A 55,009-nucleotide genomic window follows, 5' to 3' on the forward strand; every position below is an offset into this window, starting at 1 on the left:
CGGCGGCTTCCGCTGCGCCCGCTCCCTGTCCACGGAAGGCCCCGGTCCCGCATGAGCACCGCTTCCCGCCCCGACCCCTACGCCGGCTTCGCCGGCCGGGCCGGCCGCACCTTCGCCGACTCCGAGCCCGCCTGGCCGGACCGCACGACCCCGCCGGCCGGGGCGCCCAACATCGTCGTCGTCCTCGTCGACGACATGGGCTACAGCGACATCGGCCCCTTCGGCTCCGAGATCCCCACCCCGGTCCTGGACCGGCTCGCCGAGGACGGCGTACGCCTCGGCAACTACCACACCATGCCGCTCTGCTCGCCCGCCCGCGCCGCCCTCCTCACCGGACTCAACCCGCACCGCGTCGGCTACGGCACGGTCGCCAACTTCGACCCCGGCTTCCCCGGCTACGGCATGGCGATCGCGGACTCCGTCCCCACCCTCGCCGAACTCCTCCACGACTCCGGTTACGCCACCTACGCCGTCGGCAAGTGGCACCTCGTCCGCGACTCCGCCTCCAACGCCGCCGACGACCGCGCGAACTGGCCGCTCCAGAAGGGCTTCGACCAGTACTACGGCGTCCTCGAAGGCCTCACCAGCCTCTTCCACCCGCACCAGCTCGTCCGGGACAACAGCCCCCTCGACATCGACGAGTTCCCCGACGGCTACTACTACACCGACGACATCACCGACCAGGCCATCGCCATGGTGAAGTCGCTGCGCGCCCACGACCCCGACAAGCCCTTCCTCCTCTACCTCGCCCACAACGCCGTCCACGGCCCGCTCCAGGCCAGACCCGAGGACATCGCCCGCCACCGGGGCCGCTACGACGACGGCTGGGACGCCCTGCGCGAGCGCCGCTTCGCCGCGCAGATCGCCCGCGGACTCTTCCCACCCGGCACCGAACTGCCCGCCCGCAACAGCGAGTCCGGCCACGACGTCCCCGCCTGGGACTCGCTCACCGAGGAGCAGCAGCGGCTCTACGCCCGCTACATGGAGGTGTACGCCGCCCTCGTCGACAACATCGACCACAACCTCGGCCGGCTCACCGACACCCTCGCCGCCCTCGGCGAACTCGACAACACCATCATCGTCTTCACCTCCGACAACGGCGGAACCGGCGAAGGCGGACGAGAGGGCACCCGCTCCTACTTCAGCCGCTTCGTCCACCACCCGCGCCTCCCCGGCGACTGGGACCCCGACGTCGACCGCGACCCCGAGCTCATCGGCGGACCGCGCAGCCTCGTCCACTACCCGCGCGGCTGGGGCATGGCCTCCAACACGCCCTTCCGCCTCTACAAGGGCCAGACGTACGCGGGCGGCGTCCGCGTCCCCTTCGTCCTCTCCTGGCCCGACGGGGTCCGCGCGGGCCGGCTCGCCCCCGGCGTCCGCACCCAGTACCAGTACGTCACCGACATCACCCCCACCCTCCTCGACCTCGCCGGGATCGCCCGCCCGGACACCCGCCGGCGCGTCCCCGTCCAGGAACCCGACGGCACCAGCTTCGGCCCCGTCCTCGCCGACCCCGCCCATGCCTCCACCCACCCCGAGCAGTACTGCGAGATGAGCGGCAACCGCAGCCACTACCGCGACGGCCACAAACTCGTCACCCACCACCGCCCCGGCAGCCCCTACGACGACTCCGAATGGGCGCTGTACGACATCCGCGCCGACCCCACCGAGATCCACGACCTCGCCGCCGAACGCCCCGGCCTCGTCAAGGAACTGGCCGCCGCCTGGGAGGAGGCCGCCTGGCGCGACGGCGTCTTCCCGCTCCCCGACCACAGCGGAGCCCTCGCCCGCCGCCACCCCGACGAGCAGCGCCTCGCCCGCCCCCTCACCCTGCTGCCCGGCACCCCCGAACTGGAGCGCTACCGCTCCTCCCGGCTCGTCGCGCTGCGCTCCTTCGAGGTCGAGGTCCTGCTCGACGAGACCGGAGAGGGCGTCCTCGTCTCCCACGGCGACCAGGGCGGCGGCTACAGCCTCTACGTCGAGGACGGCCGGCTGACCTTCGCCTACAACGAGTACGGACACCTCCACGAGACCGACGCCGGCCCCCTCGGGCCCGGCCCCCACACCATCCTCCTGGCCGCCACCGCGGAGGAGGGCCTGCGCTGGCGCTTCACCGTCACCGTCGACGGCGGGGAGCGGGCCGCACCCGACAGCGTCCACCAGCTGATCGGCATGGCCCCCTTCCAGGGCGTCAGCGTCGGCGTCGACCGCAAGTCCCCGGTCTCCTGGCCGCTGTACGAGCGCCGCCGCTCCTTCCGGCACACCGGCGGGATCCGCTCCGTCACCTACCGGCCCGGCGCCCCGGGACCCGACGCTCCCGAGGCCGTCGCCGACGCCCTGAAGGACGCCGCGGCCGCCTTCGAGTAGATCCGGCCCCGCCCCGGCCGGGCCGGGACCGGCCCCGCCCCGCTCCGGCCGGGCGGCAACAGGCCCTGCCCTCAACAGGCCCTCGCCCCGCTCCGGCCGGGCGGCAACAGGCCCTCGCCCTACTCCGGCCGGGCGGCGGCCGCGTCCAGGGCCTCGTCGAGGGTCGTCGCCGCCATGATGAGCGACAGGTGGGTGAACGCTTGCGGAAAGTTGCCCAGTTGCTCTCCGCTCGGCCCGATCTCCTCGGCGAACAGGCCGACATGGTTGGCGTACGTGAGCATCTTCTCGAAGGCGAACCGCGCCTGCCGCACCCGCCCGGCCCGCGCCAGCGCGTCCACGTACAGGAAGGTGCACAGGCTGAACGTGCCCTCGGCGCCGCGCAGTCCGTCGGGGGCGGCGGCCGGGTCGTAGCGGTGCACCAGGTTGTCGCGGACCAGGCGTCGCTCGATCGCGTCGAGGGTGCTCAGCCACATCGGGTCCGTCGGGCTCAGCAGCCCGGTCCGGGGGACGAGCAGCAGCGACGCGTCCAGCACGTCCCCGCCGAAGTACTGCGTCAGCGCCTTCTGCCCCTCGTTCCACCCGCGCCGCATCACCTGCGTGAAGATCTCGTCCCGCGCGGTCCGCCAGGTGTCCAGGGCGGCCGGCCGGCCGAACTCCTCGGCCAGCCGCAGCCCCCGGTCGAAGGCCACCCAGGACATCACCCGGCTGAAGGTGAAGTCCTTCCGCCCGCCCCGGGTCTCCCACACCCCCTCGTCGGGCGCGTCCCACGAGGCCGCGAGCCAGTCGAGCATCCCCGACACCGCCCGCCACCCCTCGTACGTCGGCTGGGTGTCCAGGCCCCCGCCCTGGGCAAGCGCGTACAGGGCCTCGCCGAAGATGTCGAGCTGGAGCTGGTCCGCCGCCGCGTTCCCCACCCGCACCGGGGCCGAACCCCGGTACCCCTCGAACTCCGACAGCACCTCCTCCGGCAGCCACGGGTCCCCGTCCACCCGGTACATGATCTGCAGCGGCCGTCCCCCTCCGGGCCCCCTCGACCGCTCGGCGACCCGCGCCGTCAGCCAGTCCGTGAACGCGGCCGCCTCCTCCACGAAGCCCAGGTCGAGCAGGGCCCGCACGGCCAGCGAACCGTCCCGCACCCAGGTGTAGCGGTAGTCCCAGTTGCGCTCGCCGCCCACCTGCTCCGGCAGGCCCAGGGTCGCGGCGGCGATCGGCGCCCCCGACGGCAGGTAGGTCAGCAGCTTCAGCGTGATCGCGGACCGGTGCACCATGTCCGGCCATCGCCCCCGGTACCGCGCGGTCCGCACCCACCGCTGCCAGAAGTCCACCGCGTCCCACAGCGCCGCCTCCACCTCCCGCACGTCCGGCAGCGGCGGCGGCTCGGCCTCCGGGCCGTCCACGGTGAACGAGGCCCCGGCCATCTGCCCCTCGGACAGCTGGAGCCGGCCCCGCACGTCGTTCGGCCCGTCCCGCTCCAGCGGCACGTTCGACTGGAGGAAGCCCGCCATCGCCGCCGAGCGGAAGGACGCCGTACGCCCGTCCACCCGGGTGTCGTGCGGGGTCCGCCCGAACCCGAACCGGGGCCGGCACTCCAGCGTGAACGTGACGCTGCCGCGCGTGCACCGCATCACCCGCATCAGGGTGTGCCGGTCCGTGGGGCGCCCGGTCCGGTCCGGCGGCATCCAGTCCATCAGCTCGCCCACCCCGTCCGGCGACATGAACCGGGTCACGAGCATCGCCGTGTCCGGGTAGTACAGCTGCTTGACCGTCACGTCCGGCCCGTCCACGGACAGCCGGAACCAGCCGCCCCGGTCGTGGTCGAGGAGCGCGGAGAACACCCCCGGCGAGTCGAAGCGGGGCGCCGCGAACCAGTCGACGACGCCCTCGTCCGAGATGAGCGCGACGGTCTGCAGGTCCCCCACCAGCCCGTGGTCGGCGATGAGCGGATAGCGCTTCATCCCCCCACTATCCGCGAAGCCGCACGGACGCGCCCCGGGGACGAGATGCCGACACCGCCCGGCGGGAGCACCATGGACGGAGAAACGGGACAACCGGTGGGGAGTGAGGAAGCGCAGCCGGCTCGGGGAGCGCCTATCCGGACACGGCGAGGCCATGAGAGCAACGCCCGCGGCCCAGCAGGGCCGCCCCGCGAAGCAGAGCAGCCTCTACCGGCTCGGACGCTGGTGCGCCCGCCACTTCGTCATCGTGGTCGCCCTATGGCTGGCCGCGCTGGTGGGGCTCCAGATCACCGACCGGGCCGTCGGAGGCCAGTACTCCGACGACTTCGACCTGCCCGACGCCCAGTCCGCCCAGGGCCTGAGCGTCCTGGAGGCCCACGACCCGGCGGCCGGCGGCTACGGCGCCCAGATCGTCCTCAACGACCCCTCGAAGCCCCTCACCGACGAGGCGTCCGCCGTGAACTCGGCCGTCACCGCGCTCGCGAAGCTGCCCGACGTCATCGGCGCCCAGAACCCGCTCCCGCCGCCCGGCACCACACCGCCCCCGGCCTCCTCGACCACGCCGAACACGGGCCCGCTCTCCACCGACGGCAAGACCGCCTACATCACGGTCCGCTTCGGCGTCCCCCCCTCCACGCTCGGCGACGACTACCTGACCGGCGTCGACGAGGCCGTGCAGCCGCTCAGGGACGCCGGGGTGACCGTCGAGTACGGCGGTTCGCTCGGCGAGCTGGCCCGTCCCGCGGCCGACGACCGCACCAGCGAGGCGATCGGCTTCGCCGTCGCGATCGTGGTGCTCCTGATCGGCTTCGGCAGCGTCATCGGCGCCGTGATGCCGCTGGTCACCGCCCTGATCGGCGCCATCTGCGGGCTCGCGCTGCTCGGCCTGACCGCCGCCGCCTTCACCTTCGGCACGGTCTCCCCGACCCTCGCCACCATGATCGGCCTGGGCGTCGGCATCGACTACGCGCTGTTCCTCATCACGCGCCACCGGCAGAACCTCATGGACGGCCACGATCCCGCCGACTCCGCGGGTCTGGCGACGACCACCAGCGGCCGGGCGGTCCTCGTCTCCGGCTGCACGGTCATCATCGCCCTCTCCGGCCTGTGGGTCTCCGGCGTGACCTTCATCGGCAAACTCGGCCTCGCGGCGGCCTTCACGGTCGTCACCGCCGTCCTCGCCGCCCTCACGCTCGTCCCGGCCCTGCTCGGGCTCGCCGGCCGCCGTATCGACCGCTACCACGTGCGCAAGCCCGTGGCCGAGACCGACGCCGAGCCCGGCGCCACCGCCCACGGCACCTGGCACAACTACGCCCGGCGGGTCGAGCGACGCCCCTGGTACTTCCTGGTCGGCGGTGTCGTCGCCCTGCTCGTGCTCGCCTTCCCGCTGCTCTTCATCCAGCTCGGCCACATCGGCGACGGCGCCGACCCGAAGTCCTTCACCGACCGCCGCGCCTACGACCTGATCTCGACCGCCTTCGGCCCCGGCGCCAACGGCCCCCTGACCGTCGTCGTCGACCAGACCGCCGTGCCCTCCGGGGACCGCGCCGCGCTGGCCGACAGCCTCCAGAAGGCCCTCACCGGCGTCCCGGACGCGGCCTCCATCACCCCGCTCAAGACCACCCCCGACGGCGACGTCCTCTTCGGCACCGCCTACTCGGTCGCCTCCCCGCAGGACGAGCGCACCACCGAACTCACCAACCACCTCGTCGACGACGTCCTCCCGCAGGCCGTGTCCGGCACGGAGGCGCAGACCTACGTCACCGGCACCACCGCCGCCCAGGTCGACTTCCTCGACCTCGTCTCCAGCCGCCTGCCGCTGATCATCGCCGTCGTCGTCGCCCTCGCCTTCCTGGTGATCCTCATCGTCTTCCGGGGACTCCTGGTCGCCCTCAAGGCCGCCGTCCTCAACGTGCTCTCCATCGCCGCCTCCTACGGCGTGGTCGTCGCCGTCTTCCAGTGGGGCTGGGGCGGACCCGCGCTCGGCGTCTCCGGGAAAGTGCCCATCGAGAGCTACGTACCGATGATGATGTTCGCGATCGTCTTCGGCCTGAGCATGGACTACGAGATCTTCCTGCTCTCCCGCGTCCGGGAGGCGTGGCTGCGCACCGGCGACTCCAAGGCGAGCGTCGCCCACGCCCTGGAGATCACCGCCCGGGTGATCACCTGCGCCGCCCTCATCATGGTCAGCGTCTTCGCCGCCTTCATCGTCTCCGACAACATCGTCGTGAAGATGCTCGGCCTGGGCCTCGCCGCGAGCGTCCTCATCGACGCGACCGTGGTCAGACTCCTGCTGGTGCCCGCCGTGCTGACCCTCCTCGGCAAGCACGCCTGGTGGACCCCGCGATGGCTGGACCGGATCCTGCCCCACCTCGACACCGAGGGCGAGGAGGCCGTGCGGCGCGACGAGGCCGCCGGCTCGCCGCCCCCGCCGCCCAATCCCTGAGATCCGAAGGCTCCGCACGGCCGTGACCAGGCAGAATGCGGCCATGATCCAGGACGACCGCCGCACGCCCGTCCCGTACACCGGAGCCGACGAGCGCACCACGCTCACGGCCATGCTCCAGTTCCAGCGCGACACCCTCGCGCTCAAGTGCGCCGGGCTCACCCCGGACCAGCTCAAGGAACGCGCCGTCGCGCCCTCCGCGCTCTCGCTCCTCGGCCTCGTCCGGCACGCCGCCGAGGTCGAGCGCGGCTGGTTCCGCAACGTGCTGGCGGGGGAGCGCAGCCGCAGCCACTGGACCCCGCCCGGCTCCACCGACTGGGCCGACTTCGACGTCGAACACGCCGACGCGGAAGCCGACTTCGCGGTCTGGCGGGCCGAGTGCGCCCGCTCCCGCGCCATCGTCGACGCGGCGGAATCCCTCGACGCCACCGGCCGGCTGGGGGAGGAGACGTACTCCGTCCGCTACGTCCTCGCCCACATGATCGAGGAGTACGCCCGGCACAACGGCCACGCGGACCTGCTCCGCGAACGCCTCGACGGCGCCACAGGGGAGTGACTCCGCCCGTGACACACGACCCGCACCCCGACATCGCCGAGGCCGTCGCGCGCGAGCGCGCCCTCCACGACCCCGCCGTCCGCCTCTCCCGGCCCCTCGCCGAGGACCTCTTCGACCCGGAGTTCGTCGAGGTCGGCGCCTCCGGACGGCGCTGGACGTACGAGGAGATGCTCGCCGCCCTGCCCGGCCTGCACGGCGGCGAGACCGGCCCGCCCATCATCGCCACGGCCTTCGCGGGCACGGTCCTCGCCCCCGGAATCGTCCACCTCACCTACGAGACCGTCATCGACGGCCGGCACGCCCGCCGTTCGTCGGTCTGGCGCCGCGACGCGGCGGGCACGCTCCGGCTCTTCCACCACCAGGGCACGCCGGTGCCGGCCGCTCAGACGTAGGCGTCCGTCACGCAGTCCGCCGCGCAGCCGTACCGCTCGAAGCCCCGGCGCAGCGCGGCGGCGGCGTGCTCCCGCTCGACGTCCTCGTGCCCGTACCGCTCCCGCAGCAGCCGCTCCACGGCCGCGACGGTGACGATCCCCGGCTCGCCGTCGCCGGCCGCGAGCCGGGCCGCGACGATCGCCTGCTCCGTGGCGCGCTCCAGGTCCCGGAGGTACGCCTCGCGGGCCATCCGCCAGGCGCGGCGGGCGGCGAACGGGCGCACGGCCCGTCCCTTCCACACGATCCCGGCCAGGACGAGAGCGAGACCGGGGCCGATCAGCAGCACCCCGCCGACGACCTCCTTGGCGGTCCACCCCATGTGCCGTCGCCTCCCCGTCCGCCGGCCGTCGATTCTACGGGCCGGCGGACCGGTCAGGCCTGGACGAGGTCCCCGTGCCGGTGCGTCACCCGCCAGGCACCGTCCTCGCGGCGGTAGGTCTGGGTGGCCCGGAGGGTGTAGACGCGCGCCTCCCCGTCCACCGAGGCGGAGACGTGCTCGAAGCACGCGGTGTGGGCCGCGTCGCCGACGACGTCGTGGCTGAGCACCTCGACCCGGTAGGAGGTGCAGGCGGAGAAGCGTCCGGCCATGGCCGTGAGCACCGAGTCCACGTCCTCCCGGCCCAGCGCGTTGTACCAGGCGCCCAGCAGGCTCACGGGCTCGCGCCGCGACCAGAGCGCCCGGCAGGGTGCCGCGTCCCCGCCGTACAGCGCCTCCTGGGCGGCCTGGAGTTCGGTCCTGACCCAGGTCAGGAAGGTTTCCCGGTCGGTCATGCCTTCATGATGCGCCCGCTGCGCCGCGCCCCGCACCCGCTGGCCCCGCCCCGGCGCCGGCCGTCGACGCGGGGGGACGAAGGGAGGACGGGCCGGCGGCGCGGCGGGCTGTGCGGGGCCGGGTCGAGCCGGCGACGCGGGTTGTACGGCGGCGGGGTCGGCCGTCAGAGCGGGGGTACGGAGGCGGGGTCGGCCAGCACCGTCTCGCGGGCCAGCGCCACCGCCCCCGCCAGGGAGGCGTCGGCGCCGAGCACACCCGGCACGGGGACCGGGACCGGCGCGGCCCCGGCCGACAGGATCCTGCGGCCGGTGAGCCTGGCGTCGAGGCCGCGCTCGAGCCAGGGGTACCAGTCGGCGAGGTATCCGCCCAGCACCACGTCGTCCACGTCGAGGAGGCTCGTCACCGCGAGGACCGCCGCGCCCAGCACCTCCCCGGCGGCGTCCAGGGCGGCGACGGCGGCCGGTTCGCCCTCGGCCAGGGCCAGGCCGAGCGCGGCGACGGCGGCCTCGGTGCCCCGCCCGGCACGCAGCCCGCCGAGTCCGGCCGCGTCGGTCAGGGCCTCGGGGCCGAGGTGGAGCGCGAGGCAGCCGCGTCCGCCGCAGGCGCAGGGCGGCCCGTCGAGGGCGACCGGCATGTGTCCGGGCTCGCCGGCGACACCGTGGGCCCCGGCCTCGATCCGGCCGTCGATGACGAGCCCGCCGCCGACGCCCACGTCGGCCTTCAGGTAGGCGAGGGAGCGGGGCGCGGTGCCGCGCCGGACCGCCAGCGCGCGGTACTCGGCGAGCGCGGCGAGGTTGGCGTCGTTGGCGAGGACCACCGGCCCGGCAGTGTCGCCGAGCCGTTCCCGGAGCAGGGCGCCGAGGTCCACGGGGCCCGGCCAGCCGAAGTCGGTGGAGAACATCCGGCCGTCGGCGGCGACGGGGCCGGGCACGGCGAGGAAGGCGCCGGCGAGGTGCGCGCCCGGGTGTGCGGCGCGGGCGGTCGCCGCCGTCTCGCGCACGGCGTCGGCGAGGGCGTCGGCGAGGGCGCCCGGGTCGCCGTCGGGGGTGGCGTGGGCGAGGTCGGCGCGGTGCCCCAGTCGCCCCGCGAGGTCGGCGACGGCCAGGTGGAGGCGTTCGCGGGTGACCCGGACCGCCACGGACACGACCCGGTCGGGGACGGTCCGCAGGTGCTGGCGGGGCCGCCCGCGTCCGCCGCCGGGGGAGGTCCCGGCCTCGCGGACGAGGCCGCGGCCGACGAGGTCCGCGGCGAGGGCGGTGAGCGAGCCGTGTGCCAGGCCGGTCGCGGCGGCGGCCTCGCCGCGTGAGGAGGGACCGTGGTCGGCGAGGTGGCGCAGGACGCGGGCGAGGTTGTGCCGCCGCACGTCGGCGGGGGACTCGGGGGCGGGGAGGGGAAGCACCCCTGGATTCTGCCCCAGGGCCGACGCGGCAGGCGGAGTTGACTCGTGTCAGTGAAACGTGTCACCAGTTTTATTTCAACTCTTGACGTAAAGAGCGGCGGCACTCGACTCTGTATCCCGTCTCGCCCAGCGGCCGCCGCAAGCACCGGCCCACGCACCCTCCAGGAGCCGCCCGATGACCCCTTTCGGTCCCCTCGTCACCACCACCCTCGGCCCCGTCCGGGGCGAGCGCCGCGCCGACGGCACCTGCCGCTTCCTCGGCATCCCCTACGCCGCCCCGCCGGTGGGGGAGCTGCGGTTCGCCGCCCCCGAACCGCCCGAGCCGTGGACCGAGCCGCTGGACGCGACCGCCTACGGGCCGACCGCCCAGCGCCGCCCCTTCGCCGAGGTCACCACCATCCCCGAGCCCAGCGTCCCGGGCGCCGGCGTCCTCAACCTCAACGTCTTCACCCCCGACACCGCCCCCGCCGAGGGCCTGCCTGTCCTCGTCTGGATCCACGGCGGCGGCTATGTCGCCGGCTCCGCCGCCAGCCCCTGGTACGACGGCGCCGCCTTCAACCGCGACGGCGTCGTCCTCGTCTCCGTCGGCTACCGCCTCGGCGTCGAGGGCTTCCTGCACCTGGAGGACGCCCCCGACAACCGCGGCGTCCGCGACTGGATCGCCGCCCTCACCTGGGTCCGCGACAACATCGCCGCCTTCGGCGGCGACCCCGCCAAGGTGACCGTCGCAGGCCAGTCCGCGGGCGGCGGCGCCGTCCTCACCCTGCTCTCCGTCCCCTCCGCCCGCGGCCTCTTCCGCGGCGCCCTCGCCGTCTCCGGCGCCGTGCTGCGCCCCGACGGCCCCGAGACCGCCCGCGCCGCCGCCCGGCTCTTCACCACCCGCACCGGCCTCCCCGCCACCGCCGAGGCCCTGCGCGACCTGAGCGACGACGCACTCCTCGCCCTCCAGGACCGGCTCGCCGAGGACGGCCCCGACCGCGCGGGACTGCCCCCGATGCTCACCCTCGCCCCCTTCGCGGACGGCGACCTCGTCCCCGTACCGGTGGCGGACGCCCTCACCACCGGCGACGCCGGAGCCGACGTACCGCTCCTGCTCGGCTTCACCGCCGAGGAGTTCGCGATGGTCCCCGGGCCCGGCGAGGACGGCCCGCCGCTCCCGCTCCTCCTCGGCGCGCTGGGCCTCGACCCGGAGCGCACCGGGGAGTTCGCCGCCGCCCACCCGGACGTGCCCGAGGAGGCTCTCTTCGGGCGGGCGCTCACGGACGTCGTCTTCCGCGCCCCGAACCTGGCCGTGGCCGACGCCCGCGCCGCCCTCGAACGCCCCACCTGGCTCTACGAGTTCGCCTGGCGATCGCCCGTCCTGGGTCTCGCCGCGCACTGCCTGGACCTGCCGTTCGCCTTCGATCTCCTCGACGCCGAGGGCGTCCCAGAGGTCGTCGGACCCACTCCGCCGCAGGCCCTCGCCGACGCCGTGCACCGCGCCTGGGTCGCCTTCGTCACCGACCAGGACCCCGGCGCCGACTGGCCCCGCTACACAGCCGGCGCCCGCGCCACCCGGGTCTGGGACACCGAGAGCCGGATCGAGACCGACCCGGTCCGGCACGTCCGCGACCTCTGGCTCGACTGACCGGCGCCGAAGGGGACTTCGCGCGCCGACGCCCGGGCCGCACCTCCGGCCCGGGCATCACACGCTGTTCATGTCCCGTGCATGGAACGCCGCCGGATCCGCGCCGATGATCGACCGAGCGCGCCTCCCCGCACCCCGCAGCGGGGAGCGCGCGTCCCCGGCGCCCGGACCTCGTCGACCACACCTCGTGGGCCCTCGCCCACGTCACGGTCCTCCGGGCCTGACCGGGGACCTGACCGAGGGGCCGGCCGGGACGCGGGCGGCTCTCAGCCCTCGAAGCCGACCGTCCCGTCCGGGAGGACCGCCTCCACCCGCGCCCCGTGCTCGACCGTGCGGCTCACCGTGCAGAACTTCTCGTGGGTGAGCCGCACCCCGCGCGCGAACACCTCCGCCGCCTTCGGGTTGGAGTCCGGCAGGTCGAACTCGTAGCTCACCCGGACCCGCCCGATCCGGCCGTCGTCCTCCGGCGTCGACACCGACTCCACGACGATCCGCAGCTCGTCGTGGTCCACGGCCCGGGCCGTCCGGTCGATCACCAGGCCGCCGCAGCCGCCCATCGCCGCCAGCAGCAGCTCCACCGGCGTGAACGACGGCTGCGCGCCCTCGTCGTCGGCCGTGGCCATCAGCACCTCCGCGCCCCGGTCGTTGCGGGCGGTCCACCGCCGGTACCCGGTGCGGACGGTCTCGACGCGGTAATCGGCCATGGGGGAGCGCTCCTCGGCTGGGCTCGTACGTGTGTCCCCGTACGCTACGGCGCCGCGGCCTCCGGACCCCACCCGACCGGCCGGGCGTCAGCGCGCCGCCGCCCGCTCCCGCACCATCCGGGCCCGCGCCCCGGCCCCCTTCCGCCGCCCTTCGGGACGCCCGGTGGACACCGGGCACCCCGGTCCGGGAAGGGCGTGCTGGAATACGGCCCATGGACGCCTCCGACCGCCTGTGGATCCGCCCCTTCCCGCCGATCGACCCGGACACCCCCGAGGTGCTCCTCGCCGTCGACCACGCCTCCGCCGACCCCGCCGAGCGCATGGTCTGCGCGCTCCTCAACCGGGGCCACGAGGGCCGGGAAGGCGTCTTCCACCTCCTCCCCGACGACCTCACGGCCCGCTACCGGCGCACCGGCGGCCGGCTCGCCGTGACCCTCCTCGCGCCCCGGGCCGTGGTGGCGGCCGACGTGGCCGACCGGACCGACGGTCTGCGCGACCACCTCGACGCCCTGCCGCGCGACCCCCTCGACCCCGGTCGCGTGGTCCTCCTCCACCGCGAGACCACCACCGATTTCGTGCCCGCCGCGGAGGGCGACGAACGGCAGCCGGTCCTCCTCCTGGACCACGTCGGCGGCTCCGCCGGCCCCGACGAGCTGGCCGGCCTCTTCGAGAACGGCGGGACGACCGTCACCGTCGTCCCCGCCACCGAGCACCCCGCCCCCTGAACGGCCCCCACCGCCCCGGGTGAGTACCGGCGCACCCCGACATGAGTACACCGGCGGATCCGTCGCGGCCCCCGGGCGGCTGGAATGGAGCCATGACCCTCCGTATCCCGCGCCGCCCCCGCACTCGGCTTCGGTCCCGGTCCCTGCGCCGCGCCTCCGCCACCGGGACCGCCCTCGTGGTGGCGCTCGGGCCGGTCGTGGTGGGTGCCCTGCTGGCCCGTTCGGTCGGCGGCGATCCGATGGTCTCCGTCAACGCGCTCATCGCCGGCGGCGGTCAGCGCGCCCGGGTCTCCCGGCACCACCTGCGCGGCTGCCGGAGCCGGATGAACGCCCGGCCGATCCACGCCGTGCGGGGTCTGACGGCCAAGGCGCGGCCCGCGGCCCTCCGGAGCCCGGCGCCGGACAGCGGGCTCACCCTCGTGACCGTACGGCGGTCCAGGCGCGCCGATCCGCTCGGGCGGTCGCGTCGAACACCGGTCGAACAGCGTCCGAAAACCGGCAGACCTGACGGAAAGTGTCTCTGACCAGCACGCTTCCCGCGCGGTTTCCTCACCGAAGCGGCCCCACCGGACGCCGGGATGCGCGATGATCGCCCCCGCACCCGAGAAGGACCGGGCCCTCGGGGCCGGTACGGCAGCGTCGAAAGGCACCCCTCATGGCCAGGCGACATCCCGCGCGCGCGTCCGACCGGAGCCCCCTGCCCGCGGACCCGCCGACCGATCCGCCCCGCCTCGGGCGACGGCGCTTCCTCGGCTACGTGCTCGCGGCGCCCACACTCACCGTCGCCGCCCAGGTCGGTGCCGAGGCGATCGCCCCGACGGCCGCGGAGGCGGTCGTCCCCTCGCTGCCGGGTCCGGCCGAACTCCTCGACCTCAACGACCTGTTGACGACGGCCGCGCTGCCGACCAGCCACCTCATCACCATCCGGATCGACCCCGACGGCACCGCCCACTTCGCGCTGCCGCGCGCCGAGGTCGGCCAGGGCGTCACCACCTCCTCCGCCATGCTCATCGCGGAGGAGCTGGACCTTCCCCTGGAGAAGGTGAGGGTCACCCTCGCCGACGCCCGCCCGGAGCTGCTCTTCAACCAGCTCACCGGCGGCTCCAACACCACCGTCTCCACCTACATCCCGATCCGGGTCGCCGCCGCCGTCGCCCGGGGCCGGCTCCTGCACGCCGCCTCCCTCGTCCTAGGCGACGCCGTCGCCACCCTCACCACCAAGGCCGGCACGGTCCTCTCCCCGGCCGGCGCGGTCCTCGGCTACGGCGAACTCGCAGCCCGGGCGGCGGCCGTGACGGACACCGCCGTCGCCGTCGCCCTCAAGGACCGCGAGGACTTCCGGGTCATCGGCACCGCCCGCCGCCGGCTCGACGCGCTCGACGCCGTCACCGGCCGCAAGAAGTTCGCGATGGACCTCCAGCCGGCGGGCGCCCTGCCCACCATGATCTGCCGCCCGCCCACCATCAACGGCACCGTCCGCTCCGTCGCCAACCTCGACGCCGTGCGGGCCATGCCGGGCGTCACCGACGTCGTCACCGTCTCCACGGGCGTCGCCGTCCGCGCCCGCACCTTCGGCCAGTGCGTCGACGCCGTCCGCGCCCTCGACGTCGACTGGGGCCCGGGCACCGCCGAGGACGCCACCGACGCGACCGTCCTCGCCGAGCTGCGCCGGGCCGAACTCCCGCTCGTCGTCCCGCCGCTCCCGCTCCTCACCAAGGCCGTCGACGCCCGCTTCACCTTCCACTTCGCGAGCAACAGCGCCCTGGAGACCAACTGCGCCATCGCGGACGTCCGCCCCGGCTCCGCCGAGGTCTGGGGCTCCCTCAAGGCCCCGATCGTCGCCCAGGAGCAGATCGCGCTCCGTCTGGGGCTGCCGGTCTCCGCCGTGAAGGTGCACGTCACGGAGGGCGGCGGTTCCTTCGGCCGCAAGCTCTTCCACGACGCCGTCCACGAGGCCGTCGAGATCTCCCGGAAGCTCGGCAAGCCGGTGAAGCTGATGTGGCACCGCACCGACGACTTCCGGCAGGGCCGTACCCACCCCATGTCGACCTCGCGGGTCCGCGCCACCTACTCGCTCGGCGAGGTGCTGACGTACGAGCAGCGGCACACCTCGGTGGCGACCGACTTCGGGCACGGCATCGGGGAGGTGCTGACGGCGGAGGCGGCCCGGCTGCCGGTCGCCGATGCCGCCTTCTCCCAGACGATGTTCCAGCTCACCCAGATCAGCCCCTACCACCTCGGCGTCACCACCCAGCTCCTGTCCGAGACGGACAAGGGCTACAACACCGGCTCGATGCGGAACATCTACTCGCCCGACGTGCGCACGGCGCAGGAACTCGTCGTCGACGAACTGGCCCGCCGGCTGGGCGAGGACGCCTACGACCTGCGCCGCCGCCTGATGAAGGAGTCCCGGGCGCGCGCCGTCCTGGACAAGGTCGCCCAGCTCGGGCGGTGGGGCCGGCCGATGGCGCCGGGGACCGCGCAGGGCATCGCCGTGCACCCCGAGTACCACTCGTACGTGGCCGTGCTCGCCGAGATCGACTGCCGGCCCGCGACCACCGGGCGCGCGGTCCCGGACGCGTACACCGGCCCCCGCGTCACCAAGGTGGTCTGCGCCGTCGACGTCGGTCTCGCGGTCAACCCGCGCGGCCTGGAGGCGCAGATGATGGGCGGCATCTCCGACGGCATCGCCCTCGCCCTGACCTCGGGGCTGCACCTGGAGGACGGCGCCTTCCTGGAGTCCAGCTGGGACAACTACTACTACACCCGGCAGTGGAACACCCCGCCCGAGCTGGAGATCGTCGTCATGCCGCCCACCGGCGACAAGCCCGGCGGCGCGGGCGAGCTGGCGGTGGCGGCGGCGATGGCGGCCGTGGCCGGCGCCTACGGCCGGGCCACCGGCACGATGCCGACCGTCTTCCCGGTCAACCACACCGCCCCGCTCACCTTCACGCCCCCGCCCGCCGTCCCGCCGGTGCCCGCCTCCCCGACCGACGGCCGCGACCGCGTCCTCCCGTAGTCCAAGGCCTATCGAGATCCCCGGAGTTCTCCGTGCCCCAGCACACCTTCATCCTGAACGGCAAGGCCGTCACCGCCGAGGTCGAGTCCGACGTGCGCCTCCTGTGGGTCCTCAGGGACGTCCTCGGCGTCACCGGGCCCAAGTACGGCTGCGGGGTCGGCGTCTGCCGGGCCTGTACGAGCCACCTCAACGGCAGGGCGTTCACGCCCTGTGCCGTCCCCGTGGGCCGGCTCGCCCCCGAGGACGAGGTGACCACCATCGAGGGCCTGCCCGAGACGGCCGGTGCCGAGCTCCACCCGATGCAGGAGGCCTGGCTCGACCTCGACGTCGCCCAGTGCGGCTTCTGCCAGCCCGGGCAGATCATGGCGGCCGTCGACGTGGTCCGCCGGGCCAGGGAGGCCGGCCGCGAGGTCACCGAGGCCGACCTCGACGCGCTCCGCAACATCTGCCGCTGCGGCACCTACCACCGGATCCGGCAGGCGGTGCTCGAAGGGGCCCGCCGCATGCCCTGACGGCCTCACCCTGCCGGGCACGCGCGAGGGCCCCCGTCGCGCTCGCGGCGGGGGCCCTCGGCAGGGAGGGTCAGACGGCGGGCGGGACCCGCGACGGCCGGCCCGAGCCCCTGGTCAGGACATAGCCGCCGATCCCCGCGAGCGCGGCGAGGACGCCGCCGGCCGCGGTCCAGATCCAGCGGTCGGACCACCAGCCGGAGGACCAGCCGTCCTCGGGCGCGGCGGCCTCCACCGCGGTGCGGCGGCCCGCCTTCTCCTCGGCCTCGGCCAGTTCGGCGGTGGTCGCGCCCGGCACCAGCGGCGCGGCGAGCGCCCCGTCGGTGGCGTACGCCCCGCCCCGGTCCGAGACGTCCACGCCGACGCGCGCCGAGAACGGCTGCCCCAGGTCCTCCTCCGGCAGCCCGGTCACGGTCAGCCGCACGAAGTAGCTGCCCGGCAGCGGGTCGTCCGCCCAGGCGTCGGCGGAGGCCCGCACCGGCCGCAGCACACAGGCGAGCTCCAGCGCGCCCGTCTCCTTCGGCGCCGTACGGGCCTGCATGCCGTACATGCACGGCTGACGGCGCCGCAGCCCGTCGTAGACGTCCACCCGCCAGGTGGCGGCGCCGTGCCGCAGGCTGCTCTTCGGCAGCGTCACGGTCGCCCTGACGGTGGGCCGCTCACCGGTGTCCGCCGGGAACACCCAGTACAGGTAGTCGCCCGTCGAGGCCTGCGCGGTGGCCTCCTGGCCCGGCCGGAAAGCGGCGGCGGTACGGAAGGTGGTGCCGGCCTCCGTGGGGCCCGCGGAGGGGGCCGCCGAGGGCGTGGGCGTGTCGGCGAGGGCGCCCGGCGCGGCCGGGCCCAGCAGGGCGGTGCCGGCCAGCGCGGCCGCCGCGAGCATCCGTGCGGTACGCATCAGTGGGTCCTCCAGACGGCGAAGCGCCAGCGGGACAGCCAGCCCCAGATCAGTCCGGCCAGGAAGCCGGCGAGCACCAGCGCGCCGAGCAGCCACCAGCCGCGGCCGAGGCCGAAGGAGGCCACGTCCGAGGCGTCGGCGGGGCCGTCCACGACGTCCACGGTCAGCTCGATCGGCATGCCGGGCGTGGTCTTCACCGACGGCGGGGCGGAGAAGGAGTTGCTGACCTGGAGGCAGACGGTCTCGGCGGCGGGCTTGGCGTCCCCGGCCTCGTCGTCGTCCAGGTCGGGCTTCGGGTAGCGCAACCCGGTCGAGATGACGTCGGTGCGCCCGTCCCCGGCCTCGGAGCCGCGCACGATCTCGCGGCCGTACTGGGTGACGGCCCGCAGCAGCACGCCGTAGTCGTCGTTCACGGCCCGGTCGGCGGAGACGCTGACGGAGGCGCGGAGTTCCTGGCCGGGCAGCAGGTCGACCTTGTACCAGCGGTGCTCGCCGAAGCTCTGGCGGTCGGTGTAGAGGCCGGCCTTGAGCTGCGGGGCGTCCGCGCACTGCCCGGTGCCCTCGGTGGCGACCGGGGTGACGACCGGGTCGGCCGCGCGGTCCACGAGCTGCCGGACGCGCCGGGAGAGGTCCTCGGTGCGGTGCACGGAGGTGTACGTGCCTCCGGTGGCCTCCGCGATGCACGACAGCTGCTGCCTGGTCTTGGCGTTGGGCACCAGGCCGAGGGTGTCGATCACGAGGTTGATGCCCTGGTCGGCGATCTCCCGGGCGATCTGGCACGGGTCGATCCCGCAGGTGTCCTCGCCGTCGGTGATGAGGACGATCCGCTTGGTCGCCCTGTCGGTGCCGAGGTCCTTGGCGGCGCCGCGCAACGCCGGGCCGATCGGGGTCCACCCGGTGGGGGCGAGGGTGGCGACGGCGGTCTTGGCCTCGGTGCGGTCGAGCGGACCGACCGGGTACAGCGCCCGGGTGTCCTTGCAGCCGCGCGCGCGGTCGTTGCCCGGATAGTCGGCGCCCAGGGTGCGGATGCCGAGCCGGACCTCCTCGGGCACCGCGTCCAGGACCTCGTTGAAGGCCTGCTTGGCCGCGCTCATCCGGGACTTGCCGTCGATGTCCTTGGCGCGCATCGAGCCGCTGACGTCGAGGACGAGCTCGACCTTGGGGGATTCGTCGTCCGCCGGCCCGTCGGCGGACGCACTCGTGGGGAGCAGCGCGGCGGTCAGGGCGACGAGCAGCGCACAGGCCCCGGTCGCCAGCCGTTTTCTCGTGATCATCGGCGGATCGTATTGATGATCCTCCGACAAACCAAAACCGGGGGCCGGCTCCCCGCCGAGCGGGCAGCCGGCCGGGCGGTCCTGACGGGTTACCAGATCGCCTCGACCCACTCGGGGTGGTCGATGAACGGGTTGCGGTTGCCCTGGTAGGTGGAGTGCACGAGGTCGTTGCGGCGCTCCTCGAAGGCGCTCGGCGGGTCCTGCTCGTTCCACTGCTTCAGGACCGAGAGCCGGCCGTGGTAGGGCACGCTGCCGTTGGAGGTCGACTCGTTGGCCTCCAGGTTCGGCCAGCCGTCGCCGCCCTCGTACCGCACGGCCATGTAGAGGATCATGCGGGCCACGTCGCCCTTGTCGGCGGCGCGCGGCTCGAAGGAGTTGGAGTCGGTGTAGCTGCCGGGGGCGCCGCTCACCGGGCTGCCGCCGTTGTCGAAGTCCTTGTTGCCGCGGGTGCTGTTCACCTGCACGTCGCAGGCGCGCAGGTGGTGCAGGTCGGTGCCGGGGCCGGCGGAGGTGCCGAAGTTCCCGTGCGACTGGGCCCAGGTGTGCTCGCGGTTCCAGTTGCCGACGGCGCCGCCGTTGAGGCTCTTGCTGCGGGAGACGCCGCTGTACAGGAGCACGACGTTGGAGGAGTTGTTGGGGTCCTGGTCGAGGGTCTTGAGGGCGTTCCAGACCGCGTCGTAGGAGATCTTGTCCTGGTCGCTGATGATGGTGTGCAGCGCGGACTTGAGGCTCGCGCCGGTCTTGCCGATCGCGTTCTTGTAGTACGTGGAGTCGTAGGCGTTCGTGGTGGCGGCGGCGGGGGACGCCGTGACCGCGGGGAGGGTGAGTCCGACGACGGCGGCGGAGACCGCCGCCCAGACCTTCCAACCGCGTATCCGAGCAACCGACATGGGGGGCCCTTTCCGGGGGACGGCACGCGGGCGGGCGCCGTCCCCGCGGCTCGGGGGAGCGGCGCTCTACGCGTGTTGACTGCGTGTCATCCGGGAGAGTGGCACGGGGGAGGTGCTTGTCGTGTTACGGACAAAGAGCCATTCGGTGACGTTCTCGCATACACGGCCACCGCGGGCGCGCGGATCGCGTCCCTTCCGCCTCAGCTGCCCCGGAGGTCCACCGGCATCCCCTTCGGCTCCTTGATCCGCTTCATGATGATCTGCGAGTTCACCTCGGTGACCCCGGCCAGGGCCGTCAGCTGTTCGATCCACAGCCGCTCGTACGCGGACAGGTCCGCCACCGCGATCCGCAGCAGGCAGCCGGGGCTGCCGAACAGCCGGTACGCCTCGATCACGTCCGGGATCGACTGGAGCGCCTCCTCGAACGCCTCCACCGTCTCCCGGTCCCGCTTCACCTCGACCGAGACCAGCACCTCGAAGCCGCGCCCCACCGCCTCCGGGTCGATCACCGCGCGGTAGCCCCTGATCACCCCGTCCTGCTCCAGCTGGCGCACCCGGCGCAGACAGGGGGAGGGGCTCAGGCCGACCCGCTGGGCCAGTTCCTGGTTGCTCAGCCGGCCGTCCTGCTGGAGCTCGCGCAAGATGTGGAGATCGATTCGGTCCATGGCGCAATTATCTGCCAAGCTGAAACATTTCTGCCACTACCTTCGCAATCGCATGCTCCCCCTGTTGGCCTACCGTTGCGGGCTGGGTCACGGAAACGCCGGACCCGTGGAAGCCAGGGAGGCGACGGCCATGCAGCGGACGAACGACGGAACCCCGCGCCGGATCGTCGTCATCAGCACCGGCGGCACCATCGCCAGCCGCTGGCAGGGCACCGGTTACGCGGCCGACGCCTCCGGCGACGACGTCCTCGCCACCGCCCCGCTCCCCGAGGGCGTGACCGTCGAGGTCCGCGACCTGTTCAACGTCAACAGCTCGCTCCTCACCGCGGCCCACCAGCTCGCGCTGCTCCGCACGGTCCACGAGACGCTGGCGGACCCCGGCGTCGACGGCGTCGTCGTCACCCACGGCACCGACACCCTGGAGGAGACCGCCTTCCTCCTGGACCTCCACCACGCCGACCCCCGCCCGGTCGTCCTCACCGGCGCCCAGCGCCCCTTCGGCACCGGCGACGGCGACGGCCCCGGCAACCTGTACGACGCCCTCCAGGTCGCCGCCACCGTCCGCGACCTCGGCGTCCTCGTCGTCTTCGACGGGCGCGTCCACGCCGCCCGCGGCACGGTGAAGACCCGGACCCTCGCCGCCGACGCCTTCGCCGACCCCTCGGCCGACCGGCTGGGCCGCGTGGGCTTCTCCCGCGTCGACGTCGACCGCCTGCCCGACCGCCCGGCCGTCCTCCCGCTGCCCGCCGCCGCCCGCACCGCCGACCCGGACACCACCGGCCGCGCCGGACTGCCCCGGGTGGACGTCGTCTTCCACCACACCGACGGCGACCGGCTGCACTTCGACGCCGCCCTCGCCGCCGGGGCCCGCGGCATCGTCCTGGTCGCCACCGGCGCGGGCAACGCCACCCCGGAGATCGCCGAGGCCGTCGCCGAGGCCACCGCCAGGGGCGTCCTCGTCGCCGTCACCACCCGCGTCCCGGCCGGCCCGCTCGCCGAGATCTACACCGGCGGCGGAGCCGTCGACCTGGTCGCGGCGGGCGGCCTCCTCACCGGCACCCTCCGGGCCGGCCAGGCCCGCATCGCCGTCCTCGCGGCCCTGCTCGCCGAGACGGACGGCGACGACCCGGCCCGCCGCACCGCCCTCCTTCGCCGCCTCCTCGAAGGCCCGGTCCGCGACGAGCCCACCCTCGCCACCGGCACCTCCCGCGAGGCCGCCCCCGTCCCGGCCCGCGCCTGACTTTCCCTGATCACCGGCTCGCGGGCGTCGACTTCCCCCTCCTCCGCCCGCGAGCCGGAAACGACCCGGCGCTTTCGCCGTGCCGGAAGCGACCCGGCGTCCCCGCCGAGCCGGAAACGACCCGGCGCTTCCGTCGTGCCGGAAACGACCCGGCCCCCCGCCGAGCCGAAAGCACCCCGGCGCACCCGACCGTGCGGCGCCCCCGCCGGAGACCGCCCGGCACCCCCGCGCCGCTCCGGGTGCGGTGACGGACCCGCGCGGCCCGTCGAGCTGAGCCTGGCCGCCCACGCCGAGGTCCGCCCCCGGCGGTACCCGCCGGTCCGCGCGTACCTCTGCGGCGAGTGGCCGCGCGACGACTTCGAGGCCGGCCTCACTCCCGCCCCCGCGCCCTGCCCCGACCTGGCCCGCTCGTCGTGACGGCCCGCGCCGGCGACGGCCGCGCCGACGACGCCCCGCCGCGGGAAGCTCCGGAAGGAGCGCCGCGGCGGCCTCGTGCTTCGCGCGGATCCGACCGTCCCGCAGGGGGGTGAGGACGCGGGCCGGGGTGAGCGGCACGTTCCGCGTGCCGGAGCACCGGCCCGTGCTCGCGGCGGCCCGGGAGCGGTGCCCGGCGGGGGAGTACGGCGGGGGAGTACGGCTCCCGGGTGGACGAGCCGCCCGCGGCGCGCGGGCACGCCGCGTATGTCGCCGGGGCGATCAAGAGCGCCTCTTCGGCCTGAAGTTACCCGTCGGTTTCTCGTGACTTCCTCGGCGTGCGGTCGTAGAACGTGTTCCCATTCGCTCACGAGTGAGGAAGATCACATGAGTGAACGCCCCCTGTCCGCCCAGGGAATTCACGGAGTCAGTCGCCGCCGCTTCCTGACCGGAACAGGTTCTGTTCTCGGCGCCGCCGCTCTCGCCGGCGGCCTCGCCACCCCGGCCCGCGCCGCGGTCCCGGGCCTCGACGTCTGTCCCATCCCCGACGGCTCCCACGTCCGCGCCCTCGTCGTCGGCACCGGGTACGGCGGCTCCGTCGCCGCCCTCCGCCTCGCACGTGCCGGCGTCGACGTCCACATGATCGAGATGGGCATGGCGTGGGACACCACCGGCCCCGACGGCAATGTCTTCGCCAACACCACCAAACCCGACTACCGCTCCTTCTGGCTGCGCACCCGAACCAAGCAGCCGCTGAGCCAGTTCCTCGGCTTCCCCCTCGACAAGGACGTGCCCCGCCACACCGGCATCCTCGACGCCGAGGAGTTCGCCGGCATCACCGTCTACCAGGGCCGCGGCATCGGCGGCGGCTCGCTCGTCAACGGCGGCATGGCCGTCACCCCGCTCCGCGAGCGCTTCCCGGCGATCCTCCCCACCGTCGACCCGGCCGAGATGTACGCCACCTACTACCCGCGCGCCAACGCGGGCCTGGGCGTCACCGGCGTGGACGTTTCCTGGTGGGAGAGCACGCCCGCCTACCAGTACGCCCGCGTGGGCCGCAAGCACGCCCAGCGCTCCGGCTTCCCCTTCCTCTTCGTGCCCAACGTCTACGACTGGGACTACATGAAGCAGGAGGCGGCCGGAACCGTACCGAAGTCGGCCCTGGCCGGCGAGGTCATCTACGGCAACAACCACGGCAAGAAGAGCCTCCAGAAGACCTACCTCGCCCAGGCCGCGGCCACCGGCCGGGTCACCGTCTCCGCCCTCCACCGCGTCACGTCGGTCACCCCGGCCGCCGCCGGCGGCTACACCGTCGCCATCGAGCAGATCGACACCACCGGCGCCACCCTCGCCACCAAGACCGTCCGCGCCGACCGCGTCTTCTTCGCCGCGGGCAGCGTCGGCACCAGCAAGCTCCTCACCCGCCTCAAGGCCACCGGAGCCCTGCCCGCCCTCAACGAGCACATCGGCAAGGGCTGGGGCGACAACGGCAACGTCATGTGCGGCCGGGCCAACCACATGTGGGACGCCACCGGGAAGCTCCAGTCCGCCATGCCCACCGCGGGCATCGACAACTGGGACGCCGGCGGGGCCTTCGCGGAGGTCGCCCCGCTGCCCACCGGCATCGAGACCTACGCCTCCTTCTACCTCTCCATCACCCGCACCCCGCACCGCGCCGAGTTCACCTGGAACCCGGCCACCGGCAAGGTCGACCTCAGTTGGAACCGCGCCTGGAAGCAGACCTCCATCGACATGGCGAAGTCCATCTTCGACAAGATCAACTCCAAGGAGGGGACGATCTACCGCACCGACCTCTTCGGCGCCTACAAGATCTGGGGCGACCACCTCACCTACCACCCGCTGGGCGGCGCCGTCCTCGACCGCGCCACCGACAACCACGGCCGCCTCCACGGCTACCAGGGCCTCTACGTCATCGACGGCTCCCTCATCCCCGGCAACGCCAGCGTCAACCCCTTCGTCACCATCACCGCCCTCGCCGAGCGCAACATCGAGCGCATCATCGCCGAGGACTTCTGAGCGTGCCCCGGAACGCGCCAGGGCCGGCCGGTCCGAGAACCGGCCGGCCCTTACCGGCACCCGCACTCCGGGCCGTCAGCCCGTCGGCAGCACGCACACCTCGTCGAGGCCCAGCACCCGGTTCAGCCGGCCGAAGGCCAGCCACGAGCCCAGGCTCATCGTCAGCTCCACGATCTCCGTCTGGCTGTAGTGCGCGGTCATCCGCTCCCAGAACTCCTCGTCCAGGCCGTGGTGGTCGAGCGCGTACCGCTCCGCGTACTCCGCGGCGAGACGCGTCCGGGCGTTGAAGGAGTCGGACACCTCCGTCGTCCGCCAGGCCGCGACCACCGCGTCGAAGCCCTCCTCGACCTTCTCGCCGTCCCGGTCCGTCCGCCAGTCCAGGCAGAAGCGGCAGCCGTTGATCTGCGCGATCCGCAGCCGCGCGGCCTCGAACTCGCGCAGCCCCAGGGTCGTGTGGGCGTACACCGACAGCGAGAAGTTCGCCGCCGCCATCCCGATCCCCGGGACCATGTCGCCCCACACGTACCCGATCGGCTCCTGCCCCTGGGGAATGTCGATGATCATCGTGCGCTCCTTCCCAGCTTGCCCGCCGCCGGGCGTATCGGCACGTCCAGCGCGTCGTAGAGCCCCGGCTCCGCCGCGGCCAGCCACTCGATCGCCCCGACCAGACGCCCGACCGCCGTGGCGTTCCCGCCGGCCGCCCGGTTCTCGTCCTCGTCGGTGGCGGCCACCGTCACCTCGATGCGCGGCCGGCCCTCGACGATCACCCGGTGCGCCCCGGCGCCGTCCGGCGGCGCCGGCCAGTCCGGCGCGCAGGACGGGTGGATCCGGGTCACGTGCTCGATCACGATCCGCGGCTCGCCGCCGACGATCCCCTGCACCTCGAAGCGGACCGCGCCCTGCGTGCCTTCCTCGAAGACGCCCATCGTCCGCGTCTTCACGGTCGTTTCGAGCGGCCGCCGGTCCACCGTCTCGCGGATCTCGTCCAGTTCGGCACCGAGCGCCCGCGCCATCAGCCGGATCTGACCGCCCCACACCATCGTCGGGACCGTGGGGAAGAGCATCGGAGGCTCGTGGTCGAGCGGCTTGCCCATCCCGATCAGCTCACGCACGGAGAACTCCTGCTCGTACGTCGAGTAGTCGAAGATCTCCTGGCAGCGGATCGCGTCCACGGTCGTGCCGAGTCCGCTGACCAGCAGCGGCAGCACGTCGTTGCCCCACCCGGGGTCCACCCCCGAGGTGAAGAGCGACCCGCCGCCCTCGGCGACCGCCGCCAGCACCGGATCGCGGAACTCCGGAGGCGCGTTGCGCGGGTCGTACAGCGGGTACAGCGACGGCGTCACGACCACCGCCCCCGCCGCGACCGCGCGCACCACGTCCTCCAGGGCCCCGTCCGGCCGCACGTCGCCGGAGGCCGCGTACACCACGGCCCCCGGCCGCTCCCCGAGGACCGCGCCGACGTCGTCGGTCGCGGCCACACCGAGGTTGTGCCCGAGCCCCGCGAGCGCCCCCGCGTCCCGGCCGACCTTCGCCGGGTCGGCGACGAGCACCGCCGAGAGTTCGAGCCCGGGATGGGCGTCCACGGCCCTGATCGCCGCCCGCCCGACATTTCCGGTTCCCCACACCACCGTCCGTATCATGCGCGGAGGGTAGCGCCGGGGGAGCGAGGTTCCCAGACCCGCGACACTCTGATCTGACGTTCAGTCAGATTCCTTCCCCGGTACGGAGGGACGGCCGAGCCGCAGGGTCACGAACGGGATCGTGTCACCCGGCAGCACATACCGCTCCACCTCCGTGAAGCCCCGCGCGAGGGCGAACCGCAGCCCCTCCTCGTTCGACGCCAGGACCACCGTCTCCACCCCCGCGTCGCTCAGCGTCCGGGCGTGCCCGAGCCCCCGCTCGTACAGCAGCGTCCCGTAGCCCCGCCGGCGGTGCTCCGGCAGGATCCGCGCGATCACGGTAGCCGCCGGCGTCTCCGCGTCCGGCGGCCGCACGGTGGAGCAGCCCACCGCCACCCCGCCCAGATACGCCACCTCCAGCCGGTTCCGTCCGGCTCGCTCCCGCACCTGCTCCTCCGACAGCACCGCCGTCGGAACGATCGCGTTGTGCACCGCCCGCCAGTCGGCCAGCTCCCGTTCGGACACCGCCGGGACCACCCGCGGCTCCCCGTACCCCTCGACTTCGCTCATCCCGGCACCTCACCGCACCCGCGCGCGGCGGTCAACCGCGTTCCGCGACGCCGCCGGCTCCTCCGTACGGGTGGGCCACGGCCCCGCCGCGCAGCGCCGCCCGCCGAACGGGTACGGATCGCTCCACTGCCCCCGGCCAGGAGGATGCCTTCCCATGCCCGCCTTCGTCCGCAAGGGCGCCCCCGCGTTCCTCGGCGCCGGCACCCTGTGCGCGGCCCTGCTGCTCACCGGCTGCGCGCACCCCGAAGCGCCCGCCCCGCCCCCGCCGTCCGCGTCCGCCGTCGCGAAGCCCTCCGCGTCACGCACCCCGGACGGGAACGCCGCGGCCACCGACGCCCGACCCGCCGCACCCCCGCGGATCCCCGGCCTCGGCCCCCTCACCCAGGCCCGCGTCCCCGACGGCACCACCCAGGCCCTCGTCGTCACCGGCGCCACCGAGAACAGCAACACCGCCGTCGTCACCCTCCACCAGCGTGCCTCCGGCGGCCGGTGGTACGAGGCAGCGGGGCCCTGGCCCGCGCACAACGCCCTCAAGGGCTGGACCGGCGACCACTCGGCCGGTGACCTGCGCACCCCCATCGGCGTCTACCGCATCGGCGACGCCGGCGGACGCCTGCCCGACCCCGGCGCCCGGATCCCGTACGACGAGGACCCCGAATTCGCCATCAGCGGCACCGGTTTCCTCGGCGAACCCCTCGAAGGCTCCTTCGACCACGTCATCGCCATCGACTACAACCGCGTCCCCGGCCGCACCCCGCTCGACAAGGAGCGGCCGCTCGGGGCGGGCAAGGGCGGCGGCGTCTGGATCCACGTCGACCACGGCGGCCCCACTCATGCGTGCGTCGCTCTCGGCCGCGACGACCTGCGCACCCTCCTGCTCGCCCTCGACCCGGCGGCCGAACCCGTCGTCGTCATGGGACCGGCCCGCGAACTCGCGCGCTGAGCAGCGGAGTTCGCGGGCCGGGCAGTGCCGCGGCGCGGGGTGCGCGATCGGCCCGGGGAGCGGTGGCGACCGCCCGCCGCCCCCGGTCCGGGCAGCGCTGCCGACCGCCCGCCGACCCGGCCCCGGGGAGCGGGATCAGCCGACCGCTCCCCGGAACGGCCCGGTGTGCAGCCGTACCTGATCCGGGGTCAGATAAGCCTCGGTGTACTCGAAGTCCCGCAGCGTCCCCGCCTTCGAGGCGAGGAACCCGGTCCGGACGTAGTCGTCCCCGGCCACCGCGTTCAGCAGCCAGTTCGTCATCACCCGGGTCTTGGCCACGTTGGTCCGCAGCGCCGCCCAGTGGTAGCCGCGCGCCACCGCCTGCGCGGCGGGCCCGTGCAGTTCGACGCCGAGCGGCTTCGACACCCCGTCCATCCCGCCCAGGTCCACCACCAGGCCCAGGTCCTTGTGGGTGTACGGGCGCAGCTCCTCGCCCCGCAGCGTCGCCACCAGATTGTCGGCGAGCGCCTTGCCCTGGCGCATCGCGTGCTGCGCGGTCGGCGGGCAGATCGCGCCCTCCTCGCCCTTCGCCAGGTCGGGCACCGCCGCGGCGTCGCCGAGTGCCCACACGCCCTCGACCCCGGGCACCCGCATCTCCGGCGTCGCCACCAGCCGGCCGCGCACGGTCTCCGCGCCGACCGTGGCCACGAGCGGGCTCGCGGCCACGCCGGCCGTCCAGATCAGCGTGCGGCAGGGCAGCACCCGGCCGTCCGTCAGGGTGACCGCCTCGTCGTCCACCGACGCCACCGACACCCCGAGCGAGACCTGGATGCCCCGCTTGGTGAGGATGTCCATGGCGGCCGCGCCGAGCTTGTCGCCGAGCTCGGGCATCAGCTTCGGCGCGATGTCCACCAGATGCCACTTGATGAGCGCCGGGTCGATCCGGGGGTACCGCTTGACGGCGTTGTGGGTGAGCAGCTGGAGGCAGGCGGCCGTCTCGGTCCCCGCGTACCCGCCGCCGACCACCACGAACTGGAGCCGTGCGGCCCGTTCGGCGTCGTCGTCGCTCGCGTCCGCCAGGTCGAGCTGGGCGATGACGTGGTCCCGGACGTAGACCGCCTCGGCCAGCGTCTTCATGCCGCGGGCGTGGTCGGCGAGTCCGGGGATGTCGAAGGTCCGGGTGACGCTGCCGGGGGCGAGCACCAGATGGTCGTACGGCTCCACGTCGAACTCGCCGGTGATCGTCCGCACCACCACGGCCTTCGCCGCCGTGTCCACGCCGACCGCGCCGCCCGGCACGATCCGCGTCCGGTGCTTCTGGCTGCGGCGCAGCGACAGCGCCACCGACTGCGGCGTCAGGACGCCGGCCGCCACCTGCGGGAGCAGCGGCAGGTAGAGCTGGTACGAGAAGGGCGAGAGCAGCGTGATGTGCGCCTCCCGCTCGGTGAGCCGCCGTTCGAGCCGCCTGACACAGCCCACGCCGGCGAAGCCGGCGCCCACCACGAGGATCCTCGGTCGCGTCACGCTTGCCGCCTTCCCTATGAGCGTGCAAAGTGCCTTCGCCTATGACTGCATAGGCACATGTGGCAATTTTTCGCTGACTATCCGTGGTTCACCCTTTTTATCGTCATTGCGGCGGGATCGCTCTTCGGCATGGTCCGCTTCGGTCCCGTGAAGCTCGGCGCGGCCGGAGTCCTCTTCGTCGGACTGCTGGTCGGCGCCCTGGACCCGGACGTGGGGCCCGCCGTCCCCGCCGGTCTCCCGGTCCTAGGCCTGGCGCTCTACGTCTACACGGTGGGCCTGGAGGCCGGACCGGCCTTCTTCCGGGAGCTGCGGCCCCAGCTGGCCGTGATGCTCGGCGCCGTCGTCGCCCTGGTCCTCACGGCCCTCGCCGTCGGGCTCGTCGGTCACGGACTGTTCGGCATCTCCGGCCCCTTCCTGGCCGGCGGTTACGCGGGCATCGGCACCACCACCCCTGGTCTCGCGGCCGCCCAGGCCGCCTCCGGCGACCCGTCCCAGGCCGCCACCGGTTATGCCATCGGCTACCCCCTCGCCGTCGTTCTCACCATCCTTTTCGTGGCGGCCGTCGCGGGCGTGCGGAACTGGCCCGGCCGCCGGGACCCGGGCACCGGCCTCCCCGACCGGCTCGTCAGCCGTACGGTGGACGTCACCGGGCCCGCCCGCTGGGCCGACGTCCCCGGTGTCGCCTCCGGCGAACTCCTCGCCAGCGCCCACCGCCCGGCCGGCTCCGTCGTGCACATCGTCACCGGCGATCCCGGCCCGCTCGCCCCCGGCGACGCCCTCGTCCTCGTCGGCGGCCCCGAGGCGGTCGCCGCCGGCGTCGCCGCGCTCGGCACCGAGGCGCCCGAGCACCTCCTCCACCACCGCGATGTCGTCGACTACCGCCGCATCCTGCTCACCAACCCCGACCTCGCCGCCCGTACGGTCGCCGAACTCGGCCTCGCCGACCGCTTCGGCGCCCGCGCGACCCGGGTCCGCCGCGGGGACCAGGAACTCCTCGCCCACGGCGACCTGGTGCTCCAGCTCGACGACCGGATCCGTGTGGCCATGCCCCGCGAGCGCTCCGCCGAGGTCTCCGCCTACCTGGGCGACACGGAGGCCAAGGTCAGCGAGGTCAGCGCGGTGAGCATGGGCCTCGGCCTCGCCGCCGGCTTCCTCATCGGCATCCCGAAGCTCACCCTGGGCTCGACGGTCCTCTCCCTCGGCACCGCGGCCGGCCCCCTCGTCATGGCGATGGTCCTCGGCCGGCTCCGCCGCACCGGCCCCCTCGTCTGGGTCCTGCCGACCCGCGCCAACCTGACCCTGCGCCAGATCGGCCTGCTCGTCTTCCTCGCCTGCGTCGGCCTGACCTCCGGCTACGCCTTCCGCCGCGACGCCTTCTCCCTCTTCGGCCTGAAGCTCCTCGCGGTCCTGTTCGTCGGCGCGGTCCTCAGCTACGCCCTGATGGTCCTGGTCTGCCGGCTCCTCGGCCAGAGCCGCCCCCGCACGATGGGCCTGCTCGCCGGGTACGTCGGCAATCCCGCGATCACCGCGTACGCCAACAGCAGGGTCTCCGACAGCCGGGTCAACACCGGCTACGCCACCCTCTTCGCCCTCGCCATCCTGGTGAAGATCGTCTGCATCCAGCTCATCGTCGGCCTCTGACCCCGGGCGCGCCCTCCGCCCCTCCGGGCCTCGGGCCTGTCGTCGGAAGGGAGTCCGACGACAGGCCCGAGGGCGCGGGTCAGTTCCCCCCGAGGCCCTCGCCGACCAGGGCGGTGATCAGCCGCCGCAGCGCGGGGCGGGGGTCGGGGGAGTCCGGCCACGTGGTCATCAGCAGGTGATGGCCCGTGCCGACCAGGGCGAGGGCCACGACGGCCGGGTCGACGGTCGACGGGACGCGGCCGAGTCCGCGCTCGGCCTCCAGATAGCCGGCTACGGCCTCCTCGACCGCCGCGAAGCCCGGGGCACCGGCCTCCAGCGCCTCGCGGACCCGGAGCGCGGCGGCGGGGCGGGCCATGGCGAGGCCGGAGACGGCCGGGCCGCCCGAGTCGAAGAGGGCGAGCACGACGGTGTCGAGGTTCCCCGCGACCGTGCCCCGGCCCGCCTGCCCGGCCAGCGCCCGCGCCTTCACGGCCGTACGGGCGAAGCGGTCGAGGCACAGCTCGGCCACGAACTCGTCGAACCCCGCGAAGTGGGTGTGCAGCAGCCCCTTCGCGCAGCCCGCCTCGGTGGTCACGGCGCGGCTGGTCAGCGCGCCGGGCCCGTCCCTCTCCACGACGCGCTCGGCCGCCGCGAACAGCCGCTCGCGCACGTCCGGCGTCGTCACTCCACGCGGTGACATGAGCCTGCCGCCTCCCCTCGTACCCAGCCCGTCCGACGGAGCGATCGTAATCGGGATTGCCCGAATGGGCACGCGCCCATACTGTGGTCCGACAGAGAATGGGCACGCGCCCATTCGAGTTTTCGCCCCTGCCCCAGCCCCGCCCGTCCACGGAGGACATCGTGACCACCATCGTCAACACCGATCAGGACCAGGCGTGGAACGGCCCCGAGGGCGCCCACTGGGCCCGCCACCAGGACCGCTGGAACGCCGTCAACGACGGCTTCAACACCCCGCTGCTCGACGCCGCCGGCATCGCCGACGGACACCGCACCCTCGACATCGGCTGCGGCGCCGGCCACACCACCCGGCTCGCCGCCCTCCGCGCCCCGCACGGCCACGCCCTCGGCCTCGACCTCTCCGGGCCGATGCTCGCCGAGGCCCGCGCACGCGCCGCGGCCCACGGCATCCGCAACGTCACCTTCACCCGGGGCGACGCCCAGACCCACCCCTTCGGGCAGAGCGCCGAGGGTCCGTTCGACGCGGCGATCAGCCGGTACGGCGCCATGTTCTTCACCGACCCCGAGGCCGCCTTCGGGAACATCGGCCGGGCCCTGCGCCCCGGCGGGCGCCTCGCCCTCGTCTGCCCCTCCGACCCGGAGCGCAACGACTGGGTGACCGCCATGACCTCGCTGCGCGGCATCCTCCCCGTCGGGGACTTCGGGCGAGCGGGTCTGCCGGGCATGTTCTCCCTCGCCGCCCCCGACCGCGTGCGGGCCGTCCTGGCCGCCGCCGGCTTCGCCGGCGTCGTGATCGAGGAGACCCGGGCGTACGGCACCTGGGGCCGGGACGCGGCCGACGCGGCGGACTTCTTGCTGGCCACCGGCCCCGGCCGGCACCTGATGGACGGCGCCGACGAGCCCGCGCGGGCCCGCGCCCGCGCCGCCCTCACCGAGCACCTCCGGGCCCACGAGACGGGCGACGGCACGGTCCGGCTGCTGAGCACGGCGTGGCTGGTGACGGCGGAGCGGCCCTGACCCACGCCAGGACGCCGGCGGCGAGCGGAAGGACGCCGACCGGTGGGGCGGCGACCGGAGGGCGGGAAGCGGCACGCGGGGGGTGGAGCGCGCGGACCAGAGGACCAAAGGACTGGAGGCCCAGAGGCCCAGAGGCCCAGAGGCCCAGAGGACTGGAGGACTAGAGGACGACGACGCCGAGCGGCCGGGAGCCGGCCGCGAGGCGCTTCACCTCACCCGAGGCGAGATCGACGACGCTCAGGCCGTCCCAGTACCCGTCCCGCGTGAAGCCGCCGGTCACATAGGCGGTCCTGCCGTCCTTCGACACGGCCACGTCCTCGTGCGGACCGTCGAGCGGGTACACCCGCTCGACGCCCTCGGGCGACCGCACGGTCAGTGAGGGGCCCCGGTCCTCGCTCGGGTCGATCGGCCCGGTGCCGACGGCGAAGAGCGTGCCGTCGGGCGTGACAGCGGCCCCGTGCTGGTGGGTGTTCGCGGTCATGGACTCGATCTCGACCCGCCCGCTCGCCGGGTCGACGACGGCGAGCCGCTCGCCCTCGAACGGCAGCAGCAGCTTCCCGTCCGACGGACGGACGGCGGTGTAGTGCGGCTTCAGCCAGGAGCCGAGCCCGCCCTCCGTGCCGTACGGGGCGACCTCGACGCGCCGGACGTCGAGCGAGTCCGTGTCGACGACCGTCACGTCGAAGGAGTCGTGGTTCGTCGCGTACACGGCGGAGCCGTCCCGGCTCACGTCCACGTCGAAGGGCCGCCGGCCCACGCCCACGACCTCCACGACCTCGAGGGACGCGGTGTCGATCACCTCCAGGGCGCCCTCGCCGCCGGGGACGTTCACCCCCACGTACACCCGCTTCCCGTCGGGCGACAGGGCGATGCCCATGCCGCCGCCCCGGTACTCGCCGGTGGTCGCCGGTCCGGTGTCCGTGCGGTACGGGACGAGGGCCAGCCGCTTCCGGGCGGTGGTGTCCACGACGGCGACGCCCTCGGCGGTCGCGACCCAGGCCCGCCCGTCCTTCCCGAGGGCCATTCCGTACGGCGCCGTCCCCGCCTTCACGGAGCCGGTCGCCCCGCGCTCCGGGTCCACGAACGTCACGGTGTCCGACCCGAAGTCGCTGACGAGCAGCGTCCCGGCCGTCGGTCCGGCACCGCCGGAGGCCGTTCCCGACGGCGCGGGACCGGTGGACGGCGGGGGAGTGACGGTGGCCGTGGGACCCGTCTGCGCGGCGGCGGCGGGAGCCTCTTCGGCCTGGGCGCATCCCGACACCAGGACCACGGCGACGGCCGCGGGCAGCAGCGCGCGAGCGGTACGGGACGGGCGGCGGATCTTCGTCATCTCGGGCTCCTCGGTACGGGACAGGAGGAGGACACCGCGCGAACGGCCCCTCCCGTACTCCGATCCTCCGGCGCCCCGGGCCCCGCCCCCTCGCCCGCCCGTCCACGGCCCCCGAGCCCATCGGTGGACCCGGGGGTCCACCGATCGGATGACCCGGCGCACCGCACCGGAAGCGCCGGGTCCGCGGCCGGTCCCGGCCGGGCGGCGGTGGCCGCCGGCCCACCGGTCCGGCTCAGCCCTGCGGCAGCGACCGCATCGCGACGATTCCGGCGTGGGGCCCGCCCGGGCCGCCCTGGCCCTGGCCCTGACCCGGGACCGGACCGGCGCCCTGCAGGCCCGCGGGACCCGGCAGCGCGGCGGGACCGGTCGGACCCGGCTGTCCGGGCACCGGCTGACCGGGAACCCCCGGAAGCCCCTGGCCCTGCATCCCGGGCTGCCCGCCCTGCATGCCCGGCTGCCCGCCCTGCATCCCGGGGTTCTGCATCCCCGGCTGGCCCATGCCTTGCTGGCCCGGCATCCCCGGCCGGCCCATGCCCGGCTGACCCATGCCCGGCTGCCCCTGCATGCCCGGCTGGCCCGGCATCCCGTGCTGGCCCGGCATGCCGGGCTGGCCGTGCATCCCCGGCTGGCCGGGCTGCTGGCCGTGCATCCCCTGCGCGCCTGGCATCCCGGGCATGCCCGGGGGTGCTCCGACCCCCATCGGCTGCTGCTGCGGCGCGGCCGGGGGAAGCTTGATGTACCGGCTCAGGTCCCGCAGCACGTCCTCCGCGGTCTGGCGCACGTCACCGGGAACGTCCCCCCGCTCCCGTATGAGCTGGGCGTAGATCGGTGCGGTGCCGTCCGCGTGGTTCATGGGGTCCGTCGCTTCCTGTCAGCTGAGTCGGTGCCGGGCACCGGCGGGCAGACGGCGAGTCTACGGGGAAGCACCGACACCCCGTGGCGCGGGGAGCCCGCCGTCACCCGGCCGGGCGGCCCGGCGGGCGCCCCCCGGACGGCCCCGGGCACACCCCCGCCCGTGTCAGGATCGAGGGATGCTCGAAAAGATCATCGCCGCCTGCGACGGCGCGTCCAAGGGAAATCCCGGCCCCGCCGCCTGGGCCTGGGTCATCGGCCGGGCGGACGGCACCGTCGACCGCTGGGAGGCGGGCCCGCTGGGCCGCGCCACCAACAACGTGGCCGAACTCACTGCCCTGGAAAGGCTTCTGGAGACCCTGGATCCCGCGGCGCCCGCGGAGATCCGGATGGACTCCCAGTACGCCATGAAGGCCGTCACCACCTGGCTCCCCGGCTGGCGCCGCAAGGGCTGGAAGACCGCCGCCGGAACCCCGGTCGCCAACAAGGACCTCGTCGTCCGGATCGACGCCCTGCTCACCGGCCGGGACGTCGACTTCGTCTACACCCCCGCGCACCAGGCCGACGGCGACCCCCTCAACGACGCCGCCGACCGGGCCGCCAGTCACAGCGCCCGCACCCAGGAGCCGCTGGGCTCGGACGCCGGTTCGGCGCTTCCCGATCCCGAGCCGGCGTCCGCACGCTCCTCCGCGCCCCGCGCGCCCCGGAACCGCGCCTCCGCGCCGGGTGGATCCGGGGCCTCCGGGGCCCGCCGGAGTCGCCCGTCCGGCGGCACCCTGAAGGCCAAGTTTCCGGGCCGCTGCCGGTGTGGGCGTGCCTATGACAAGGGGGAGAACATCGCCAAGAACGCGGAGGGCTGGGGGCATCCCACCTGCGTCTGAGCGCTGACGACGTCCGAGGGGCGGGCGACGCTGTCCGCCCCCTGAGACCGCCTTCCGCACCCCTCCGCGAGGCTTCACCCGAGCGTGGATCCAGGTTCTCCCGAGGTTCTGTTCTCAGAGCTGTTGTGGCTGCATACTGTTCCTCCTCGCACCTGGTGACGAACCGTTTTGCCTGCTCATCCGACGTCTCTCGACGTGAATCGGCACCCGGCGAGATTCCCCCCTTCACTTCCGGCGCACAGCGTCGTGACGGAAGTGACCCCTGCCCGTGAAAGACCCGAGGTTCCGTGCCAGTACCTGTTCTCCTGACCGGGCGCTCCGTGCGCCTGGAGCCGCTGGCGATGCGGCACGCCGAAGCCCTTGCGCGGGCCGGCGAGGCGGACCGATCGGCCTACGCCTTCACTCCCGTGCCCGACGGCCTGGAATCCGCGCTCGACTACATCGCCCGCGCCCTGGCCGAACAGGCCGCCGGGCGCTGTCTGCCCTTCGCCCTGGTCAGTACCGCCGACGACCGGGTGATCGGCTCCACACGCTTCCTCGAACTCGACTACTGGCGGGGGCCGCTGGTGTGGCCCCCGACCCCGGGCCATCCCCACGGGGATCCGCTCACCGCGATCCCCGACGCCGCCGAGATCGGCAACACCTGGATCGCGGGCGACGCCCGGGGCACCGGCGTCAACACCGAGGCCAAGCTGCTCATGCTCCGCCACGCCTTCGAGAGCTGGGGCGTCCGCCGGATCACCTTCCGCGCCGACGCCCGCAACACCCGCTCGCGGGTCGCCATCGAACGCCTCGGCGCCACCTGCGAGGGCACCCGCAGGGCGCACTCGCGCGGCCTCGACGGCGCCGTCCGGGACACGGCCTTCTACTCGATCCTCGACGAGGAATGGCCCACCGTGCGGGACATCATCGAGTTGCGGCTCAGTGCTCCCCGCCGGAGCCGGGTCCTCCAGGACCTCCTCCCGGCTTGACCCGACCGGACCCGGCCTGACCGGACCGGACCCGCGCCGCCCGCTCTGCGGGCGGCGCGGTGGGGTGTTTTCATGGAAGTGACGGGAAGGACTCCGTGCGAGGACACGGAGTAGCGGCTCTCGAAGGCCGTGCACCGTGCAATCAGGATCCGCGAGAAGCGGGTGAGTCCTTCCCGCCCCGTTCTTCCCCTTTCCCCGACGTCCGTGTGCCCGCGCCCGACGACGCTCCCCGGGGCGGGAGAGGGAGGCGTTCCCATGAGCGGTGGCGCGTGGACGGTCCTTGCCGTGGCGGGCGTCACGGCCGCCTACGCCCTCGGCTCACGGCGCCTCGCCTCGACACCGGTCTCCTCCGCGATCGTCTTCACGGGCTGCGGCGTCCTCCTCGGCCCCGCCGTCCTCGGAGTGGTCGCGACCGACGAGGCCGGTCCGATCACGGCACTCCTGGAGGCCGCCCTCACACTGGTGCTCTTCACCGACGCCATGGCCGTCCGCCGCCGCGACCTCACCCTCGGCGGATTCCTGCCCCGCAGGCTCCTCGGCATCGGACTCCTCCTGAGCATCGCGATCGGCTGGCTGCTCGCCGCACCGCTCTTCCCCGCCCTCACCGTCTGGGAGCTCGCGCTCCTCGGCGTCGTCCTGGCGCCCACCGACGCCGCGCTCGGCAAGACCGCGATCTCCGACCAGCGGGTCCCGCGCCTCGTCCGCCAGGGTCTGAACGTCGAGAGCGGGCTCAACGACGGCATGGTCCTCCCCTTCTTCGTCGTCTTCCTCGCCGCCGTCCCCGGCACCTCGTACGCCGCCGAGGGCGTGGCCGGCACCTTCTGGCGCTCCCTGCTCCTCAGCACCGTCCTGGGCCTGCTGGCGGGCGGCGTCGCCGGACGGCTGCTCCAGGCGGCCCGGGCCCGCGGCTGGATCACCCGGGAATGGCGCCACGTCTACGTCCTCGCCGTCGCCGCCGCCTCCTACGAACTGGCCGTCGTCGTCGACGGCAGCGGCTTCATCGCCGCCTGGGTCGCCGGCTTCGCCTTCGGCCACGCCCTGCGGAACCACCCCGCGGGCACCCCGGAGCCCACCGCGCCCGGCCGCGACGAGGCCCGGGACACCACCCCCGAACTCGCCGAGGACCTCGGCGGCCTCCTCGCCTCGATCGCCCTGCTCCTCTTCGGCGCCGTCCTGCTCGGCCCCGCGCTCCAGCACCTGACCTGGCAGATCGTCCTCTACGCCGTCCTCAGCCTCACCGTGGTCCGGCTCGTCCCCGTCGCTCTCTCCCTGCTCGGCAGCGGTCTGCGCCCGCCGACGGTTCTCTACGTCGGGTGGTTCGGCCCCCGCGGCCTCGCCTCCGTCGTACTGGGACTGCTGGTCGCCGAGGAGCACGTCGCCGGCACCGAGCTGCTGGGCCGGATCGTGGCCGTCACGGTCGCCCTCAGCGTCCTCCTCCACGGCGCCACGGCCCCGGCGCTCGCGGGCGCGTACGGAGCCTGGTACCGCCGTGCCGCCGCGGCCGCCCACGGCACGCTGCGGGAGTCCGCCGAGGTCCCGGAGGCCGGGGGCCGCCGCCGCATGGGCCGCCTCGACCGGCCCACCCCGTAACCGCACGTCTCAGCCCGCCCCGGCTCCCCGCTGCGCCTTCCGCCCTCCGGGACGACCATGGAGGGAAGCACGGGTACGGCAGCCGGGCCCGTACTCCGCGGAACGAGAGCGAGGTCCACCATGGCCGCCACGCACACCCCGCACCGGACGGACAGCACGAGCCAGCTGTGGGCGGGCGGGCTGACCGTCTTCGCCGCGGTCATGCTCGGGATCACCGGCGTCGTCGGCGTCTTCCGGGGCATCATGGCCATCGCGGAGGACGACGTCTTCCTCACGACGCCCAACTACGTCTTCCAGTTCGACCTGACCAGCTGGGGCTGGATCCACCTCATCCTCGGCATCGTCGCGATCGTCGTCAGCTTCGGCCTCTACAAGGTGTCGATGTGGGCGCGCGTGGCCGGCGTGGCCATCGCTGCCCTCGTCGTGATCGCGAACTTCCTGTCCCTGCCGTACTACCCGGCCTGGTCGATCCTGATGATCGCCATGTCCGGCTTCGTCATCTGGGCCCTGTGCGTCGTGAAGTCCGACAACTCGATGCTGCGGTAGCCCGGCCGCCGAGGCGCCCCGAGGAGCCCGTCACGCCGTCAGCTCGTAGAGGCCGTGGCTCACCAGCCACAGTCCGAGCAGCAGACAGAGGGCGAAGACGGCGGGCTCCTTGTGGCGCGTGAGCCAGTCGTGCAGTCCGGTGAGGGTGTGATGGGCCCGCTCGGGCGAGAACACCATCCACAGCTCCATCACGAGCAGCGTGGACGTGGCGACCAGGCAGAAGACCACGAGGGCGACGACGTTCCCCGTGTCGGAGAGATCGGCGTGGACGACGGTGACACCCGCCGCGCTCACCATGCCCCACGGCTGGAGCAGCAGCGGGAGGATCGCCGCGTACCGCAGGGAGATGCCGTCCGGCGAGGACGCCTTGCGCGGGGCCCGCTCGGAGGCGGCCCGGTCCGCCGCGCCCCGGTGCAGACGCCGCCGGCGGTACCAGGCGTACCCGACCAGCCCGATGCCGATGACCACCGTCGCCACCTGGGCCGCCCTCGACGGCGCGGAGCGGGGCGCCGGCGGCTGCCCCCCGGTGATGAGGACGACGATCCCGATCACGGCCACCAGGCAGGCCAGCCAGGCGAGGATGAACGCGACCCCCTTGCGCACACCCCCGGGCGAGGCCAGCACCAGCACGAACGCCATCACCGGCAGCGGGAACAGGGTCACCGCCAGCCCGATCAGCAACAGGTCGACCACCATCGCGCCACCACCGGCCCCGGCTCGGCCCGAACGGCCGAGGCCGTCAGGAGCGGCCCTTCCGCAGCGAGTCACCGACACCCCTGGCCCGCTCGCGCAGACTCCGCAGGGCCTTCCGCAGATCGGCCCGGGCCCGGTCGGTCCGGCCCTCGGCCTCCATCCGCTCGTCGCCGGACAGCCGCCCGGCGAACTCCTTCACCTTGCCCTTGGCCCTGTCGACCGTGCTGCCCATGGCCGTGGTCCCTCCTCAGGAGGCGTCCCCGGGATCCACGCTAGGCCGCCCCCGCTCCCGCCGCCCGTCGACCGCCCGCCCGCGGGCCCCGCACCCCCGGTGCTCGCCCGACCGCCGGTACCGTGGGCGGCGACACAGTGCCGTGCCAGGGAAGGACCGAGTGATCGCCGTGCCCGCCGAGAGCCCCGCCGCCGCCCCCGCAGTACCGGGCCCCGACGTCCTGCGCCGTACCGAGGGCCGGGCCGGATTCCTCACCCTCGACCGGCCCCGCGCCCTCAACGCCCTCACCCACCCCATGATCCGCGCCCTCGACTCGGCCCTCACGGACTGGGAACACGACCCGGCCGTCACCACCGTGGTCCTGCGCGGCGCGGGGGAGCGGGGCCTGTGCGCCGGCGGCGACATCCGGGCCATCCACGACGACGCCCGCGCCGGCGGCGCCGCCTCCGCCGCCTTCTGGCGCGACGAGTACCGCCTCAACGCCCGCATCGCCCGCTACCCCAAGCCGTACGTCGCCTTCATGGACGGCATCGTCATGGGCGGCGGCGTCGGCGTCTCCTCCCACGGCTCCGTCCGCGTCGTCACCGAACGCTCCCGGATCGCCATGCCCGAGACCGGCATCGGCCTCGTCCCCGACGTCGGCGGCACCTGGCTCCTCGGCCGCGCCCCCGGCGAGCTCGGCACCCACCTGGCCCTCACCGGAGCCCAGATCGGCGCCGCCGACGCCGTCCTCGCCGGCCTCGCCGACCACCACGTGCCCGCCGCCGCGCTCGACGCCCTCGCCGCCGACCTCACCCGCCTCCCCGCCGGCGAGGCCGTCGCCCGGCACAGCACCGCGCCCGCCCCCGGCGTCCTCGCCGAGCGGCGCGAGTGGATCGACGCCTGCTACTCCGCGCCCACCGTCGAGGAGATCGTCGACCGCCTCGTCGACTCCGGCGTCCCCGCCGCCAAGGAGACCGCGACCATTCTCCTCGCCAAGTCGCCGACCGCGCTCAAGGCCACCCTGGCCGTGCTGCGCGCCTCCCGCGCCCTCGACAGCCTCGAAGCCGTCCTCGACCTGGAGTACCGCGCCTCCTGCGCCGCCGTCACCGGCCACGACCTCGTCGAGGGCATCCGCGCCCAGGTCGTCGACAAGGACCGCGACCCGCGCTGGAGCCCCGCCACCCTCGCGGAGGTCACCGACGCCGACGTCGCCCGCTACCTGGCGCCCCCGCCCGGCGGCGACCTCGGCCTGGGCCCCGCCTGACCCTCCCGTACGGGTCCGGCCCGTCCGGCGCGCGCCGCCTCAGACGGAGTCCGCCGGCCGGCCGCCCGGCTCCGCCCCAGCCGCCGGCTCGCCCAGCGCCAGCGCCGCCGTCCGCCACGCGTCCGTGACGGCACCGTGTGCCAGCGCCGTCGCCGCCGGCACGTCCGCGGGCAGCCGCAGCGGCGCCCCGATGTGCACGTGCAGGCAGGGGCGCCGCAGCGGGGCCGTCAGCACCCCCGCGATCTGCTTCACCGTGCCGCCCGAGGTGATCCGGCGCGCCCCGGCCTGCCCGACCGGCACCACCGGCGCGCCCGTCGCCACGGCGAGCCGCGCCAGACCGGTGCGGAACTCCACCGGCGGCGCCTCCGAGGCCTCACGGCGCGGCGGGATCCGCCCCTCCGCGTAGAGCATCACCGGCCGCCCCGAGGCGAGCGCCACCGCCGCCCGGTCCAGCGCGACCGAGGCGTGCGCGGTGTTCCGGTGCACCGGCACGTACCCGTCCCGGGTCAGCGCCCGGCCCAGCCCCGGCACCCGCCACAGGCCGGCCGCCGCGAGCAGCACCGGCTCGGCGCCGAGCCGCCGCCGCAGCGCCGCCAGCACCAGCGCGGGGTCGGCGAGCGAGGTGTGGTTGACGACGATGATGGCGCCCGGCTCGATCCGGGCACCGGGATCCGCGGTCACGGTCAACCGCCCGAAGAACGGGACGAGATGCGCGGCGAGACGACTGAGCACGGGCGGGACCCTCCACCTTCGGAACCGGTACGACGACGGCCCGCCCATCGTCGGCCGGAGCCCCCTCCTCCGGCATGGGCGCGCGTACTCACCCCGTACTCAGCTCCGCCGCCCCGACCACCTGGTGTCCCGCTCTCCCGCCGACCCGTCTAGGCTGGCCCGACGCGAGGTCACGACGGACGGGGGGTGGGCGGTGCACGGCACCAGGCCGTCCTCGGTCCGCGTCCTGGCCCGGCTCCTGCCCGCGCTGCTCTGCGCGCTCTGCGCGTTCCTCGTGCCGCCCGCGAGCGCCGCCGCCGGAGCCGGCGGCCCGGCCGCCGCCGCGGCGGCCCTCGCACCGGAATCCCACATCCACGCGGAGCCCCTGGCCGTCGACGCGTCGGCACGCTTCGCGGCGCCGCCCGCGAGCCCCGCCCCCGGCCCGCCGGCCGCCGGGACCCCCGCTCCGGTGCCCGACACCCAGGTGTCGGCCGCCGAGGCCGTGGAACTGCCCGCGGCCGTCGAGCAGTCGGTACGGTTCACGGCGCCGCCCGTGGCACCCCCGGCCGTCCGCGTCGCGGACGAGGCCCCCGGAGCCGGGCCCGTCGAGGGGGACCCCCGCAGGGAACGCGCGCCGCCCGGCCTCCCGTACGACCCCACGGCCCCCCGGGGCCCACCCTCCACCCGGCACAGCTGACGCCGTTCCACCGCGCCGCCGCCCGGGCCCCCGGCATGCCCGCCGCCCGGCCCGCGCCCGTGTCCTCCCGATCACGCGGAGCTCGCGCCCTCCCGGCCCTCGCCGGGAGGGCGGTGAGCCGACCCCGCCCGATCCCGGGGCCACGGCCCGGCGCGCGCGTGTCCCAGCTCGCCCCCGCACGCCCGCCGCCCCGGCGCGCGGCCGTGCACCGCCCGTGGAGACCCCATGTCCTCATCCGCCGTGCTCCGGCGCGCGCTCCTCGCGCTCGCCGTCGTCGGGCTCGCCCTCTGGACCGCCCTCACCACCTCGCCCCGCCTCGGACTCGACCTCCGCGGCGGCACCAGGATCGTCCTGGAGACCCGGGACGCCCCCGGCGTCCGCGCCGACGCCGAGGCCACCGACCGCGCCCTCGAAGTGCTCCGCAAGCGCGTCGACGGGCTCGGCGTCGCCGAGCCGTCGCTCGCCCGCTCGGGAGAGAACCGGATCGTCGTCGAACTCCCCGGCCTCCGCGACCCGCGCGAGGCCGCCGAGGTCATCGGCCGCACCGCCCAGCTCACCATCCACCCCGTCACCGGCACGGCCGACGGCCCGGCGAAGCCCCCCGCGGCCGACGGCACCCGGGTCCTCCAGGACCCCGACGCCGCCCCCGGCTCCGGCGGCTTCCTCGCCCTCGCCGCGCCCGCCCTCACCGGCGACGGCGTGAAGAGCGCCGACGCCGTCCTCGACGCCACGAGCGGGCGCGGCTGGACCGTCGACCTCGCCTTCCGCGACGGCGCCGCCGCCGACTGGGCCCGCCTCACCGGCGAGGCCGCCTGCGCCCCGGCCGGCGACCCCGCCCGCCGCGTCGCCATCGTCCTCGACGGGCGGATCGTCTCCGCGCCCGCCATGCAGACCGGCGTGGCCTGCGGCGCCGGCATCGCCGGCGGCGCCACCCAGATCACCGGCGGCTTCTCCGCCGCGGAGGCCCGCGACCTCGCCGCACTCGTCGAGGGAGGGGCGCTCCCCGTCCCCGTCACCACCGTCGAGCAGAGCACCGTCGGCCCGACCCTGGGCGCCGACGCGATCCGCGCCAGCGCCCTCGCCGCCGTCATCGGCCTCGCCTGCACCGGCGTCTTCGTCATCGCCGTCTACCGCCTCCTCGGCCTGCTCGCCACGATCGCCCTGCTCCTCTACGGCCTGATCTCGTACGCGGCCGTCGTCGCGCTCGGCGCCACCCTCACCCTCCCCGGCCTCGCCGGCTTCGTCCTCGCGGTCGGCATCGCCGTCGACGCCAACGTCCTCGTCTTCGAACGGGCCAGGGAGGAGTACGCGGCCCTCGGCCGCTCCGCCGCCACCCGCGATCCGCGCCGCCCGCTCGCCGCGGCCTTCGGCAAGGCGTGGAGCGCCGTCGCCGACTCCAACATCACCACCCTCCTCGCCGCCGGCCTCCTCTTCGCCTTCGCCACCGGCCCCGTGAAGGGCTTCGGCGTGACCCTCGCCATCGGCGTCCTCGCCTCGATGGTCACCGCCATGGTGATCACCCGGCTGCTCGCCGACGCGGCCCTCGCCCTGCCCGCCGTACGCCGCAGGCCCCGGCTCACCGGCATGGCGGGCCTCGGCCGGCTCCGCACCCGGCTCAACCGCCGGGCACCGCGACTGATGGTCCACCGGCGCCGCTGGTTCACCGTCAGCACCGCCCTGCTCCTCGTCGCCCTCGCCGGGATCGGCGTCCGGGGAGTCGAACTGGGCGTCGAGTTCACCGGCGGCCGGGACGTCCGGTACACCGCCACCCGCCCGGTGGACGCCGACGCCGCCCGCGCGGCCGTCACCGCGGCGGGCTTCCCCGACGCCGTCGTCCAGACCACCGGCGACGGCGGCCGGGACGTCTCCGTCCGGGTCGGGGAGACCGGCGACGCGGCCCACACCCGCATCACCGAGGCGCTCACCGAGGCCGCCGGTCCCGTCACGGTCGAGCGCGACGACCTGATCGGCCCGAGCCTCGGCGGCGAACTGCGCACCCACGCGCTCCTCGCGCTCGGTCTCGCCGTCGCGGCCCAGCTCGTCTACCTCTCCGTCCGCTTCCGCTGGACGTACGCGCTGGCGGCCGTCGCCGCGATGGTCCAGGACGTGCTGCTGGTCGTGGGTCTCTTCGCCTGGCTCGGCAAGCAGGTGGACAGCGTGTTCCTGGCCGCGCTGCTGACGGTCGTCGGCTACTCCGTCAACGACTCGGTCGTGGTCCTGGACCGCCTGCGCGAACTGCGCCGCAAGGGCGGCCGGCTGCCGCTCGCGGAGCTCGCCGACCGCGCGGTGGCCCAGACCCTGCCCCGTACGGTCAACACCGGCATGGGCGCCCTCTTCGTCCTGGCCGCCCTCGCCGTCCTCGGCGGCGACACCCTCACGGACTTCTCCGTGGCACTCCTCGCCGGTGTCGTCCTGGGCATGGCCTCGACCGTCTTCACCGCCCTCCCGCTGACGGTCGCCCTGGAGACCCGCGCCCCGGCCCCGGTCCGCCCCGCGCGGACCAGGAGCGCCGACCGCACGGGCGCGGTCGTGTAGGACATCCCGGCCGCCGCCGGTCGCCGCCGCCCGCGAGGGCGGCCCCCGGCGGGCGGCGGCCCGGGAGTCAGAACGCGTACGCGTCGGACCGCCGGAACACCGTCACGAGCACCGTGTTGACGACCGCCACGGCACCGAACACCACCGCCCACACCCCGTGCCCGAGCCCCGCCAGCGCCAGCGCCGCCGCCCCGAAGACCAGCGCCTTCACGGCCAGCACCGCCGCCGTCGGCACCCGGAACCGCGCCTTCGGCGCCGCGAACAAGCCCCACAGCGTCGCCGCGGCCACCGGCACGCCCACCGCCGCCACCGCCTTCAGCCACACCGGTTCGGCGGCACTCCACCCCCACCAGGCGAGCACCCCGAGCGCGAGCATCTCCCACAGGAAGGCCAGGAGATCGTTCACCACGTGCGCTGCCCTCATGCGACGTCCTCTCACCGGGCGCCGCCCGGCTGATCGAAGCGAAGCCCCGGAGCCCGCACCCCGGGACGAACACGTGATCGTAAACCCATCTGGCGTACCCACCCACCGAGTTCGGTGACACCCGGCCCGGCCCCTCGTCCGGGTGGGACGGACGGGGCGGCCGCGCACGCGGGTGACCGGGGGGAGCGGCGGGTGGGCCGAAGGGGCGGTTTGGGTGACCCCGGTGGCGTTGGGTCGTTGCACGCGTAAAACGATCACACGGCGAAGACGCGGAGGTGGTTTCCGTGAGCGTTCAGCAGGCCACGGCGGAGAGGACCTGGGTGCTCGACAACCCTGAGGACGTACGGGACGCGGCCGCGGCGCTCGCCGAAGGGCGGGCCGTGGCGCACGGGTTCGGCAACTTCTACGCGCTGACCTTCCGCCCCGACCGGGAGACCGTCGAGCGCGTGAACCGGCTGAAGGGCCGGCCGGCGGAGCAGACCGCCAGCCTCGTCACCGTCCCCGAGCGGATCCCCGGAGCCTTCGACTGGACCCGGCTCCCCGAGGGCGTGCCCTGGCAGCAGGTGCGGTCGCTGATGGACGAACTGCTCGGGATCGGGCCGATCGGGCTGCGCGGACCGGCGGCCGACCGGGTGCCGGGAGCGCTCGCCGCGAGCGACGGGGACACCCGTACCGTCCAGGTCATCGCGCCCGGCACCCGCTGCCCCTCGCACGCGTTCCTCGGCGCCGCGCTCGCCCGGACCGGCGGCGACTTCCTCGCCGTCACCTCGGCCAACCGCTCGCACCACCTCACCGGCCGCGCCCAGGAGCCCGCGCACTGGCGCGCCGACGGCCTCGCCGACGAGTTCGGCGCCGAGCCCGCCGTCCGGATCCTGGCCCATGCCGACGAGGCGGCGGCCCGCCGGTGCCATCCCTTCCACCGGCCGGCCTCCGTCAGCGTCCTGTCCTTCCACCGCACCGCCGGGCACACCCGCTCCGGCCTGCCCGCGCTCGTGCTCGAACGGCACGGCTCGCTCTCCGCCGACCACATCCGCGCCGTCGCCGCCAACCACGGCTTCGGCCTCGTCCCGGCCCCGCACGCCGCCACCGCCCTCACCCCCCGGTCGTACGGCCTCGCCTGACCCGCCGGGACCGCTCAGTCCCGGGACCCGCCCAGCCCGGCCTCCGCCCACACCGTCTTGCCCTCCCCCTCGTAGCGGACGCCCCACGCGTCCGCCAGCGTCGAGCAGATCTGCAGACCGCGCCCGCCCTCGTCACCGGCCTTCGCGTGCCGCAGGTGCGGGGCGGTGGCCGCGCCGTCGCGCACCTCCACGGTGAGCGTGGAGGCGCCCCGGAGCAGCCGGAGGGCGACCGGCGGCGCGCCGTGCCGGACGGCGTTGGTGACCAGTTCGCTCACGATCAGCTCGACGGTCAGCGGGTCCACGGCGAGCCCCCACTCCCGTACGCGTTCCTCCGCGGCGTGGCGCACCCGCGCCACCGCCGACAGCTCGGACGGCACCTCCCATTCGGCGACGTCCGCGGCCGGCAGCCGGAGGGTGCGGGCCACGAGCAGGACCCGCTCGGGCGCGAGGAGCGCCGCCAGGTCGTCCGCCATCGCGTGGGGGCCGCGGTCGGGAGCGGCCAGCGCCGCCGCGACCCGGGCCACCGCCGGGCCGCCGTCGGCGCGCGCCGAGGAGGCCAGGCCGAGGGTGGTGCCCTCCGGCAGGAGGTGGGAGGCACAGGCGAACGGCGGCCCCCCACCGCCCAGCAGCGGCCCCTCCTCCACCAGATCCGCGTCGAGCGAGCCGTCGGGCCGGACGGCGACACACAGCGAGGCGCCCGCGCGGGCCAGTTCGAGGCGGCCGGTCACCGGGTCGTGGACGGCGACCGTGCAGCTCGCCACCGGCTCGTCCGCGCCGGGTCCACGCCCCTGCTCCCGGGCGAGACGCAGGGTCACGGTGTGGAGCCGGGCCAGCAGTTCGTGCGGGGCGAGGTCCAGCGTGGCCAGGCTGTGGACGGCGGTCCGCAGCCGGCCCATCGTCGCCACCGAGCTCAGTCCCGGCCGCTCCACCTGGCCGACCACCAGCGCCACCCGCGCGCCCGGCAGCGGGATGACGTCGAACCAGGAGCCGGCCCCGGTGCCCCCCGGCCGGTGCCGCTGGGCCAGCTCGACGGCGTGCCGGGTCTCGCCCTCGGGCCGCAGCGGCCAGGACTGGAGCGCGGTCATGACGATGTGCTCGCGGGTGAAGCGGAGCGCGTTCTCCAGGCAGGTCGCGGTGTGCGCCGTCACCCCCTCGACGAGCGCGAGATCGTCCTCGCCGTACGGATCGGCCCCGGGCGGACGCCGGAAGACCACCGCCCCGAGCAGCTGCCCGCGGACGGAGAGCGGCGCCACCACCCGCGCGCCCCCGGCCACCGCTTCCGGGCCGTCGGGCAGCCGCTCGCCGAACAGTCCGGGCAGCAGGACCGCACCGGGCTCCGGCAGCGGACCGTCCGCGCGGGCGTCCCCCGAGCCGCCCACGGCGGTGCAGCGCAGCAGCGGCGTCTCGCCCGGCCGGCGCAGCTCCGGAGGCTTGCCCCGCAGCACGGCGTCGGTCAGCGCCACCACGACCGAGCCGGCGAATCCGGGCACGGTCACCTCGACCAGCTCGCGGGCGGTCCGCTCCACGTCCAGGGTCCGGCCGATGCGCATGCGGGCCTCGTGGAGCAGCCCGAGCCGCTGCTGGGCCCGGATCCGCCCGGTGATGTCCACGACGGTCGCGACCAGCCCCGGCGCCGGGAGCCCGGCGCCGTCCGGGCCCGGCGCGCGGAGCGGGTACACGGAGACGGAGTACACGTGCCGGCGGCCCGGGTCGTGGGGCGGGCGGCCCCGCATGGGGACGGCCCGGAGCGGCGCCCCGCCGTCCAGGATCTCGCGGAGCACGCTCTCCTTGATCTCGATGCCGAAGATCCGGTACGCCTCCGCCGCGGGCCGCCCCAGCACCTCCTCCGCCGCGACGCCCCGCGTGGCGAGCACCGCTCCGGTGACCCGGACGAGGCGCAGCTCGCGGTCGAGCACGTGCACGCCGACCTCGGTCTGCCGGAAGACGGCGTCGAGGACGGCACGGTCGAGGACGGCGCCGTCGAGCGCGGACGGAACGTCCTCGGACATGTGCACCCCTGTCGACGGCCGGCACCGGTCTCCGCCCAGTCTGGCCGCTCCCGGCGCACTCCGCCTGTCGCCGCACGCGGCGCGGGCCTCAGCGGGCCGCCGGGGGGAGGAGGAGCAGACCGGTGCCGAGGGCGCGTTCGCCGGCGGCGTCGGAGGGCTGGTTGACGATGCCCGCCGACGTGGCGAGGACGCTCGAACCGCCGCCGTCGAGGTTGAGCGCCGCACGTGCGCCGAGCGCCCGCATCAGACGGGCCGCGCCGTCGATGCCCAGGCCCTCGCTGGTGCCCGGCCTGCGCCCGTCCACGACGACCAGCAGGAGCCTGCCCGCGTCGTCCACGCCGATCATGGACCGGGGATTGGCGCGGACCGTCCAGTCATAGGTGAAGGAGGGGTCGGGGCCCTCGCGGACGATGCCGTCGGCGACCGCGTTCACCGCCACCTGCCCGTCGCGGACCAGCGCGGGGCCCACCTGGAGGATCGTCGTGTCGGACCCCAGCGGCACCGGCAGGCCGCGGCCGTCGCGCACCTGCTCGTCGAAGGACAGGGTCGCGCCCACCCGCGCGGTGCGCCGCAGCCAGGCCGCGCTGTCGCCGGTGGCCTGGAGGGTCGAGCCGCCGGGCGGCACGGCCGCTCCGCGCGCGGAGCGGACGGCCGTCACCCGGCCCCGGGCGTCGAGGACGGCCTCCGCGCCGGCCCCGGCCGGGGGAGCGCCCCACTCGGGCGTGAAGCGGACGAGCTCGCTGGGGTCGGTGCACCGGACGTCGTGCTGCGGGCGTTCCGTCGGCAGGTCGCCGCCGACGCCTCCGCAGTTCCAGATCGCGCCGGGGACCCGGTTGACCCCGTCGACCTCGACGGTCTCCCCGGCCGCCGTGACCGTCACCCGGGCGGTGAAGGTGTCGACGGCGAAGGTCCGGCCGCCGCGCTCCAGCCGGACACCGGCCCGTCCCTGGGTGGCGGAACCGAGGAGCCGGCCGTCCTTCACGTACAGCCCGCCGGGGGCGAGGTCGTAGAACCACTGCCCGTTGATCCCGGCGACGGCGCCCGCGGCGCCCATCAGCGCGGTCAGCTTCTCCGTCCCGAGGAGGGAGGGGCCGTGCCCGGGCTCCAGCCGGCCGCCGAACGCGTCGAGGTCCACCCGCAGGACGTGGACGCGCTGCGGCGCGTCGTCGTCGGTGCCGTCCTGCCCCGTGTAGCGGGTGCGAGCGGTGAACCCGGCAGCGACGAGGCGTCCGGCCAGTGCCGTCGCCCCGGCCTCGTCCGCGGACCGGCCGGTCCGTACCGTCCAGCCGAGCACTCCGGGCCGCAGGTCCGCGAACGCCGGGGTGGTCACCTCCTCCACCCGCGGTTCGAAGCCCGCCGCGCGCAGGGCCTCCGCCACCCGCAGCGCGGTCCCGCGCGGCCCCAGGGACAGCGGCGCCCCCGCGAGCGGGCCGTCGGGCAGCAGCGGCAGGCCGACCTGGACGGTCCAGACGTGGTCGGCGTCCCGCCGCCCGTACGAGAGGGAGGTGAGCGTCACGCCCGGGGCCGGCACACGGGTGACGCGGACGGCTCCGTGCACGGGATGGCCGGCGCTCGCGGTCGGACCGGCCGGGCGGGCCTCGGCGAGGGGCAGGGACACGGCGGACAGGACCGCCGCGACCGCCAGGAGGGAGAGGGACCTGCGCTGCATGGGAGACCTTCCGTCGTCGGAACGCACCTCGATGATGAGAAGACACACCGTCAGTTACCGCATGATGACGGCGAGTTCGACGCAGTACGCAGCGTAGTGGAAGGTTCGCCTCCGCCCGCCGACCCGCCCCGGCCGCCTGCACCGGCCCCGCCCGGGTTCCCTCGCCGCCGTTCGCCGCTCCCCGCGACCCCACCGGTCCCTCCCCGGCCCGGGCGGCAGCCCGCCCGCTATCCTTCCCGGTGTGGAGATCCCCTCATATGACGACATCCGGGCGCTGCACCGGAAGCACGCCCCCAGCGACGCCGCCTTCGAACTCGTCTTCACCCACTGCGAGATCGTCGCCGCCATCGCGGACCAGCTGCTCACCCGCTCCGGTCGGGGCGCCGACGCCGAGCTCGTCCGCGCCGGCTGCCTGCTGCACGACATCGGCGTCTACCGCCTGTACGACTCCGCCGGGCGGATCGACGGCACCTCGTACGTCACCCACGGCGTCCTCGGCCACCAGCTGCTCGCGGACGAGGGCCTGCCCGAGGCGCTGTGCCGCTTCTGCTCCTGCCACACCGGCGTGGGTCTGACCCGGGAGGACGTCCTCGCCCAGGGCCTGCCCATCCCGCCCGCCGACTACGTGCCCGTCACGCCCGAGGAGCGGATGGTCATGTACGCCGACAAGTTCCACAGCAAGAGCACCCCGCCGCGGTTCGTCTCCCCCGACAGCTTCGAAGCGCGCATCGGCCGCTTCGGCCAGGAGAAGGTCACCGTCTTCCAGGGCCTGCGCCGGCTGTACGGCGATCCGGAACTCGACGCCCTGGCCGCCGCCTACGGCCACGCGGTGACCTGAACCCCGTCCCGCCCCGCCGGTGACCGTCCCCGCCCGTGCTCAGCCCGCGACCACGACGACGGTGACCACGCTGACCGCGGCCATCGCCGCCCGCATGCTCCTGATCGCCTCACGCACACCCTCCGCCGCCCAGTCGCCGTCGGTCAGTTCCTCCAGCTTCGCGGCGATCTCCTTGCGCGGCTCCCCGGGGAACGCCAGACGGTGCAGCTTCGCCCCGTGCACCAGCGCGATCAGGCCGGCCGTCCGCTCGTCCGGCGCGGCGCCGTCGAGGACCACGGCCCGCAGCCGCTCCCGCAGCTCCCGCTCGGCCGAGCCGTCGGCCTCCGGGTAGCGCCGCACCGGGAACAGGCCCAGGACCCGGTGCTTCTCCTCCACGACGAGGCCCCGCTCGCAGAGGCGCGCCACCGTCGCGGCCGGAGCCTTCGTGTGGTCCTTCGTCAGCCAGTCGGCGACCTTCGGAGCCTTGGGCCGCTTCCCCGCCCAGGCCGCGATCCGCGCCAGCCGCCCGTCCAGCAGCGGCTCCCCGGTGGGGCTCGGGTCGGTCACGGCCAGCCGCCCGCCCGTGACGGACACGCGTCCGGCGAGCGCCAGGTCGAGCAGGATCCCGCCCGCGACCGCCCACGAGGCCGCCTGCCGCTCCTTCGCCTCCCCGGACTCGTCGTCCAGCGACAGCAGGGTGATCTCCTCGGCGAGCGTGATCGTCATCGACATCCTTCCTGGTGGGGCCGCCGCGGGCGCTCAGGCGGCTTTTACTCGAAGACGGGCGGGCGGCCGTGCCGGTTCCCCTCGGGACGGTCAGGGCGACTCCGTACGGGGCCGGCCGGCGGGCCGTTGTCAGTGGCGGCTGTCACGCTGTGGCCATGGACAGGCAGAGCGACAGTCCCAGGGACAGGGGGAAGGGCGGCGGCATGGGCGGGGACCGTGACGAGGAGCTGCTGCGGGGCCGGGTCTACGGCCAGGACCACGACGACCCGCGTCCCGGACCGCGCGCCGGGCGCGTCTACGCGGAACTGGTCGGCGGCCCGCTCGACGGGCTGCTGCTCGACGTGACCGACTGGACCGGCGAGCGGATACGCGCCGGAGCCGTCCTGGAGACGGAGCTGGGCAGCTTCGGTCCCGGGGGGAAGGCCGTCTACGGCCCCCGGACGGGAGACCCGGCGCGATTCGACTGGACGGGCGACACCCGCTGACGCGCGGGCGGGCGCGGAAGAGCGCGGCCGCCAGGACACGGGCACAGCGGGGCGCGGGCACGGCGGGGCGGGAGCACAGGAAAGAGCGGGGGCACAGAAAAAGGCGGGAGCACCTCCCGCCATGTTCAAGGTATAGCGCAAGGGGGGCCTTGCGGCAAGGCCCCCCACATGCCGCACAATCGCACATCTACCCCCGTCACCTGCCGAAACGAGAGTTGCACGCGTGCCCATGCCTCAGCGCACCACCGGCCCCTTCGAGCTTCCCGACCGTCTCGCCGCCAAGGCCGACCCGGCGCTGATCGCCGACGACGCGCAGCACTTCGCCGCCGTCGCCGAGAGCCTGGAGGAGGCCGTCGCCGAACTCTCCGAGCGGCTCGACGCCGTGCGCCGCGCACCCGGCGGAGTGGGCCGCGAGGCGATGGAGCGCGACCTGGAGGTCCATCGGCTCTCCGGCCGGCTGCGCGCCCTGCGCCGTTTCGGGCTCGACCTCTGCCTCGGCCGGATCGTCTCCGCCGACGGCTCCGAACCCCTCTACATCGGACGGCTCGGCCTCACCGACAGCGACGGGAACCGGCTGCTCGTCGACTGGCGCTCGCCCGCCGCCGAACCCTTCTTCGGCGCCACCCACGCCCACCCGATGGGCCTCGCCAGCCGCCGCCGCTACCGCTGGAACGGCGGCCGGATCACCGACTACTGGGACGAGGTCTTCACCGAGGGCGGCCTCGACGCGCACGCGGCCCTCGACGACCAGTCCGCCTTCATCGCCAGCCTCGGCACCAACCGCTCCGCGCGCATGCGCGACGTCCTCTCCACCATCCAGGCGGACCAGGACGCCATCGTCCGCGCGAGCTCGCGCGGCGCCCTCGTCGTCGACGGCGGGCCGGGCACCGGAAAGACCGTCGTCGCCCTCCACCGCGCCGCCTACCTGCTCTACTCCGACCCCCGGCTCGGGCACCGCCGCGGCGGCGTCCTATTCGTCGGCCCCCACCAGCCCTACCTCGCCTACGTCTCCGACGTGCTGCCCAGCCTCGGTGAGGAGGGCGTCCGCACCTGCACCGTCCGCGACCTCGTCCCGGAGGGCGCCGCGGCCGGGCCGGAGAAGGACCCCGAGGTCGCCCGGCTCAAGTCCTCCGGCGCCCTCGTCCGCGGCATCGAGAAGGCCGTCCGCTTCTACGAGGAGCCGCCCACCGCGACCACCGGCGTGACCACCGACTGGGGCGACCTGGCCGTCACCCCCGAGGACTGGGCCGAGGCCTTCGACGCACCCGGCCCCAGCACCCCGCACAACGAGGCCCGCGAACTGATCTGGGACGAGCTGGTCGCCCTCCTCAAGGAGAAGGCGCGCGACGACGTCCCCGAGATCCTCTTCGAGCGGGCCCTGCGCGCCGACCGGGAGCTCGTCTCCACCCTCGACCGCCACTGGCCCATGCTGGAGCCCACCGATCTGGTCGGCGACCTGTGGACCGTCCCCGCCTATCTGCGCCTGTGCGCGCCCTGGCTCGACCGCGAGGAGGTGCGCGCACTCCAGCGGGCCGACGCCCAGGCGTGGACCGAGTCCGACCTGCCCTTCCTCGACGTGGCCCGGCAGCGGCTCGGAGACCCGCGCTCCGCCGCCCGCAAGCGCCGGGAGAAGGCCACCCTGGCCGCCCGCAAGGAGCGGATGGCCGGCGTCATCGAGAACATCGTGCGCTCCGACGACGACGGCGAGGGCGCCGTCACCATGCTCCTCGGCAAGGACCTCCAGGAGAGCCTCGTCGACGACGCCGGCCTGCCCTCCGCCGCCGGGGACCCGCTGGCGGGACCCTTCGCCCACGTCGTCGTCGACGAGGCGCAGGAGCTCACCGACGCCGAATGGCAGATGCTGCTGCTCCGCTGCCCGTCCCGCAGCTTCACCATCGTCGGCGACCGCGCCCAGGCCCGGCACGGCTTCACCGAGACCTGGGAGGAGAGGCTCCGGCGGATCGGCCTCGACCGGATCGGGACCGCCTCCCTGAGCATCAACTACCGGACCCCTGAGGAGGTCATGGCCGAGGCCGAACCGGTCATCCGCGCCGCCCTCCCGGACGCCAACGTGCCGACCTCGGTCCGCGCGAGCGGGCTGCCCGTCCTCCACGGCCCCGCCGGCGACCTCGACACCGTCCTCGACGACTGGCTCGCGGACCACGCCGACGGCGTCGCCTGCGTCATCGCCGCCGAGGGCCGCCTCCCCGACCTCGGCGACCGCCCCCGGGTCAGGGCGCTCACCCCGAGCCTGTCCAAGGGCCTGGAGTTCGACCTCGTCGTCCTCCTCGACCCGAGCGCGTACGGCGAGGGCATCGAGGGGGCGGTGGACCACTACGTGGCCATGACCCGCGCCACCCAGCGGCTCGTCGTGCTCACCACCCCCTGACCCGGGGGCCGGAGGCTCAGGACGGCAGCCCGCCCCGCGCGATCACGTCCGCGTACCAGCGGGCACTGTCCTTGAGCGTCCGCCGCTGGCTGGCGAAGTCCACGTGCACGATCCCGAACCGCTTGCTGTACCCGAACGCCCACTCGAAATTGTCCAGGAGAGACCAGAGGAAGTACCCCCGCACGTCCGCGCCGTCCTCGACGGCCCGCCGCACCGCCGCCAGGTGCCCGTGCAGATAGGCGACCCGCTCCGGGTCGCGCACCTGGCCGGACGGGTCCGCGTAGTCGTCGTAGGCGGCACCGTTCTCGGTGATCACCAGCGGCACCTCCGGCAGCTCGTCGCGCAGCCTCACCAGCAGCTCGTAGAGCCCGTCCGCGTCCACCGGCCAGTCCATCGCCGTCCGGGGCCCCGGCGCCGGCAGGAACCGCACGTGCCGCTCCGCGCCCGCCCACGGCGAGGGCGACTCCGACGAGCCCGCCGCGACCACCGTGGGGGAGTAGTAGTTCAGCCCGAGCGAGTCGATCGGCGCCGAGATCGCCGCCAGGTCCCCGTCCCGTACGAAGCCCCAGTCCGTCACCCCGGCCGTGTCCCGGACCAGGTCCTCCGGCAGCCGGCCCCGGAAGACCGGGTCCAGGAAGACTCGGTTCGCCACCGCGTCGATCCGGCGCGCCGCGTCCCGGTCCTCCGCCGACTCCGTCAGCGCCCGCACCACGTGCAGGTTGAGGGTCAGCGAGACCTCCGTCCCGGCCGGCAGCCTCTCCCGCAGCGCCCCGACCGCCCAGCCGTGCGCCAGGTTCAGGTGGTGCGCGGCGCTCAGCGCGGCCGCGTCGTCCGTCCGGCCCGGGGCGTGCACCCCGTTGCCGTAGCCGAGGAAGGCGGCGCACCAGGGCTCGTTGAGCGTGGTCCAGGTGGCGACCCGGTCGCCGAGTCCGTCCGCGACGAGCCCCGCGTACTCGGCGAACCGCGCGGCCGTCTCCCGGCGCGGCCAGCCGCCCGCGTCCTCCAGCTCCTGCGGCAGGTCCCAGTGGTAGAGGGTCGCCACCGGCCGGATCCCCGCGTCCCGCAGCTCGTCGCAGAGCCGCCGGTAGAAGTCCAGGCCCTTCTGGAGGGCCGGCCCGCGTCCGGTGGGCTGGACGCGCGGCCAGGCCACCGAGAACCGGTAGTCCGTCACGCCCAGTTCGCGCATGA

51 protein-coding genes and 1 pseudogene (2 of these 52 running past the window's edge) are annotated in these 55,009 nt (G+C 74.8%); 27 read left to right on the top strand and 25 right to left on the bottom strand.

Features of this window, described 5'->3' with window-relative positions; genetic code table 11:
- Together ACF1BN_RS07015 and ACF1BN_RS07020 are read left to right on the top strand one after the other, a co-directional pair.
- On the top strand, positions 1-55 hold the end of the coding sequence (locus ACF1BN_RS07015; RefSeq protein ID WP_392330545.1) for a formylglycine-generating enzyme family protein. Its footprint begins 875 nt before the window's first position; 55 of the gene's 930 nt are visible here — the last part of the coding sequence; its start codon lies beyond the left edge, outside the window; its stop codon occupies positions 53-55.
- Positions 52-2,367, top strand: coding sequence for an arylsulfatase (locus tag ACF1BN_RS07020; protein WP_392330546.1), 2,316 nt, complete (start codon positions 52-54; stop codon positions 2,365-2,367). The genes ACF1BN_RS07015 and ACF1BN_RS07020 overlap by 4 nt, the downstream gene beginning before the upstream one ends.
- A gap of 119 nt (positions 2,368-2,486) precedes the next feature.
- Here ACF1BN_RS07020 and ACF1BN_RS07025 read toward each other — a convergent pair whose 3' ends face one another.
- Positions 2,487-4,322, bottom strand: a complete 1,836-nt coding sequence (locus tag ACF1BN_RS07025) for a glycoside hydrolase family 15 protein (RefSeq protein WP_392330547.1) — start codon at positions 4,320-4,322, stop codon at positions 2,487-2,489.
- Between the two features lie 154 nt (positions 4,323-4,476).
- On the opposite strand from ACF1BN_RS07025, the gene ACF1BN_RS07030 reads away from it, so the two are divergent.
- Genes ACF1BN_RS07030 through ACF1BN_RS07040 form a run of 3 tightly spaced genes read left to right on the top strand, consistent with a single transcriptional unit; the run spans position 4,477 to position 7,716 of the window.
- The gene (locus tag ACF1BN_RS07030; RefSeq protein ID WP_392330548.1) at positions 4,477-6,768 is read left to right on the top strand and encodes an MMPL family transporter; all 2,292 of its coding nucleotides are present in this window, start codon (positions 4,477-4,479) and stop codon (positions 6,766-6,768) included.
- A 43-nt stretch (positions 6,769-6,811) separates the two neighbouring features.
- Positions 6,812-7,324 (top strand): DinB family protein, encoded by a 513-nt coding sequence (locus ACF1BN_RS07035; RefSeq protein WP_392330549.1) that lies wholly within the window; start codon positions 6,812-6,814, stop codon positions 7,322-7,324.
- Between the two features lie 8 nt (positions 7,325-7,332).
- On the top strand, positions 7,333-7,716 hold the full coding sequence (locus ACF1BN_RS07040; RefSeq protein WP_392330550.1) for a DUF4440 domain-containing protein: 384 nt from the start codon (positions 7,333-7,335) through the stop codon (positions 7,714-7,716).
- Here the strand turns inward: ACF1BN_RS07040 and ACF1BN_RS07045 are convergent.
- From ACF1BN_RS07045 to ACF1BN_RS07055, 3 genes are all read right to left on the bottom strand, one after another.
- Positions 7,707-8,075 carry a hypothetical protein gene (locus ACF1BN_RS07045; RefSeq protein WP_392330551.1) on the bottom strand — a complete coding sequence of 123 codons (369 nt, stop codon included), beginning with the start codon at positions 8,073-8,075 and terminating at the stop codon, positions 7,707-7,709. The two genes, ACF1BN_RS07040 and ACF1BN_RS07045, sit on opposite strands and share 10 nt — an antisense overlap.
- Before the next feature lie 53 nt (positions 8,076-8,128).
- Positions 8,129-8,527: a nuclear transport factor 2 family protein gene (locus ACF1BN_RS07050; protein ID WP_392330552.1), complete on the bottom strand. Its 399-nt coding sequence runs from the start codon at positions 8,525-8,527 to the stop codon at positions 8,129-8,131.
- Positions 8,528-8,691: 164 nt separating this feature from the next.
- Positions 8,692-9,927: an ROK family protein gene (locus ACF1BN_RS07055; RefSeq protein ID WP_392330553.1), complete on the bottom strand. Its 1,236-nt coding sequence runs from the start codon at positions 9,925-9,927 to the stop codon at positions 8,692-8,694.
- A gap of 175 nt (positions 9,928-10,102) precedes the next feature.
- On the opposite strand from ACF1BN_RS07055, the gene ACF1BN_RS07060 reads away from it, so the two are divergent.
- Positions 10,103-11,554 (top strand): carboxylesterase/lipase family protein, encoded by a 1,452-nt coding sequence (locus ACF1BN_RS07060; protein WP_392330554.1) that lies wholly within the window; start codon positions 10,103-10,105, stop codon positions 11,552-11,554.
- 266 nt (positions 11,555-11,820) lie between these two features.
- Here the strand turns inward: ACF1BN_RS07060 and ACF1BN_RS07065 are convergent, their stop codons facing one another.
- Positions 11,821-12,258: an OsmC family protein gene (locus ACF1BN_RS07065; protein ID WP_392330555.1), complete on the bottom strand. Its 438-nt coding sequence runs from the start codon at positions 12,256-12,258 to the stop codon at positions 11,821-11,823.
- Positions 12,259-12,470: 212 nt separating this feature from the next.
- Between ACF1BN_RS07065 and ACF1BN_RS07070 the strand changes: the two genes are divergently transcribed.
- The 4 genes from ACF1BN_RS07070 to ACF1BN_RS07085 all read left to right on the top strand — a co-directional run bounded on the left by ACF1BN_RS07070 (position 12,471) and on the right by ACF1BN_RS07085 (position 16,514).
- Positions 12,471-12,983 carry a hypothetical protein gene (locus ACF1BN_RS07070; RefSeq protein WP_392330556.1) on the top strand — a complete coding sequence of 171 codons (513 nt, stop codon included), beginning with the start codon at positions 12,471-12,473 and terminating at the stop codon, positions 12,981-12,983.
- A 92-nt stretch (positions 12,984-13,075) separates the two neighbouring features.
- On the top strand, positions 13,076-13,507 hold the full coding sequence (locus ACF1BN_RS07075) for a hypothetical protein (protein WP_392330557.1): 432 nt from the start codon (positions 13,076-13,078) through the stop codon (positions 13,505-13,507).
- A 131-nt stretch (positions 13,508-13,638) separates the two neighbouring features.
- Positions 13,639-16,002: a molybdopterin cofactor-binding domain-containing protein gene (locus tag ACF1BN_RS07080; RefSeq protein ID WP_392330558.1), complete on the top strand. Its 2,364-nt coding sequence runs from the start codon at positions 13,639-13,641 to the stop codon at positions 16,000-16,002.
- Positions 16,003-16,034: 32 nt separating this feature from the next.
- Positions 16,035-16,514 (top strand): (2Fe-2S)-binding protein, encoded by a 480-nt coding sequence (locus ACF1BN_RS07085; protein WP_392330559.1) that lies wholly within the window; start codon positions 16,035-16,037, stop codon positions 16,512-16,514.
- Positions 16,515-16,584: 70 nt separating this feature from the next.
- Here ACF1BN_RS07085 and ACF1BN_RS07090 read toward each other — a convergent pair whose 3' ends face one another.
- The 4 genes from ACF1BN_RS07090 to ACF1BN_RS07105 form a co-directional block, all read right to left on the bottom strand.
- Positions 16,585-17,406: a hypothetical protein gene (locus tag ACF1BN_RS07090; RefSeq protein ID WP_392330560.1), complete on the bottom strand. Its 822-nt coding sequence runs from the start codon at positions 17,404-17,406 to the stop codon at positions 16,585-16,587.
- Positions 17,406-18,680, bottom strand: a complete 1,275-nt coding sequence (locus ACF1BN_RS07095; RefSeq protein WP_392330561.1) for a VWA domain-containing protein — start codon at positions 18,678-18,680, stop codon at positions 17,406-17,408. Before ACF1BN_RS07095 ends, ACF1BN_RS07090 begins: the two co-directional genes overlap by 1 nt.
- A gap of 89 nt (positions 18,681-18,769) precedes the next feature.
- Positions 18,770-19,570, bottom strand: a complete 801-nt coding sequence (locus ACF1BN_RS07100) for an endonuclease I family protein (RefSeq protein WP_392330562.1) — start codon at positions 19,568-19,570, stop codon at positions 18,770-18,772.
- Between the two features lie 200 nt (positions 19,571-19,770).
- Positions 19,771-20,235, bottom strand: coding sequence for an Lrp/AsnC family transcriptional regulator (locus tag ACF1BN_RS07105; protein ID WP_376603324.1), 465 nt, complete (start codon positions 20,233-20,235; stop codon positions 19,771-19,773).
- A 130-nt stretch (positions 20,236-20,365) separates the two neighbouring features.
- Here ACF1BN_RS07105 and ACF1BN_RS07110 point away from each other — a divergent pair, with 130 nt between their 5' ends.
- Positions 20,366-21,475: an asparaginase gene (locus ACF1BN_RS07110; protein WP_392330563.1), complete on the top strand. Its 1,110-nt coding sequence runs from the start codon at positions 20,366-20,368 to the stop codon at positions 21,473-21,475.
- Positions 21,476-21,610: 135 nt separating this feature from the next.
- The gene (locus tag ACF1BN_RS07115) at positions 21,611-21,892 is read left to right on the top strand and encodes a hypothetical protein (protein ID WP_392330564.1); all 282 of its coding nucleotides are present in this window, start codon (positions 21,611-21,613) and stop codon (positions 21,890-21,892) included.
- 48 nt (positions 21,893-21,940) lie between these two features.
- Here the strand turns inward: ACF1BN_RS07115 and ACF1BN_RS07120 are convergent.
- Positions 21,941-22,030, bottom strand: a pseudogene (locus tag ACF1BN_RS07120) (hypothetical protein); the annotation flags it as partial.
- Positions 22,031-22,276: 246 nt separating this feature from the next.
- On the opposite strand from ACF1BN_RS07120, the gene ACF1BN_RS07125 reads away from it, so the two are divergent.
- The gene (locus tag ACF1BN_RS07125) at positions 22,277-23,926 is read left to right on the top strand and encodes a GMC oxidoreductase (protein WP_392330565.1); all 1,650 of its coding nucleotides are present in this window, start codon (positions 22,277-22,279) and stop codon (positions 23,924-23,926) included.
- A 75-nt stretch (positions 23,927-24,001) separates the two neighbouring features.
- Here ACF1BN_RS07125 and ACF1BN_RS07130 read toward each other — a convergent pair whose 3' ends face one another.
- The 3 genes from ACF1BN_RS07130 to ACF1BN_RS07140 are packed head-to-tail and all read right to left on the bottom strand — an operon-like array spanning position 24,002 to position 26,115.
- A complete protein-coding gene (locus ACF1BN_RS07130) occupies positions 24,002-24,490 on the bottom strand; it encodes a carboxymuconolactone decarboxylase family protein (RefSeq protein WP_392330566.1) in 489 nt (162 codons plus the stop codon).
- Positions 24,487-25,566: a dihydrodipicolinate reductase gene (locus ACF1BN_RS07135; protein WP_392330567.1), complete on the bottom strand. Its 1,080-nt coding sequence runs from the start codon at positions 25,564-25,566 to the stop codon at positions 24,487-24,489. Before ACF1BN_RS07135 ends, ACF1BN_RS07130 begins: the two co-directional genes overlap by 4 nt.
- Positions 25,567-25,626: 60 nt before the next feature.
- Positions 25,627-26,115: a GNAT family N-acetyltransferase gene (locus ACF1BN_RS07140; protein WP_392330568.1), complete on the bottom strand. Its 489-nt coding sequence runs from the start codon at positions 26,113-26,115 to the stop codon at positions 25,627-25,629.
- A 154-nt stretch (positions 26,116-26,269) separates the two neighbouring features.
- Here ACF1BN_RS07140 and ACF1BN_RS07145 point away from each other — a divergent pair, with 154 nt between their 5' ends.
- A complete protein-coding gene (locus tag ACF1BN_RS07145) occupies positions 26,270-27,058 on the top strand; it encodes a L,D-transpeptidase family protein (protein WP_392330569.1) in 789 nt (262 codons plus the stop codon).
- Positions 27,059-27,193: 135 nt separating this feature from the next.
- Here the strand turns inward: ACF1BN_RS07145 and ACF1BN_RS07150 are convergent, their stop codons facing one another.
- Positions 27,194-28,561: an NAD(P)/FAD-dependent oxidoreductase gene (locus tag ACF1BN_RS07150; protein WP_392330570.1), complete on the bottom strand. Its 1,368-nt coding sequence runs from the start codon at positions 28,559-28,561 to the stop codon at positions 27,194-27,196.
- A 57-nt stretch (positions 28,562-28,618) separates the two neighbouring features.
- On the opposite strand from ACF1BN_RS07150, the gene ACF1BN_RS07155 reads away from it, so the two are divergent.
- Entirely contained in the window at positions 28,619-30,202 is a 1,584-nt protein-coding gene (locus ACF1BN_RS07155; protein WP_392330571.1) for an aspartate:alanine exchanger family transporter, read from the top strand.
- Positions 30,203-30,281: 79 nt separating this feature from the next.
- Here the strand turns inward: ACF1BN_RS07155 and ACF1BN_RS07160 are convergent, their stop codons facing one another.
- Entirely contained in the window at positions 30,282-30,881 is a 600-nt protein-coding gene (locus ACF1BN_RS07160) for a TetR family transcriptional regulator (protein ID WP_392330572.1), read from the bottom strand.
- A gap of 161 nt (positions 30,882-31,042) precedes the next feature.
- Here ACF1BN_RS07160 and ACF1BN_RS07165 point away from each other — a divergent pair, with 161 nt between their 5' ends.
- A complete protein-coding gene (locus tag ACF1BN_RS07165) occupies positions 31,043-31,897 on the top strand; it encodes a class I SAM-dependent methyltransferase (RefSeq protein WP_392330573.1) in 855 nt (284 codons plus the stop codon).
- Positions 31,898-32,057: 160 nt separating this feature from the next.
- On the opposite strand, the gene ACF1BN_RS07170 is transcribed toward ACF1BN_RS07165, so the two are convergent.
- Positions 32,058-33,227, bottom strand: a complete 1,170-nt coding sequence (locus tag ACF1BN_RS07170) for a YncE family protein (RefSeq protein WP_392330574.1) — start codon at positions 33,225-33,227, stop codon at positions 32,058-32,060.
- A 232-nt stretch (positions 33,228-33,459) separates the two neighbouring features.
- On the bottom strand, positions 33,460-34,080 hold the full coding sequence (locus ACF1BN_RS07175) for a hypothetical protein (RefSeq protein ID WP_392330575.1): 621 nt from the start codon (positions 34,078-34,080) through the stop codon (positions 33,460-33,462).
- 178 nt (positions 34,081-34,258) lie between these two features.
- Between ACF1BN_RS07175 and ACF1BN_RS07180 the strand changes: the two genes are divergently transcribed.
- From ACF1BN_RS07180 to ACF1BN_RS07195, 4 genes are all read left to right on the top strand, one after another.
- Positions 34,259-34,960 carry a ribonuclease H gene (locus ACF1BN_RS07180; RefSeq protein WP_392330576.1) on the top strand — a complete coding sequence of 234 codons (702 nt, stop codon included), beginning with the start codon at positions 34,259-34,261 and terminating at the stop codon, positions 34,958-34,960.
- Between the two features lie 287 nt (positions 34,961-35,247).
- Positions 35,248-35,931: a GNAT family N-acetyltransferase gene (locus ACF1BN_RS07185; RefSeq protein WP_376606190.1), complete on the top strand. Its 684-nt coding sequence runs from the start codon at positions 35,248-35,250 to the stop codon at positions 35,929-35,931.
- A 255-nt stretch (positions 35,932-36,186) separates the two neighbouring features.
- The gene (locus ACF1BN_RS07190; RefSeq protein WP_392330577.1) at positions 36,187-37,521 is read left to right on the top strand and encodes a cation:proton antiporter; all 1,335 of its coding nucleotides are present in this window, start codon (positions 36,187-36,189) and stop codon (positions 37,519-37,521) included.
- Between the two features lie 120 nt (positions 37,522-37,641).
- Complete coding sequence (locus tag ACF1BN_RS07195) at positions 37,642-38,067, top strand: hypothetical protein (RefSeq protein WP_392330578.1); 426 nt, start codon at positions 37,642-37,644, stop codon at positions 38,065-38,067.
- Positions 38,068-38,097: 30 nt separating this feature from the next.
- On the opposite strand, the gene ACF1BN_RS07200 is transcribed toward ACF1BN_RS07195, so the two are convergent.
- Entirely contained in the window at positions 38,098-38,763 is a 666-nt protein-coding gene (locus ACF1BN_RS07200; RefSeq protein WP_392330579.1) for a GAP family protein, read from the bottom strand.
- A gap of 43 nt (positions 38,764-38,806) precedes the next feature.
- A complete protein-coding gene (locus ACF1BN_RS07205; RefSeq protein WP_392330580.1) occupies positions 38,807-38,992 on the bottom strand; it encodes a CsbD family protein in 186 nt (61 codons plus the stop codon).
- Positions 38,993-39,152: 160 nt separating this feature from the next.
- Between ACF1BN_RS07205 and ACF1BN_RS07210 the strand changes: the two genes are divergently transcribed.
- The gene (locus ACF1BN_RS07210; RefSeq protein ID WP_392330581.1) at positions 39,153-40,238 is read left to right on the top strand and encodes an enoyl-CoA hydratase/isomerase family protein; all 1,086 of its coding nucleotides are present in this window, start codon (positions 39,153-39,155) and stop codon (positions 40,236-40,238) included.
- 39 nt (positions 40,239-40,277) lie between these two features.
- On the opposite strand, the gene ACF1BN_RS07215 is transcribed toward ACF1BN_RS07210, so the two are convergent.
- Positions 40,278-40,970: a lysophospholipid acyltransferase family protein gene (locus ACF1BN_RS07215; RefSeq protein WP_392330582.1), complete on the bottom strand. Its 693-nt coding sequence runs from the start codon at positions 40,968-40,970 to the stop codon at positions 40,278-40,280.
- Between the two features lie 193 nt (positions 40,971-41,163).
- On the opposite strand from ACF1BN_RS07215, the gene ACF1BN_RS07220 reads away from it, so the two are divergent.
- Positions 41,164-41,646, top strand: a complete 483-nt coding sequence (locus ACF1BN_RS07220; RefSeq protein ID WP_392330583.1) for a hypothetical protein — start codon at positions 41,164-41,166, stop codon at positions 41,644-41,646.
- A gap of 225 nt (positions 41,647-41,871) precedes the next feature.
- Positions 41,872-44,181 carry a protein translocase subunit SecD gene (gene secD / locus ACF1BN_RS07225; protein WP_392330584.1) on the top strand — a complete coding sequence of 770 codons (2,310 nt, stop codon included), beginning with the start codon at positions 41,872-41,874 and terminating at the stop codon, positions 44,179-44,181.
- A 67-nt stretch (positions 44,182-44,248) separates the two neighbouring features.
- Here the strand turns inward: secD and ACF1BN_RS07230 are convergent, their stop codons facing one another.
- Positions 44,249-44,605, bottom strand: a complete 357-nt coding sequence (locus tag ACF1BN_RS07230; RefSeq protein WP_392330585.1) for a YrdB family protein — start codon at positions 44,603-44,605, stop codon at positions 44,249-44,251.
- A gap of 284 nt (positions 44,606-44,889) precedes the next feature.
- On the opposite strand from ACF1BN_RS07230, the gene ACF1BN_RS07235 reads away from it, so the two are divergent.
- The gene (locus ACF1BN_RS07235; protein WP_392330586.1) at positions 44,890-45,726 is read left to right on the top strand and encodes a hypothetical protein; all 837 of its coding nucleotides are present in this window, start codon (positions 44,890-44,892) and stop codon (positions 45,724-45,726) included.
- 14 nt (positions 45,727-45,740) lie between these two features.
- Here ACF1BN_RS07235 and ACF1BN_RS07240 read toward each other — a convergent pair whose 3' ends face one another.
- Together ACF1BN_RS07240 and ACF1BN_RS07245 are read right to left on the bottom strand one after the other, a co-directional pair.
- Positions 45,741-47,735, bottom strand: coding sequence for a SpoIIE family protein phosphatase (locus ACF1BN_RS07240; RefSeq protein ID WP_392330587.1), 1,995 nt, complete (start codon positions 47,733-47,735; stop codon positions 45,741-45,743).
- Positions 47,736-47,823: 88 nt separating this feature from the next.
- Complete coding sequence (locus ACF1BN_RS07245; RefSeq protein WP_392330588.1) at positions 47,824-49,404, bottom strand: phosphodiester glycosidase family protein; 1,581 nt, start codon at positions 49,402-49,404, stop codon at positions 47,824-47,826.
- 241 nt (positions 49,405-49,645) lie between these two features.
- Here ACF1BN_RS07245 and ACF1BN_RS07250 point away from each other — a divergent pair, with 241 nt between their 5' ends.
- Entirely contained in the window at positions 49,646-50,242 is a 597-nt protein-coding gene (locus ACF1BN_RS07250; RefSeq protein ID WP_392330589.1) for an HD domain-containing protein, read from the top strand.
- Between the two features lie 39 nt (positions 50,243-50,281).
- Here ACF1BN_RS07250 and ACF1BN_RS07255 read toward each other — a convergent pair whose 3' ends face one another.
- Positions 50,282-50,947: a GPP34 family phosphoprotein gene (locus ACF1BN_RS07255; protein ID WP_392330590.1), complete on the bottom strand. Its 666-nt coding sequence runs from the start codon at positions 50,945-50,947 to the stop codon at positions 50,282-50,284.
- 203 nt (positions 50,948-51,150) lie between these two features.
- Here ACF1BN_RS07255 and ACF1BN_RS07260 point away from each other — a divergent pair, with 203 nt between their 5' ends.
- Positions 51,151-51,432 (top strand): hypothetical protein, encoded by a 282-nt coding sequence (locus tag ACF1BN_RS07260; RefSeq protein WP_392331001.1) that lies wholly within the window; start codon positions 51,151-51,153, stop codon positions 51,430-51,432.
- 229 nt (positions 51,433-51,661) lie between these two features.
- Complete coding sequence (helR, locus tag ACF1BN_RS07265; protein ID WP_392331002.1) at positions 51,662-53,821, top strand: RNA polymerase recycling motor ATPase HelR; 2,160 nt, start codon at positions 51,662-51,664, stop codon at positions 53,819-53,821.
- 16 nt (positions 53,822-53,837) lie between these two features.
- Here helR and ACF1BN_RS07270 read toward each other — a convergent pair whose 3' ends face one another.
- On the bottom strand, positions 53,838-55,009 hold the 3' portion of the coding sequence (locus ACF1BN_RS07270; protein WP_392330591.1) for a GH1 family beta-glucosidase. It continues 229 nt past the right edge of the window; the window shows 1,172 of its 1,401 coding nt (coding positions 230-1,401); the start codon falls outside the window, past its right edge — the gene reads right to left on this strand; it ends in the stop codon at positions 53,838-53,840.

The sequence above is a fragment of the Streptomyces sp. NPDC014861 genome (assembly GCF_043081625.1).
Classification (GTDB): domain Bacteria; phylum Actinomycetota; class Actinomycetes; order Streptomycetales; family Streptomycetaceae; genus Streptomyces.

Excerpts from the sequence above, each read along its gene's own strand:
- ACF1BN_RS07020 (WP_392330546.1), top strand. The coding sequence starts at position 52 with ATGAGCACCGCTTCCCGCCCCGACCCCTACGCCGGCTTCGCCGGCCGG.
- ACF1BN_RS07025 (WP_392330547.1), bottom strand. The coding sequence starts at position 4,322 with ATGAAGCGCTATCCGCTCATCGCCGACCACGGGCTGGTGGGGGACCTG.
- ACF1BN_RS07030 (WP_392330548.1), top strand. The coding sequence starts at position 4,477 with ATGAGAGCAACGCCCGCGGCCCAGCAGGGCCGCCCCGCGAAGCAGAGC.
- ACF1BN_RS07035 (WP_392330549.1), top strand. The coding sequence starts at position 6,812 with ATGATCCAGGACGACCGCCGCACGCCCGTCCCGTACACCGGAGCCGAC.
- ACF1BN_RS07045 (WP_392330551.1), bottom strand. The coding sequence starts at position 8,075 with ATGGGGTGGACCGCCAAGGAGGTCGTCGGCGGGGTGCTGCTGATCGGC.
- ACF1BN_RS07050 (WP_392330552.1), bottom strand. The coding sequence starts at position 8,527 with ATGACCGACCGGGAAACCTTCCTGACCTGGGTCAGGACCGAACTCCAG.
- ACF1BN_RS07060 (WP_392330554.1), top strand. The coding sequence starts at position 10,103 with ATGACCCCTTTCGGTCCCCTCGTCACCACCACCCTCGGCCCCGTCCGG.
- ACF1BN_RS07065 (WP_392330555.1), bottom strand. The coding sequence starts at position 12,258 with ATGGCCGATTACCGCGTCGAGACCGTCCGCACCGGGTACCGGCGGTGG.
- ACF1BN_RS07070 (WP_392330556.1), top strand. The coding sequence starts at position 12,471 with ATGGACGCCTCCGACCGCCTGTGGATCCGCCCCTTCCCGCCGATCGAC.
- ACF1BN_RS07075 (WP_392330557.1), top strand. The coding sequence starts at position 13,076 with ATGACCCTCCGTATCCCGCGCCGCCCCCGCACTCGGCTTCGGTCCCGG.
- ACF1BN_RS07080 (WP_392330558.1), top strand. The coding sequence starts at position 13,639 with ATGGCCAGGCGACATCCCGCGCGCGCGTCCGACCGGAGCCCCCTGCCC.
- ACF1BN_RS07090 (WP_392330560.1), bottom strand. The coding sequence starts at position 17,406 with ATGCGTACCGCACGGATGCTCGCGGCGGCCGCGCTGGCCGGCACCGCC.
- ACF1BN_RS07095 (WP_392330561.1), bottom strand. The coding sequence starts at position 18,680 with ATGATCACGAGAAAACGGCTGGCGACCGGGGCCTGTGCGCTGCTCGTC.
- ACF1BN_RS07100 (WP_392330562.1), bottom strand. The coding sequence starts at position 19,570 with ATGTCGGTTGCTCGGATACGCGGTTGGAAGGTCTGGGCGGCGGTCTCC.
- ACF1BN_RS07105 (WP_376603324.1), bottom strand. The coding sequence starts at position 20,235 with ATGGACCGAATCGATCTCCACATCTTGCGCGAGCTCCAGCAGGACGGC.
- ACF1BN_RS07110 (WP_392330563.1), top strand. The coding sequence starts at position 20,366 with ATGCAGCGGACGAACGACGGAACCCCGCGCCGGATCGTCGTCATCAGC.
- ACF1BN_RS07125 (WP_392330565.1), top strand. The coding sequence starts at position 22,277 with ATGAGTGAACGCCCCCTGTCCGCCCAGGGAATTCACGGAGTCAGTCGC.
- ACF1BN_RS07130 (WP_392330566.1), bottom strand. The coding sequence starts at position 24,490 with ATGATCATCGACATTCCCCAGGGGCAGGAGCCGATCGGGTACGTGTGG.
- ACF1BN_RS07135 (WP_392330567.1), bottom strand. The coding sequence starts at position 25,566 with ATGATACGGACGGTGGTGTGGGGAACCGGAAATGTCGGGCGGGCGGCG.
- ACF1BN_RS07140 (WP_392330568.1), bottom strand. The coding sequence starts at position 26,115 with ATGAGCGAAGTCGAGGGGTACGGGGAGCCGCGGGTGGTCCCGGCGGTG.
- ACF1BN_RS07145 (WP_392330569.1), top strand. The coding sequence starts at position 26,270 with ATGCCCGCCTTCGTCCGCAAGGGCGCCCCCGCGTTCCTCGGCGCCGGC.
- ACF1BN_RS07155 (WP_392330571.1), top strand. The coding sequence starts at position 28,619 with ATGTGGCAATTTTTCGCTGACTATCCGTGGTTCACCCTTTTTATCGTC.
- ACF1BN_RS07160 (WP_392330572.1), bottom strand. The coding sequence starts at position 30,881 with ATGTCACCGCGTGGAGTGACGACGCCGGACGTGCGCGAGCGGCTGTTC.
- ACF1BN_RS07170 (WP_392330574.1), bottom strand. The coding sequence starts at position 33,227 with ATGACGAAGATCCGCCGCCCGTCCCGTACCGCTCGCGCGCTGCTGCCC.
- ACF1BN_RS07175 (WP_392330575.1), bottom strand. The coding sequence starts at position 34,080 with ATGAACCACGCGGACGGCACCGCACCGATCTACGCCCAGCTCATACGG.
- ACF1BN_RS07180 (WP_392330576.1), top strand. The coding sequence starts at position 34,259 with ATGCTCGAAAAGATCATCGCCGCCTGCGACGGCGCGTCCAAGGGAAAT.
- ACF1BN_RS07190 (WP_392330577.1), top strand. The coding sequence starts at position 36,187 with ATGAGCGGTGGCGCGTGGACGGTCCTTGCCGTGGCGGGCGTCACGGCC.
- ACF1BN_RS07195 (WP_392330578.1), top strand. The coding sequence starts at position 37,642 with ATGGCCGCCACGCACACCCCGCACCGGACGGACAGCACGAGCCAGCTG.
- ACF1BN_RS07200 (WP_392330579.1), bottom strand. The coding sequence starts at position 38,763 with ATGGTGGTCGACCTGTTGCTGATCGGGCTGGCGGTGACCCTGTTCCCG.
- ACF1BN_RS07205 (WP_392330580.1), bottom strand. The coding sequence starts at position 38,992 with ATGGGCAGCACGGTCGACAGGGCCAAGGGCAAGGTGAAGGAGTTCGCC.
- secD (WP_392330584.1), top strand. The coding sequence starts at position 41,872 with ATGTCCTCATCCGCCGTGCTCCGGCGCGCGCTCCTCGCGCTCGCCGTC.
- ACF1BN_RS07230 (WP_392330585.1), bottom strand. The coding sequence starts at position 44,605 with ATGAGGGCAGCGCACGTGGTGAACGATCTCCTGGCCTTCCTGTGGGAG.
- ACF1BN_RS07240 (WP_392330587.1), bottom strand. The coding sequence starts at position 47,735 with ATGTCCGAGGACGTTCCGTCCGCGCTCGACGGCGCCGTCCTCGACCGT.
- ACF1BN_RS07245 (WP_392330588.1), bottom strand. The coding sequence starts at position 49,404 with ATGCAGCGCAGGTCCCTCTCCCTCCTGGCGGTCGCGGCGGTCCTGTCC.
- ACF1BN_RS07255 (WP_392330590.1), bottom strand. The coding sequence starts at position 50,947 with ATGACGATCACGCTCGCCGAGGAGATCACCCTGCTGTCGCTGGACGAC.
- ACF1BN_RS07260 (WP_392331001.1), top strand. The coding sequence starts at position 51,151 with ATGGGCGGGGACCGTGACGAGGAGCTGCTGCGGGGCCGGGTCTACGGC.
- helR (WP_392331002.1), top strand. The coding sequence starts at position 51,662 with ATGCCTCAGCGCACCACCGGCCCCTTCGAGCTTCCCGACCGTCTCGCC.